General features: G+C 71.9%; 46 protein-coding genes and 1 pseudogene (2 of these 47 only partly in view). 27 read left to right on the top strand and 20 right to left on the bottom strand.

Annotation, left to right across the window (positions count from 1 at the left end; translation table 11 throughout):
* A protein-coding gene (locus J8403_RS41740) for a LacI family DNA-binding transcriptional regulator (RefSeq protein ID WP_246586248.1) crosses the window boundary here: on the bottom strand, positions 1–612 show its 5' portion. It extends 378 nt beyond the left edge of the window; the window shows 612 of its 990 coding nt (coding positions 1–612); the start codon lies at positions 610–612; the stop codon falls past the left edge of the window.
* A 522-nt stretch (positions 613–1134) separates the two neighbouring features.
* On the opposite strand from J8403_RS41740, the gene J8403_RS41735 reads away from it, so the two are divergent.
* From J8403_RS41735 to J8403_RS41690, 10 genes are all read left to right on the top strand, one after another.
* The gene (locus J8403_RS41735) at positions 1135–2367 is read left to right on the top strand and encodes a hypothetical protein (protein ID WP_246586247.1); all 1233 of its coding nucleotides are present in this window, start codon (positions 1135–1137) and stop codon (positions 2365–2367) included.
* On the top strand, positions 2364–3341 hold the full coding sequence (locus tag J8403_RS41730) for a D-2-hydroxyacid dehydrogenase (protein WP_211127748.1): 978 nt from the start codon (positions 2364–2366) through the stop codon (positions 3339–3341). The genes J8403_RS41735 and J8403_RS41730 overlap by 4 nt, the downstream gene beginning before the upstream one ends.
* Before the next feature lie 197 nt (positions 3342–3538).
* Complete coding sequence (locus tag J8403_RS41725) at positions 3539–4339, top strand: polysaccharide lyase family 7 protein (protein ID WP_211127747.1); 801 nt, start codon at positions 3539–3541, stop codon at positions 4337–4339.
* 277 nt (positions 4340–4616) lie between these two features.
* The gene (gene ltnD / locus J8403_RS41720) at positions 4617–5534 is read left to right on the top strand and encodes an L-threonate dehydrogenase (RefSeq protein ID WP_211127746.1); all 918 of its coding nucleotides are present in this window, start codon (positions 4617–4619) and stop codon (positions 5532–5534) included.
* Between the two features lies 1 nt (position 5535).
* Positions 5536–6816 (top strand): 3-oxo-tetronate kinase, encoded by a 1281-nt coding sequence (otnK, locus tag J8403_RS41715; protein WP_211127745.1) that lies wholly within the window; start codon positions 5536–5538, stop codon positions 6814–6816.
* Positions 6813–7487, top strand: coding sequence for a class II aldolase/adducin family protein (locus J8403_RS41710; RefSeq protein ID WP_211127744.1), 675 nt, complete (start codon positions 6813–6815; stop codon positions 7485–7487). Before otnK ends, J8403_RS41710 begins: the two co-directional genes overlap by 4 nt.
* 55 nt (positions 7488–7542) lie before the next feature.
* Positions 7543–8850: an MFS transporter gene (locus J8403_RS41705; RefSeq protein ID WP_211127743.1), complete on the top strand. Its 1308-nt coding sequence runs from the start codon at positions 7543–7545 to the stop codon at positions 8848–8850.
* Positions 8851–8884: 34 nt separating this feature from the next.
* Positions 8885–9682, top strand: coding sequence for a 2-oxo-tetronate isomerase (gene otnI / locus J8403_RS41700; protein WP_211127742.1), 798 nt, complete (start codon positions 8885–8887; stop codon positions 9680–9682).
* A complete protein-coding gene (gene denD / locus J8403_RS41695) occupies positions 9679–10695 on the top strand; it encodes a D-erythronate dehydrogenase (protein ID WP_211127741.1) in 1017 nt (338 codons plus the stop codon). Before otnI ends, denD begins: the two co-directional genes overlap by 4 nt.
* A 40-nt stretch (positions 10696–10735) precedes the next feature.
* Positions 10736–11491, top strand: coding sequence for a FadR/GntR family transcriptional regulator (locus J8403_RS41690; RefSeq protein ID WP_211127740.1), 756 nt, complete (start codon positions 10736–10738; stop codon positions 11489–11491).
* Positions 11492–11567: 76 nt separating this feature from the next.
* Here the strand turns inward: J8403_RS41690 and J8403_RS41685 are convergent, their stop codons facing one another.
* Positions 11568–12614 (bottom strand): helix-turn-helix transcriptional regulator, encoded by a 1047-nt coding sequence (locus J8403_RS41685; RefSeq protein ID WP_211127739.1) that lies wholly within the window; start codon positions 12612–12614, stop codon positions 11568–11570.
* 99 nt (positions 12615–12713) lie between these two features.
* On the opposite strand from J8403_RS41685, the gene J8403_RS41680 reads away from it, so the two are divergent.
* From J8403_RS41680 to J8403_RS41670, 3 genes and pseudogenes are all read left to right on the top strand, one after another.
* A complete protein-coding gene (locus tag J8403_RS41680; protein ID WP_211127738.1) occupies positions 12714–13292 on the top strand; it encodes a DinB family protein in 579 nt (192 codons plus the stop codon).
* Between the two features lie 99 nt (positions 13293–13391).
* Entirely contained in the window at positions 13392–14432 is a 1041-nt protein-coding gene (locus J8403_RS41675; RefSeq protein ID WP_211127737.1) for an aldo/keto reductase, read from the top strand.
* Positions 14429–15433 (top strand): annotated as a pseudogene (locus J8403_RS41670) (winged helix DNA-binding domain-containing protein); the annotation flags it as partial. The gene J8403_RS41675 and the pseudogene J8403_RS41670, both read left to right, overlap by 4 nt.
* Before the next feature lie 17 nt (positions 15434–15450).
* Here J8403_RS41670 and J8403_RS41665 read toward each other — a convergent pair.
* Both J8403_RS41665 and J8403_RS41660 read right to left on the bottom strand, forming a co-directional pair.
* Positions 15451–16602, bottom strand: a complete 1152-nt coding sequence (locus J8403_RS41665) for an acyltransferase family protein (protein ID WP_211127736.1) — start codon at positions 16600–16602, stop codon at positions 15451–15453.
* Positions 16603–16761: 159 nt separating this feature from the next.
* Positions 16762–17988 carry a cysteine desulfurase-like protein gene (locus tag J8403_RS41660; RefSeq protein ID WP_211127735.1) on the bottom strand — a complete coding sequence of 409 codons (1227 nt, stop codon included), beginning with the start codon at positions 17986–17988 and terminating at the stop codon, positions 16762–16764.
* A 317-nt stretch (positions 17989–18305) separates the two neighbouring features.
* Here J8403_RS41660 and J8403_RS41655 point away from each other — a divergent pair, with 317 nt between their 5' ends.
* The 4 genes from J8403_RS41655 (at position 18306) to J8403_RS41640 (ending at position 22273) form a co-directional block, all read left to right on the top strand.
* Positions 18306–19418 carry an AI-2E family transporter gene (locus tag J8403_RS41655; protein ID WP_211127734.1) on the top strand — a complete coding sequence of 371 codons (1113 nt, stop codon included), beginning with the start codon at positions 18306–18308 and terminating at the stop codon, positions 19416–19418.
* 90 nt (positions 19419–19508) lie between these two features.
* Positions 19509–19958, top strand: a complete 450-nt coding sequence (locus tag J8403_RS41650; RefSeq protein WP_211127733.1) for an RrF2 family transcriptional regulator — start codon at positions 19509–19511, stop codon at positions 19956–19958.
* 124 nt (positions 19959–20082) lie between these two features.
* On the top strand, positions 20083–21294 hold the full coding sequence (locus J8403_RS41645; RefSeq protein ID WP_211127732.1) for a globin domain-containing protein: 1212 nt from the start codon (positions 20083–20085) through the stop codon (positions 21292–21294).
* 160 nt (positions 21295–21454) lie between these two features.
* Positions 21455–22273: a class I SAM-dependent methyltransferase gene (locus tag J8403_RS41640; protein WP_211127731.1), complete on the top strand. Its 819-nt coding sequence runs from the start codon at positions 21455–21457 to the stop codon at positions 22271–22273.
* A gap of 119 nt (positions 22274–22392) precedes the next feature.
* Here the strand turns inward: J8403_RS41640 and J8403_RS41635 are convergent, their stop codons facing one another.
* Complete coding sequence (locus tag J8403_RS41635; protein WP_211127730.1) at positions 22393–23403, bottom strand: methyltransferase; 1011 nt, start codon at positions 23401–23403, stop codon at positions 22393–22395.
* Between the two features lie 272 nt (positions 23404–23675).
* Between J8403_RS41635 and J8403_RS41630 the strand changes: the two genes are divergently transcribed.
* Together J8403_RS41630 and J8403_RS41625 are read left to right on the top strand one after the other, a co-directional pair.
* Positions 23676–24419, top strand: a complete 744-nt coding sequence (locus J8403_RS41630) for a MerR family transcriptional regulator (RefSeq protein ID WP_211127729.1) — start codon at positions 23676–23678, stop codon at positions 24417–24419.
* Positions 24416–25075, top strand: coding sequence for a hypothetical protein (locus tag J8403_RS41625; protein ID WP_211127728.1), 660 nt, complete (start codon positions 24416–24418; stop codon positions 25073–25075). Before J8403_RS41630 ends, J8403_RS41625 begins: the two co-directional genes overlap by 4 nt.
* A gap of 6 nt (positions 25076–25081) precedes the next feature.
* Here the strand turns inward: J8403_RS41625 and J8403_RS41620 are convergent, their stop codons facing one another.
* Positions 25082–25957, bottom strand: a complete 876-nt coding sequence (locus J8403_RS41620; RefSeq protein WP_211127727.1) for an LLM class flavin-dependent oxidoreductase — start codon at positions 25955–25957, stop codon at positions 25082–25084.
* A gap of 361 nt (positions 25958–26318) precedes the next feature.
* Between J8403_RS41620 and J8403_RS41615 the strand changes: the two genes are divergently transcribed.
* Positions 26319–26606: a YiaA/YiaB family inner membrane protein gene (locus J8403_RS41615; protein WP_093469780.1), complete on the top strand. Its 288-nt coding sequence runs from the start codon at positions 26319–26321 to the stop codon at positions 26604–26606.
* A gap of 92 nt (positions 26607–26698) precedes the next feature.
* On the opposite strand, the gene J8403_RS41610 is transcribed toward J8403_RS41615, so the two are convergent.
* Entirely contained in the window at positions 26699–27712 is a 1014-nt protein-coding gene (locus tag J8403_RS41610; RefSeq protein ID WP_211128692.1) for a LacI family DNA-binding transcriptional regulator, read from the bottom strand.
* A gap of 435 nt (positions 27713–28147) precedes the next feature.
* Between J8403_RS41610 and J8403_RS41605 the strand changes: the two genes are divergently transcribed.
* Together J8403_RS41605 and J8403_RS41600 are read left to right on the top strand one after the other, a co-directional pair.
* A complete protein-coding gene (locus tag J8403_RS41605) occupies positions 28148–29014 on the top strand; it encodes a sugar phosphate isomerase/epimerase family protein (RefSeq protein ID WP_211127726.1) in 867 nt (288 codons plus the stop codon).
* 178 nt (positions 29015–29192) lie between these two features.
* Positions 29193–29717 (top strand): hypothetical protein, encoded by a 525-nt coding sequence (locus J8403_RS41600; RefSeq protein ID WP_246586246.1) that lies wholly within the window; start codon positions 29193–29195, stop codon positions 29715–29717.
* Positions 29718–29781: 64 nt separating this feature from the next.
* Here J8403_RS41600 and J8403_RS41595 read toward each other — a convergent pair whose 3' ends face one another.
* The 6 genes from J8403_RS41595 to J8403_RS41570 all read right to left on the bottom strand — a co-directional run bounded on the left by J8403_RS41595 (position 29782) and on the right by J8403_RS41570 (position 37407).
* A complete protein-coding gene (locus J8403_RS41595; RefSeq protein ID WP_211127725.1) occupies positions 29782–30834 on the bottom strand; it encodes an acyl-CoA dehydrogenase family protein in 1053 nt (350 codons plus the stop codon).
* 207 nt (positions 30835–31041) lie between these two features.
* Complete coding sequence (locus J8403_RS41590; protein ID WP_425519874.1) at positions 31042–32055, bottom strand: iron-containing redox enzyme family protein; 1014 nt, start codon at positions 32053–32055, stop codon at positions 31042–31044.
* An 89-nt stretch (positions 32056–32144) separates the two neighbouring features.
* A complete protein-coding gene (locus J8403_RS41585) occupies positions 32145–33623 on the bottom strand; it encodes an aminotransferase class I/II-fold pyridoxal phosphate-dependent enzyme (protein WP_211127724.1) in 1479 nt (492 codons plus the stop codon).
* A 170-nt stretch (positions 33624–33793) separates the two neighbouring features.
* Positions 33794–34309 (bottom strand): DUF6328 family protein, encoded by a 516-nt coding sequence (locus J8403_RS41580; protein ID WP_211127723.1) that lies wholly within the window; start codon positions 34307–34309, stop codon positions 33794–33796.
* A gap of 165 nt (positions 34310–34474) precedes the next feature.
* Complete coding sequence (locus tag J8403_RS41575; RefSeq protein WP_211127722.1) at positions 34475–34705, bottom strand: DUF6480 family protein; 231 nt, start codon at positions 34703–34705, stop codon at positions 34475–34477.
* A gap of 152 nt (positions 34706–34857) precedes the next feature.
* Positions 34858–37407: an ATP-dependent Clp protease ATP-binding subunit gene (locus J8403_RS41570; protein ID WP_211127721.1), complete on the bottom strand. Its 2550-nt coding sequence runs from the start codon at positions 37405–37407 to the stop codon at positions 34858–34860.
* A gap of 232 nt (positions 37408–37639) precedes the next feature.
* Between J8403_RS41570 and J8403_RS41565 the strand changes: the two genes are divergently transcribed.
* A complete protein-coding gene (locus tag J8403_RS41565) occupies positions 37640–39406 on the top strand; it encodes a UDP-N-acetyl glucosamine 2-epimerase (protein WP_211127720.1) in 1767 nt (588 codons plus the stop codon).
* On the opposite strand, the gene J8403_RS41560 is transcribed toward J8403_RS41565, so the two are convergent.
* On the bottom strand, positions 39333–41456 hold the full coding sequence (locus J8403_RS41560) for a P-loop NTPase family protein (protein WP_211127719.1): 2124 nt from the start codon (positions 41454–41456) through the stop codon (positions 39333–39335). The genes J8403_RS41565 and J8403_RS41560 overlap by 74 nt on opposite strands.
* A 339-nt stretch (positions 41457–41795) precedes the next feature.
* Here J8403_RS41560 and J8403_RS41555 point away from each other — a divergent pair, with 339 nt between their 5' ends.
* The 4 genes from J8403_RS41555 (at position 41796) to J8403_RS41540 (ending at position 46121) form a co-directional block, all read left to right on the top strand.
* Entirely contained in the window at positions 41796–42365 is a 570-nt protein-coding gene (locus J8403_RS41555) for a 2Fe-2S iron-sulfur cluster-binding protein (protein WP_211127718.1), read from the top strand.
* On the top strand, positions 42362–43345 hold the full coding sequence (locus J8403_RS41550; protein WP_211127717.1) for an FAD binding domain-containing protein: 984 nt from the start codon (positions 42362–42364) through the stop codon (positions 43343–43345). The genes J8403_RS41555 and J8403_RS41550 overlap by 4 nt, the downstream gene beginning before the upstream one ends.
* A gap of 9 nt (positions 43346–43354) precedes the next feature.
* Complete coding sequence (locus tag J8403_RS41545) at positions 43355–45583, top strand: xanthine dehydrogenase family protein molybdopterin-binding subunit (protein WP_211127716.1); 2229 nt, start codon at positions 43355–43357, stop codon at positions 45581–45583.
* Positions 45584–45749: 166 nt separating this feature from the next.
* Positions 45750–46121: a VOC family protein gene (locus tag J8403_RS41540; RefSeq protein WP_211127715.1), complete on the top strand. Its 372-nt coding sequence runs from the start codon at positions 45750–45752 to the stop codon at positions 46119–46121.
* A gap of 158 nt (positions 46122–46279) precedes the next feature.
* Here J8403_RS41540 and J8403_RS41535 read toward each other — a convergent pair whose 3' ends face one another.
* The 6 genes from J8403_RS41535 to J8403_RS41510 form a co-directional block, all read right to left on the bottom strand.
* Positions 46280–46588, bottom strand: coding sequence for an acyl carrier protein (locus J8403_RS41535; protein ID WP_211127714.1), 309 nt, complete (start codon positions 46586–46588; stop codon positions 46280–46282).
* Between the two features lie 113 nt (positions 46589–46701).
* Positions 46702–47811 (bottom strand): aromatic ring-hydroxylating oxygenase subunit alpha, encoded by a 1110-nt coding sequence (locus J8403_RS41530; protein WP_211127713.1) that lies wholly within the window; start codon positions 47809–47811, stop codon positions 46702–46704.
* A gap of 4 nt (positions 47812–47815) precedes the next feature.
* Positions 47816–49279 carry a cytochrome P450 gene (locus tag J8403_RS41525; RefSeq protein WP_211127712.1) on the bottom strand — a complete coding sequence of 488 codons (1464 nt, stop codon included), beginning with the start codon at positions 49277–49279 and terminating at the stop codon, positions 47816–47818.
* Positions 49280–49287: 8 nt separating this feature from the next.
* Positions 49288–50307 (bottom strand): 3-oxoacyl-[acyl-carrier-protein] synthase III C-terminal domain-containing protein, encoded by a 1020-nt coding sequence (locus tag J8403_RS41520; RefSeq protein ID WP_211127711.1) that lies wholly within the window; start codon positions 50305–50307, stop codon positions 49288–49290.
* 45 nt (positions 50308–50352) lie between these two features.
* Complete coding sequence (locus J8403_RS41515) at positions 50353–56481, bottom strand: SDR family oxidoreductase (protein ID WP_211127710.1); 6129 nt, start codon at positions 56479–56481, stop codon at positions 50353–50355.
* On the bottom strand, positions 56478–57671 hold the 3' portion of the coding sequence (locus tag J8403_RS41510) for an acyltransferase domain-containing protein (RefSeq protein WP_211127709.1). Its footprint extends 351 nt past the window's final position; only the last 1194 of its 1545 coding nucleotides appear in the window; its start codon lies off the right edge, out of view; it ends in the stop codon at positions 56478–56480. The genes J8403_RS41515 and J8403_RS41510 overlap by 4 nt, the downstream gene beginning before the upstream one ends.

The following is a 57671-nucleotide window of genomic DNA, read 5'->3' as shown; positions in this document are numbered from 1 at the left end:
GATACCGAAGGCCGCCGCGGCCTCGAAGGCCCGGATGCGTTCCGCATTGGCCCAGGACGCTTCGGGCCCGCTCAGATAGGCCACCCGGCGATGGCCGAGCTGGGTGAGATGACCGCAGACGAGGGTCATTCCTCCGTAGAAATCGGCCGAGACCGAGGGGATGCTCAGCCCGGGGACGATCCGGTTGACCAGCACCACAGGGTGGCCACGGAGAGCCAGATCGACGAGCGCCGTGCGGTCCATGCGAGGAGAACAGAGCAGTACGCCGTCACAACAGCGCATCAGGTCCTCGGCGAGCTCGTACTCACTCGCCGCGTCCTCGTCCGACTCCATCACCATCACCCGCCGCCCGTGCCGGCGGGCGACGGCGGAGACGGATTTCAGCACATCCGGAAAGTACGGGTTGGACAGGTCGGGCACGAGCACGCCGATGGCCCCGGCCTCGCCGCGCGCCAGGCCCTGGGCAGCGGCATTGGGGCGATAGCCCAGTGCGGCGACCGCGCTGTGCACCCGGCGCGCCAGCTCGGGATCGACCCGGGCGGTGCCGTTGAGCACACGGGAGACGGTAGCGGCGGACACCCCTGCCGCCGTGCCGACATCGGTGATCGTCACACGCCGCTGGCGCGCACCCCTCTTCGCCGCGGAACCGCCCGCCGCACCGGACCTCTCAGGCGTATCGGGCAGCCCGGCCGCAGGGGGGAGTTCCGGCTCTTCGGATGATCCCGGACTTCCCGTCATCTCCGGCACTTTCGGAGTAGCCAATCCAGCCCCCTGCCCTTGTGTCCCGCCAGGGTAGTTCGTCGTTCAGCGCACCAGCGGCGTATCCCCTCCGCAGTCCCGGGCCGCGCTCCGGCCCTGGCTTCTCTGACGTGAAAGCGCTTCCTCAGTTCTTTCCGCACCCCCACCGGAGATCGGCGGATCGTATAAAGCAGCACGTCAGAGCCACTTTAGTGGGCGCCAAGCCGGGACCCCTGGAAAGAGCTCGCGTGAAAACGCTTGCTCACTCCTCCGATGGGCCCTAACGTCATGCGCACTTCAGTCCCGAGGGCCACCAGGGCCGGGACCAACGACCACAACTTCGCTCGGCAGCGGTTCGCCACAGGGCAGTCCGGCGCCACCAAGGAGTTGAACCACGTGACAACCCAGCCCCTCGGCTCCTGCGAGCTCAACGGCACCTTCGCCTACACCTGGGACCTGGTGGGCGACCCTGCGGCGGCCGAGCGCTTAGCCTCACTCGGCATGGGCGCAGTGGTCCTGCAAGCCGCCTACCACTCAGTGCGGGCCATGACGCCCTACCACCCCGCCCACCGCATCGTGCATGCCACGCACGCCGCCGCGTACTTCCCGCTGGACCCACACCACTGGCGCGGCGCCCGTCTGCGGCCCTCCGCGCCGAGCTGGGCCGTCGACGCTCCGGACCGGTTCGGCACGGCGGCCTCGGCCCTGCGGGACCAGGGACTGCGGGTCGAGGCCTGGCTGGTGCTCACGCACAGCACGGCGCTGGGAGAGAGCGCTCCCGATCTGACCGTGCGCAACGCGTTCGACGAACGATACGGGTATGCCCTGTGCCCGGCGCAGCCCGAAGTGGCGGCGTACGCGGTGCAGTTGGTCCGGGCCTTCTGCGCCCGGTACGACGCCGCCGAGGTGCCGTCGCTCATGCTGGAGGCGTGCGGATGGCTGGGCTTCGAACACGGCAGCCGGCATGAGAAGACAGCGGGCGCCGATCTGAGCGCGGGCTGCCGGGATCTGTTGTCGATATGCCTGTGCGCCGCGTGCCGCACAGGGATCGAGGCCGCCGGGGCGGACCCCGCCGGTCTCGCGCGGGCGGTGCGCCGCACCGTCGACGCGGAGATGAGCGGCGGTGTCCGCGCCCCGAGCGCGTTCGCCGAGTCGCTGGGCGAGCAGGCGGCACAGGCTCTGCTGCGCCACCGCCAGTCCGTGATCGAGGAGTTGACGCTACGGATCGCGGCCGCGGCGCCCGGCCGGGAGATCCTTCTGATGGCGGATGGCGACCCGCAGGTCACGGGCCCCGACAGCGGGCTCGACCTGGGCCACTTCGAGGGCCGGGCCACCGCCTTCGTCCTCAAGTGCTGGGACGACGAAGCCCGGGCGGTGGCCCGCATCGAGGAGGCGGTGCGCAGCGGCGCACGGCCGGTCATCGCCAATGTGTCCGTGCTGGAGGAGCACCCCGCCCAGCTCGCCGGACGGGTGGCGCGGCTGCGAGCCGCCGGCGCTCAGCGGATTCGCTACTACCACGCGGGCCTGGCCTCGCCCGCCCGGCTCCAGGCGCTGCGCGCGGCCAACGCGCAGGGAGAGGTGATAGCCATGACGGGAACCACGGCACAGACAGCAGAGGGAGCAGCATGACCACAGCCACCTTCACCCTCGTCATGGTCCCCCCGCTGCCGGACGAGACGCGGTCCTGGCCCGACAAGCTCGTGGAGGCCGTTCCCGGAATCGAGGTCCTCTGCCCCGAAGGCCCCGAGGACGTCGGCGCCGCGCTGGCCCGCGCCGACGCCGCGTACGGCACGCTCACTCCCGAACTCCTCGACGGAGCAGGGAAGTTGCGCTGGTTGCAGGCTCCTCAGGCGGGGCCTCCGCCCGGCTTCTACCACCCTGGGCTCGTGCGTCATCCGGTGCGGGTGACGAATATGCGGGACACGTACACCGACCATGTCGCCACGCACACCCTGGCGTTGGTCCTGGCTCTGGCCCGGCAACTCCCCCACTATGTGCGCGAGCAGGCCGCCGCGAACTGGGCACCGGACTGGTCGGACGGCGGGGTCCTGCCACTCAGTGAGGCGCGTGCGCTCATCGTCGGTACGGGTGCGGTCGGTGCCGAGGCGGGGCGGCTGCTCGCCGCGTTCGGGACCCGTGTGGAGGGCGTCGATGCCCGGATCACCGAGGCGCCGCCGGGGTTCGACCGGGTCCTGCCCGCCGATCTGCTGGATCGCGTCCTTCCCGAGGCGGACATCGTGATCCTGACCGTGCCGCACACTCCGCGGACGGAAGGGCTGATGGACACCGGCCGTATCGCGTTGATGAAGCAGGGAGCCTGCCTCATCAACGTCGGCCGCGGTCCCATCGTCCGGCTCGACGACCTGGTCACGGCCTTGGAAACGGGACACCTGCGGGGCGCCGCCCTCGACGTCATGGAGCAGGAGCCGCTGCCGCCGGACCACCCCCTGTGGCAGCACCCCAGAGCGCTGCTCACACCTCATGTCGCGGGGGCCGGACCGCACGCCTCGGAGCGCCGGTTCGAGGTGCTCGCGGAGAACGCGCGGCGGTTCGCCGCCGGGCAGCCGCTGATCAACGTCGTGGACAAAACGCAATGGTTCTGAACGGCATCGGCTGACAGCCTGCCCGCCGTGTGCTGATGGGGTCAGGGCTTGGCCGAAGTCCGACTTCGGCCTCGCCCCATCGCGCGCCTGTTCGCTGCCACACGGCCACATGCCCCGCCGACTCGGGAGGTCGGCGGTTCCCCGGGGATCAGTTCGCCTACGGGTCTGTCATGGCCCCAACACATAAGGAGCCGCACATGCGGAAGAACTCCGGCGCGCGCAGGACTCCGCGCCACGCTCTCGTGCTCATCGCCGCACCGGCACTCGCCGCCGGCGCCCTGGCCTCGGTGCAGAGTGCGTCCGCCGCTCCGGCGGACGCCGCCGCCTGCCCCGCACCGGCCGCGGCCATCGGCCTGAGCAAGGGCTGGAAGCTTCAGCTGCCCACCCCCAACAGTTCCGGCTCTCCTCAGGAGATCAAGCAGCCGGCCCTGTCGACGTACGCCAAGGCACCGTGGTTCACGACCACTTCGGGCTGCGACGCGATCTCGATGCGGGCCGCCGTCAACGGCGCCACCACCAGCAACACCGGATACCCGCGGTCGGAGTTGCGTGAGATGACCGCCGATGGGTCGGCGACGGCCAGCTGGTCGTCCACGACGGGCACCCACACCATGGTCGTCGACGAGGCCATCACCCATCTGCCGGCGAGCAAGCCGCACGTGATGGCCGGGCAGATCCACGACGAGTCGAGCGACGTCACCTCGTTCCGCCTCGAGGGGACCAGCCTTTACGTCACCTCCTACAACACCACCCACTACAAGCTGGTGACCTCCGGCTACAAGCTGGGCGACCGGTTCCAGGGCAAGTTCGTGGCCCACGACGGAAAGGTCGACGTCTACTACAACGGCACGCTCCAGGCCACCGTCACCGCCAAGTTCGGCAGTGGCTACTTCAAGGCGGGCGACTACACGCAGGCGAACTGCAACAATTCCTCGCCGTGCGACAACTCGAACTACGGCGAGGTCGCCCTGTACGGGGTCACGGTGCAACACAGCTGAGCACCCTGCCGTGCGGCCGCGGTCAGTAGGAGGATGCCGGCTTCCTCCTGGCCGCGGCCCGCGTTCCGGCCGTGCACCTGATGCGGGGCCCGTCTCACAGACGGGCCCCGCACGCATGTCCCCCACCTCATGTGACGGACGTCACGGTATGCGGGAGCCTTGTCTTCAGGTCATCATATGACCCGATCGCCGCCGAGGCCGGAGGCCGATCGCGCCTTCGGCCGGCACAGCAGGGCGGCGGCGCTCCCCCATAGGCACGGCAAGGACGAGGAGGGGCATGAGCGACCAGGACAGGCCGGCACAGCCGCGCGTGGGCGTGGTGGGGCTCGGGGCCATGGGACTCGGCATGGCTCGCAGCCTGCGGAAGGCGGGCTACGAGGTCGGGGTCCACGATCTGCGACCGGAGGTGGCCGAGGGCTTCGCCCGCGACGGCGGGACGGCGTTCGCCTCCCCCGGCGACCTGGCGGCCGCGGTGGACGTCGTGGTCGGTGTCGTGGTCAACGCGGCGCAGGTCGAGTCGGTGCTGTTCGGTGCCGGCGGGGCCGCCGCCCGGCTGAGCCCGGGGGCCGTCTTCGTGATGTGCTCCACGGTCGACCCGGGCTGGTCCGCCGAGCTCGGGGGACGGCTGGCCGAGCGGGGTGTGCTCTATCTGGACGCGCCCATCTCCGGTGGTGCCGCGCGTGCCGCGGCCGGCGAGCTGACCATGATGACGTCGGGCTCCGCCGCGGCGTACGCGGTCGCCGACCCGGTGCTCGAGGCCATGAGCGCCACGGTCTACCGCCTGGGTGAGCAGGCCGGTCTCGGCTCCAAGGTCAAGATCGTCAACCAGTTGCTCGCGGGTGTGCACATCGCCGCGGCGGCCGAGGCGATGGCGCTGGGTCTGAAGGCCGGTGTGCCGGCCGAGGCGCTCTACGAGGTCATCACGCACAGCGCCGGCAATTCGTGGATGTTCGAGAACCGGATGGCGCATGTGCTCGCCGGTGACTACACGGCCCTCTCCGCGGTCGACATCTTCGTCAAGGACCTGGGGCTCGTCCTCGATTCCGCACGGCCGGAGCGGTTCCCGCTCCCCCTGGCCGCCACGGCTCATCAGATGTTCCTGCAGGCGTCGGCGTCGGGTCTGGGTGCCGAGGACGACAGCGCGGTCATCAAGATCTTCCCCGGGATCGACCTGCCCCAGCCGGCGGGGGCCTGAGATGGGAATCCGACTCGGCTGCATCGCCGACGACTTCACCGGCGCCACGGACCTGGCCAACAACCTGGTGCGCGCGGGCATGCGCGTGGTCCAGCTGATCGATGTGCCGCCCGGCGGCGCCGAGGAACCGGTGGCCGCGGACGCCGTGGTCATCGCGCTCAAGTCGCGGACGGTTCCGGCCGCCGACGCCGTCGAGGCATCGCTGCGGGCCCTCGCCTGGCTGCGGTCCGCGGGCGCCGAACAGATCTACTTCAAGTACTGCTCCACCTTCGACTCGACACCGGCCGGGAACATCGGGCCGGTCACCGAGGCCCTGATGGACGCGCTCGGCACCGACTTCACGATCGCCACGCCCGCGTTCCCCGACAACGGGCGCACGGTCTTCAAGGGCCATCTCTTCGTCGGCGACGTGCTGCTCAGCGAGAGCGGAATGCGCCATCACCCGCTCACCCCCATGACCGACCCCCATCTCGTTTCGGTCCTGGGCGCGCAGACCACCCGGGCGGTCGGCCTGATCGACCACACGGTCGTCGGCAGCGGTGCCGAGGCGGTCCGGGCCCGGATCGACGAGCTGCGCGCGCAGGGCGCCGGGATCGCCATCGCCGACGCCGTCTCCAACGACGACCTGGTGCGTCTCGGCGCGGCGGTCCAGGGGCTGCCCCTGGTGACCGCCGGTTCGGGCCTGGCCATCGGGCTGCCCGCGAACTGGGGGTTCACGCCGTCCCACGCCGCCGCACAGCTGCCACCGCCCGGCGGCCACCGGGCCGTCATCTCCGGATCGGTCTCCGCCGCCACCAACCGCCAGGTGCTGGAGTTCCTGCGCGCCGGGCGGCCCGCGTTCAGCGTGGATCCGCTGCGTATCGCGGCCGGTGAGGACGTGTCCGGCCAGGCCCTCGCCTTCGCCGAATCCCACCTGGCCGACGGACCTGTCCTCTTCTACTCCACCGAGGCGCCCGAGGCGGTCCGGACCGTCCAGAGCAGGCTCGGCGCCGGCGAGGCCGGCGAGCTGGTGGAGCGGACCCTGGCCCGCGTGGCCCAGGGCCTCGTGGAGCGGGGGGTACGCCAACTCGTCGTGGCGGGCGGCGAGACCTCGGGAGCGGTCGTCCGGGCGCTCGGCATCACCGGGCTGCGGATCGGGCCGCAGATCGACCCCGGTGTGCCCTGGTGCGCGGCGCCGCTTCCCGGCGGCGACACGCTCCACATCACCCTGAAGTCCGGCAACTTCGGTGGCCCCGCGTTCTTCACCGACGCCTTCGCCCTGCTCGACCGGGAGGTCTCATGACCGAGCTCCTCGACGCCGCCGTGGACGCGGCGCGCGACGAGATCGTCCGGGTGGGCACGAGCCTGTTCGACAGGGGCTATGTGCACGCCAGCGCCGGGAACATCAGCGCCAGGATCGGCGACGGCCATCTGATCACCCCCACCGACGCCGCCCTGGGCTTTCTCGAGCGCGACCGCCTCGCGCTGGTCGACGCCCAGGGTGAGCAGATCGCGGGCGACCGCGCGAGCAAGACCCTGACGCTCCATCGGCGCATTTACGCGGCCGACCCCACGGCCCGCTTCGTCGTCCACACCCACTCCACCCATCTGGTCGCGCTCACCCTGGCCGGGGTGTGGAGCCAGGACGACGTGCTCCCGCCGATCACGCCCTACTTCGTGATGAAGGTCGGGCACGTGCCGCTCATCCCCTACCACCGGCCCGGCGACCCGCGCGTGGCCGACCTGGTGACCGCCCGGATCGCCGACCGCCAGGCGAGCCACACGCCGATCAGGGCCGTCCTGCTCGACCGGCTCGGCCCCGTGGTCTGGGGCCCGGACGCGGCCGCCGCCCTCGCCGTCCTCGAAGAACTCGAGGAGACGGCACGCCTCTGGCTCCTGACCGACCGTCGACCGGAGCCGCTCACCACCGACGCCATCGACGAGCTGAGGGCCACCTTCGGCGCCGCTTGGTGACCCGCTTCTCCCCTCCCCGTTCGCAGAATCCCCTGAGCCGCACAAAGGATTCGTCATGCCCATACCCGCAGTGGCGACCGAGACCCCCGCGCTCGCCCGTGAGAACACGGTCTACCGCAAGGTCGTACGCCGCATCGTCCCCTTCCTCATCCTCTGCTACGTGGCCTCCTATCTGGACCGGGTCAACGTCGGCTTCGCGAAGCTGCAGATGTCCGACGACCTCGGGTTCAGCGAGGCGGCGTACGGCCTGGGGGCGGGCCTGTTCTTCATCGGCTACTTCATCCTGGAGGTCCCCTCCAACCTGATGCTGCAACGCGTCGGAGCCCGCACCTGGATCGCCCGCATCATGATCAGCTGGGGCCTGGTCTCGGCGGCGTTCATGTTCGTCACCAACGAGGCGACGTTCTATGTGCTGAGGTTTCTGCTCGGTGCCGCGGAGGCGGGGTTCTATCCGGGGGTGATCCTCTACTGCACCTACTGGTTCCCCTCGTACCGCCGGGCCCGGGTGATCGCGATGTTCATGTCGGCGATCCCGGTGGCGGGCATCTTCGGCAATCCGCTCTCCGGCTGGATCATGGACCACTTCCAGGGCGTGAACGGCTGGCAGGGCTGGCAGTGGATGTTCCTGCTGGAGGCCGTCCCCGCGCTCCTCGTCGGTGTCGTCACCCTCTTCTACCTGGACGACGACGTGCGCGCCGCGAAGTGGCTGACCGATGAGGAGAAGTCCGTCGTCGAGCGGGCGGTCGCCGACGACACCGCGGACCGGACGGTGGACGGCCGGGTCTGGGACGCCTTCCGCGAGCCCAGGGTGTGGCTGATGTGTCTCATCTACTTCTGCTTCGTGATGGGCCAGTACGCCCTGACCTTCTGGATGCCCTCGTTCGTCGAGTCCACCGGTATCGAGGGCAACTTCGCGATCGGCGTGCTCAGCGCCGTGCCGTTCCTGGCCGCGCTCGTCGCGATGAACCTGTTCGGCCGCTCGGCGGACAAGCGCCGCGAGCGCCGCTGGCACCTGGTCATCCCGAGTCTCATGGGCGCCGTCGGATTCTCGCTGGCCGCCGTGTGGAACGGCTCGACCGCGCTGTCCCTGACCGCGCTGTCCATCGCCGGGGCCGGGGTGCTGACCTGCGCTCCGCTGTTCTGGTCGCTCCCCACCGCGTTCCTGAGCGGCACCGCCGCGGCGGCGGGCCTCGCCATGATCAACTCGGTGGGCAACCTCGCCGGGTTCGTCAGCCCCTACATGATCGGCGCGCTCAAGGACGCCACCGGCTCGGCGGCGATCCCGATGCACGTCCTGGCGCTCAGCCTGGTCGTCGGCGCCGCCGCGGTGCTCACCACCAAGAAGCACATCGTCAACCGCTGACCGGGACGGTCCCGGCCCGAACGCAGGAGCCAGCATGCCGAGGTTCGCCGCGAACCTGTCCATGATGTACACCGAACACGACTTCCTCGACCGCTTCGCCGCGGCGTCGGCGGACGGCTTCGAGGCCGTCGAGTACCTCTTCCCGTACGCGTACGACGCCACCGAGCTGCGCCGCCGGCTCGACGACCACGGCCTGAGGCAGGTGCTCTTCAACGCGCCGCCCGGTGCGTGGGAGTCCGGCGAGCGCGGGCTCGCGGCGCTGCCCGGCCGCGAGGCGGAGGTGCGCTCCGGGATCGGGCGGGCACTGGAGTACGCGGCGGAGCTCGGCTGCCCACGGGTGCACATGATGGCCGGGCTGGTGGGGCCCGCACCGGACCCGGCCGAGCACCGCGACACCTACCTGGCCAACCTCGCCTGGGCCGCGGAGCGGGCCGCCGCGGCGGGCGTGGACATCCTGATCGAGCCGATCAACGGCCGCGATATGCCCGGGTACTTCCTGAGCCGGCAGGCCGAAGCGCACACCGTGGTACGGGAGGTGGGGGCCCCGAACCTCAAGGTGCAGCTCGACCTCTACCACTGCCAGATCGTCGAGGGCGACCTCACCACGACCCTGCGCCGCGACCTGCCCACCGGCCGGGTCGGCCATCTGCAGATCGCGGGCGTGCCCGACCGCCATGAGCCCGACCGGGGCGAGCTCGACATCCGCCACCTGTTCGGCGTCATCGACGAGCTGGGCTTCGACGGGTGGATCGGCTGCGAGTACATCCCCCGCGCCGGCACGAGCGAGGGGCTCGGCTGGCGAGACGACTACCGAGGAGACAACAACGCATGAGGATCGTCATCACGGGTGGCTTCGGCTTCCTGGGAGAGCGGGTCGCCGCCGCATTGCTCACGGCACGGACGTTCCGCGGTGTGCCGATCGACCGGCTGGTCCTCGCCGACCGCGTCGTGCCGGCCGGTTCGGCGGCGGCCGACCCCCTCGTGGACGTCGTACGGGGCGACCTGGTCGACCGGCTGGACGAGGTGTTCGCGGAGCCGGTGGATGTGCTGATCCACCTCGCCTCCGCGGTCTCGGCCGAGTGCGAGGCCGACTTCGACCTCGGTATGAGCGCCAATGTGGACACCACGCGGGCGCTGCTCGAGGCCGCGCGGGCGCAGTCGGCGGCCGGGGGGCCGACGCCGCGGGTGGTGTTCTCCAGCAGCGTGGCCGTCTACGGTTCCGACCCCGCGCTGCCGCTGCCACCGGTCGTCAGCGAGTCGACCCTGCCCACACCGCGGTCGAGCTACGGGATCCAGAAGCTGGTCTGCGAGCAGCTGATCGCGGACTACACCCGCCGCGGTTTCCTCGACGGGCGCGTCGCCCGGCTGATGACCGTGTCGGTGCGGCCGGGCAAGCCCAACGCGGCCGCCTCCGGCTTCCTGTCCGGCATCGTCCGCGAGCCGCTCGCGGGCCTCCCGGCGACCTGCCCGGTCCACCCCGAGCTGAAGGTGGCCCTGGCCTCGCCACGGCGCACCGTCGAGGGCATCCTGCGCGTCGCGGAGGCCGAGCGCGGCGCCGGGCCGGGCCGGATCGACGGCGGGGTGCCGGTCAACCTTCCGGCGCTCACGGTCTCGGTCGCCGACATGCTGAGCACGCTGCGGCAGGTGGCCGGGGACGCCGTCGCCGACCTGGTGACGATCGCGCCCGATCCCGGTGTCGAGGCCCTCGTGGGCTCGTGGCCCGCCGCGTTCGACAACGCGCGCGCCGCCGCGCTCGGGCTGGCACCCGACCCGGACTTCGCCTCGGTGGTGCGCGACTACCTCGACGACCACGCCGACGCGGTCGTGGACGGTGCGCGCTCTTGACGGCCGGGGCGACCGGAACGGTGCCGATAAACTGAAGACCATGTTCTCCAAGGTGAGCGGTCCCGTGCGGCTCGCGGATCGGGTCGCGGCGATACTCTCGGAAGAGATCGAGTCCGGGCGGCTGGCCGAGGGCGACAAGCTCCCGACCGAGGTGGCGCTGGTCAAGCAGCTGGGCGTCAGCCGCACCGTCGTACGCGAGGCCGTGTCCCGGCTCCGCAACGCGGGCCTGGTCGAACCCCGTCAGGGGCTCGGTGTGTTCGTGATGCCGCGGCGGACCCGGCCGCTCGACCTGGAGGCCGAGACCGCCGAGGACACCAAGTCCAAGGTGCGGCAGATCGTGGAGGTGCGCCGCCCCATCGAGGGCGAGGCGGCGTACCTCGCGGCCACCCGGGCCAGGCCGGCCGATCTCGCCCGGATGCGTCAGGCCCTGGAGGCCATCGACGCGGCGGTGGCGGCCGGGGGCGACGGCGTGGACGAGGATCTCGCCTTCCACCGGTCCATCGCCGAATCGACCGGGAATCCGGTGATGCTCTCGACGCTGCGCTACCTCGGCGAGGTGCTGCGCAGCGGAATCCGTGTCACGCGTGCGAACGAGGCGCGGCGCGGCGACTTCCTCGAAGCGGTCCGGCACGAGCACCACGCCATCCTCACCGCCATCGAGGCCCGCGACGCCGAGGCGGCGCGCGAGGCGGCGCTGCTCCACCTGAGGCACGCGGCGTCCCGGCTGCAGGACGCGGACGAGGGGTTCTGGACCGAGGCCGAGAACCTCGAGGTGGATCTCGACGCCGCTCCCTGAGGCGCGCCCTTGAGGCGTGTCCCTGCGGCGTGTCCCTGCGACGACCCGCCGAGACGCGATGTGCGGCGCGGGCCGCTCATCGGCTCGGCGGTCGCGTGGTGGGCTCGGTGGGTCCGTCGGCCGCGGCTCGTGCGTAGCGGCGGGCCAGGTGGGCGAAGGCGTCCTTGAGCTCGGTCGGCCCGATGACCTCGATATCGGCGTCGAACCTGCCGATACTGGCGGCCAGTCCGGGCCATGACCACGCGCCCAGGACGAGCCGGCAGCGGTCCGGGCCGAGTTCTTCGACGACTCCGTCCCGGGTGTAGGTGGACACGACGGAGGCGGGGAGGTCGAGGACGACCTCCCCGAGGCAGGGCCAGCCGCCGGTGCCGTCGGATCCCTGGAAGTCGGAGCCCTGGAACCTGCCGGTGACGAACGCGGCCACGTCCCCTCCGGGCAGTTCGCGCGGGGTGAAGCGGGGCCCCGTGGGGGTCCGCGGGGTGATCCGGTCCACGCGGAAAGTGCGCCAGTCGTCGCGGTCGAGGTCCCAGGCGACGAGATACCAGCGCCCGCCCCGGGTGACGACGTGATGCGGCTGCACCCGGCGGGGCGCGGTCGCGGCGGGGTCGGCGTGGGCGTCGGTTGCCGGTGGGGAGACGGGGTCGTAGTCGAAGCGCAGTACTTCGCGGGCGCGGACGGCCGCGCTGAGGGTCATGAGAACGCCCGGGCCCAGCCGCGGGTGCGGCCGGGTGCCCGGGCCGTCGACGGCGGTGATCTGGAGGGCATCGACGCGATGGCGCAGCCGTGCGGGCATGACCTGCCGGACGGTGCTCAGCGCACGCACCGCCGCCTCCTCGATCCCCGCCCCGGTGACGGCGGCGGTCTGAAGCGCCACGGTGAGGGCCACGGCCTGGTCGTCGTCGAACAGCAGCGGCGGCAGTTCCGTACCGGCGCCGAGCCGGTAGCCCCCGTCGGGGCCCTTGATGGCCGCGATGGGGTAGCCGAGCTCGCGCAGGCGGTCGACATCGCGGCGCACGGTGCGCGGGCTGACCTCCAGCCGCTCGGCCAGCAGCTGCCCCGGCCAGTCCCGGCGTGCCTGCAGCAGGGAGAGCAGTGACAGCAGTCGCGCTGATGTCTTCGGCATGACATCCATTCTGCCCCGAGAAGCGGCCACACCCTGTCCGCTACCCCTGCGACCGTTGTCTCCGTCAGACAACGGGAACGACAGAAGGACCCCATCACTGTGACCGCCACCACCACGCCCCCCACCACGCTCGACGGCGAGCGGGCCGATCTGCTCGCCGAGCTCGCCGCCGCACGATCCGCCCTGATCACCACGGTGCGCGGGCTCGGCGACGAGCAGGCCGACGAGCGCCCGACGGCCAGCGCACTGTGCCTGGGCGGGCTGATCAAGCACGTCGCGGCCATCGAGGAAGGATGGCTGCGCTTCGTCCTCGAAGGCCCCTCGGCGCTGCGCTACGACCTGCCCGACGGCGTCACCTGGGCCGACCTCGCGGCCGGTACGGCACATGAGATCCCGCAGTGGGCGATCGACAACCAGAACAACTTCCGGATGCTGCCCGGTGAGACGCTGGCCGGAACCCTCCAGCGCTATGAGCAGGTCGCCGCCCGGAGCGCGGAGATCATCACCGCCGTCCCCGACCTGTCGGCGACCCACCCGCTGCCCGAGGCGCCCTGGAACGAGCCGGGAGCGGCGCACAGCGTGCGCCGGGTGCTGATGCACGTCATCGCCGAGACCGCCCAGCACGCCGGGCACGCGGACATCATCCGCGAGTCGCTCGACGGGCAGAAGTCCAGCTGACCGCTGCCCGATCTCCCCCCGAGAACCGCGCCGGTGACGGCCGTCACCGGCGCGGTTCCGGAACCCGAGAGCCAAGGAACCGAAGGGAACGGCGCGACCGTGAAGACGCGTGAGCTGGGGCGGACCGGTATTCAGGTCAGCCCCTACTGCCTGGGCACGATGATGTTCGGCCAGATGGGCAATCCCGATCCCGACGACTGTGTCCGGATCATCCATCGGGCGCTGGACTCGGGCATCAACGTCGTCGACACCGCCGATGTGTACGGACCCCACGGGATGTCCGAGGAGATCCTGGGCAAGGCCCTGAAGGGCCGGCGCGACGACGTCGTGCTGGCCACCAAGGTCAACGGCGCGATGGGCGAGGACCCCAACCGTGGCGGCAGCTCCCGGCGTTGGATCATCACCGAGGTCGAGCACTCGCTGCGCCGCCTGCGCACCGATCACATCGACCTCTACCAGCTGCACCATCCCGACCCGCGCACCGACATCGAGGAGACGCTCTCCGCCCTGACCGACCTGGTGCGCGGCGGCAAGGTGCGCGCGATCGGCTCCTCCAACCTCCCGGCCTCGGAGATCGTCGAGGCGCAGTGGGTCGCCGAGCGGCGCGGACTGCAGCGCTTGCGCACCGAGCAGCCCACGTACTCCCTCCTCAACCGCGGCATCGAGCGCGAGATCCTGCCCGTCTGCCAGCGGTACGGCATGGGCACCCTGGTGTGGAGCCCGCTGGCGATGGGCCTGCTCACCGGCCGCTACCGCAAGGGCGGACCCCCGGTGCGGAACGCGCGGATGAACTGGGTGCCCCGGCATCTGACCGACGAGCGCAAACTCGACGCCGTCGAACGGCTCATCCCGCTGGCCGAGGAGGCCGGCCTGTCGCTGACCCACCTGGCGATGGCCTTCGCCATCACCCACCCCGCCGTCACCTCGGCCATCATCGGGCCGCGCACCATGGAGCAACTGGAGGATCTCCTGGCCGGGGCCGCGGTCACCCTCGACGACGACGTCCTCGACCGGATCGACCAGATCGTGGCGCCCGGAACCGACATCGGCCCGCTCGATGTGTCCTACACCCCGCCGGCCGTCGAACGGGCGGCACTGCGGCGGCGACCGGCCGACGAGCGCGCCGCGGTGACACGATGACCGTTCTCGGCAACCGGGCGCTGGGCCGCGCCACGCTCGCCCGCCAGCTGCTGCTCGATCGCGCCGACGTACCGGTCCTCGACGCCGTCGCGCACCTGTGCGGCATGCAGGCACAGGAGCCGCAGGAGCCGTTCATCGGGCTCTGGTCGCGGCTGCGCGCGTTCGACCCGACCGTCCTCTCGGACCTGCTGAGCGGGCGCGGCCTGGTACGGACCCACCTCATGCGCCGCACCGTCCACCTGCTGACCGCCGATGACACGCTGGCCTGGCGGGCCCGTCACGAGACCATGCTGCGCCAGCGGGTGCTCGGGACCTACCGCCGTGAGCTCGAGGGGATAGACCTCGACGAACTGGCCGCCGCGGGCCGGGCGGTGATGGCCGACGGCGAGCCCCGCTCGATGGCCGAGCTGGTGGGGGCGCTCGCCGCGCGCTGGCCCGCGCCGCCACCGCGGGCACTGGGCGAAATGCTGATCGCCGCCCTCGTCCCGGTGGTGCAGACGCCGCCCCGCGGGCTGTGGCGCACCAGGGCCGGGGTGCGCAACGTCCTGCTCTCCTCCTGGCTGGGGCGACAGCCGGACCCGGCCTCCCCCGACGGCGCCGACCCGGTCGGCCAGGCGCTGGTACGGCGCTATCTGGCCGCCTTCGGCCCCGCGTCCTCAGCCGATCTGCGCGCCTGGTGCGGCCTGGCCGGACTCCCGGCCGCGGTGTCCGCGATACGCGAGGAACTGGTCAGCTTCCGCGATGAACGCGGCCGCGAGCTGTTGGACCTCCCCGGCGCGCCACGCCCCGACCCCGACACGCCAGCGCCGGTGCGGTTCTTGCCCGCGTTCGACAACGCGATCCTCGGGTATCAGGACCGGGGCCGGATCATCGACGACGCCCACCGGGGCCTTTCGGTGGCCGGGGAGCGCGTGGTGCTGGTGGACGGCCGGGTGGCCGCGACCTGGAGTGTCGACACCGGCACCGTGGTCGTCACCCCGCTGGGCCGCCTGTCCCAGGCCACGTACCGCGCCCCCGGTCATGGAGTGGGGTCCTCCTGGGGCATGGGCGCGGTCCGGCCGCCGGGGGCGGGGTGCGCGGTCGGCGCGGAACGGGCGCGGGGGCGGGCGAAGCGGCGCATCATCGGCATCTCGACACCGCGCCACAGCAGCAGCGAAACCGCCACACACAGCGCCGACACCAGGAGGGACAGCGCCGTGGCGGTCACCGTGTCAAAGGTCCGCTGGTCCAGCTGCACCCGGATCGCGTACAGCACCGGGAAGTGGACCATGTACAGCGCGAACGACGCCTCGCCCAGCACCACCAGGCCACGGCGCCCCAGCCAGCTCCCGCGTCCCTGGACATCGCGGGTGGCGATGACCGGGATCAGGGCGGCCACCGGCAGACAGGTGGCCGCTCCCCATACGTACTCCTCCGGCAACTGCGGCCGCGCCGCGAAGACTCCCGCCAGGGCGAGCAGCGGCCAGTGCGGCCGCAGCGCCGGCCAGCGGTCCAGCTGGACCGCCCGGGCGAGCACCACTCCGAGGATGAACTCCAGCAGCCGTACCGGCGGGAAGAAGTAGATCAGCCACCACCGCTCCGTCGAGAGCGGCGACCAACTCCCCGGCGCCGCCTCGTCGGTGACGGCCATCGCCACCAGCGGCATCGTCACCACCAGCCCCGCCACCAGGGCGATCACCGGCCAGAGCAGCCGTGCCGGGAGCGCGTGCACCGGCCGGATCAGCAGGGGGAAGAGGAGGTAGAAGAACGCCTCGCACGAGATGGACCAGGTGACCGGATTGACACTGCTGAAATCGGCCATATCCGGAACCCAGGCGTGCACCAGCAGCAGGTTCCGGACCGCCTGCCCCAGCCCCGGATCCGGCACCGGAAGCAAGGCGGCGGTGCCCGTCACCATGAGCAGGCCCAGCATCAAGGTCCAGGTCACCACATGGTTGGGGAAGATCTTCACCAGCCGACGGCGCCAGAACCGGAGAGCGGTGTCGCTCGGAGACGCGTTCCACGCCAGCACGAAACCACTGAGGAGGAAGAAGGAGGAGACCGCCGCCGCGCTCGCCATGGACGAGGCATCGGCGGCCTCATACACCCCCTGGTCCTCGAAGAATCTGCCCAGCGTCAGCACATGGCCCGCCAGCACCACCCCGGCCAGCAGAAAGCGAAGACCCGTCAACGACGGCAGCCGATCGCCACGCGGCAACACACCGCCCACAGCAGACCCCTCCCCAAACGACGCAGGCACAGCACCCACGAGCCTGCCCGTCGCACCACCCCGGCCCCAATACCGCCCCCACGGGAACATCCACGCGAACACCACCACCCGCAGTGGGACTCACGTCTGCGCGAGGCCGGCCGGCGTGCGCAGGAAGTCCGCGAGCGCCTCCAGCAAGCGGTCCACGTCCTCGGCGCTGTTGTAGGGGGCCAGCCCGATGCGCAGGCCGCCGGTGTCGCCCAGCCCCAGCCTGCGGGATGCCTCCACCGCGTAGAAGGAGCCGGAGGGGGCGTCGACGCCGCGGCTCGCGAGGTGGCGGTAGGCGTCGGTGGTGTCACGGCCGTCGATGGTCAGCAGCACGGTCGGGGTACGGTCAGCCGCCCGGGAGTGGATGGTGATCGGGTCGAGGGCGGCCAGGCCCTCGTCGATGCGCCGGCGCAGGGTGGCCTCGTACTGTTCGAGGGCCGTGAACGACGAGGCCAGCCGCTCCCTTCGGCCGCCTTCGGCGCCGGGGGCCAAAGTGGCGAGGAAGTCGACGGCGGCGCGGGTGCCGGCGAGGAATTCATAGGGCAGGGTGCCGAATTCGAAGCGCTCGGGGACGGCGTTCGTCGAGGGGAGCAGCTTGTCCGGGGTCAGCGTCTCCAGGAGCTCGGGCCGGCTCGCCAGGACGCCGAGGTGGGGGCCGAAGAACTTGTAGGGGGAGCAGCAGAAGAAGTCCGCTCCGAGCTGCTGGATGTCGACGAGGGCGTGGGCGGTGTAGTGCACGCCGTCGACGTAGAGCAGCGCCCCTGCCTCGTGCACCCGCCGGGAGATCTCCGGGATGGCCGGGCGGGTGCCGATCAGGTTGGAGGCGGCGGTGACCGCGACCAGCCGGGTGCGGTCGCCGAGCCGGGCGCTGATGTCGTCGGGGGTCAGTTCGCCGGTCGCGGGGTCGAAATCGGCCCAGCGGACGGTGGCGCCGACGGCTTCGGCGGCCTGGATCCAGGGGCGGATGTTGGAGTCGTGGTCCAGCCGTGACACCACGACCTCGTCCCCCGGCGACCAGGTCTTGGCGAGGGTGCGGGAGAAGTCGTAGGTGAGGGCGGTGGCGCTGCGCCCGAACACGACCCCGGCCGGGTCGGCGCCGAGCAGATCGGCCATGGCCTGCCGGGCCGACTGGACGAGGGCCTCGGAATTGCGCTCCCCCGCGGTGAGCCGGCCCCGGTTGGCCAGCGGGTTGGCCAGCGCGTCGGAGATGGCCTCGATGACGGGGAGCGGGGTCTGGGTGCCCCCGGGGCCGTCGAAGTGGGCCGATCCGGCCTTCAGTGCGGGGAACTGTGCGCGGATGGCGCTGATGTCGTATGCCACGAGCGACTCCTTGCCAAGGGGTGACCAGGGCGATCTTATGCAGGCACCGGTGCGGAACGGCAGGGGGCAGGGGGTGGCCGCCGCGCCGGGGAGAGGTGTTCCGGCGCCCGGACAGTCGCCCTGATTGAATCTGTACGTATGGGGATGAATCACCCTCCTCTTCTGTCGTGCGGGACCTGCACCGGGACCGGGACGCGGAAGGCGGTGGCGCCGACGTGAGCAGCGACGTTCCTCCCCCGCCCGAGCGACCCGAAGGGCGGGGCAGACGCGCTCGGCGTGGTGTGACCGGCGGCTCCCCGGGGCGTGCCTCGAGGGCGGTGGCGCGGGCCCGCCACTCCGGCTCCGCGGCCCTGGCGGCGGCGGTGCGCCGGGCGGGGGACGAGGGCGGGCGGGTCCATCCCGGGCTGCGCCTGGCCACCGCCTACGCATGGCGTCTGATGGTCATCGGGGTGGCCGTCTATCTGGCGTTCTCGGTACTGGGGCAGTTCGAGCTCGTCGCGGTCGCGGTGTTTCTCGCACTGGTGGCCACCGCCTTGCTGCGGCCGCTGGCCGATCTGCTGGCGCGGGTGCTTCCGAGGCCGCTGGCGGTGGCGCTGGCGGTGTTCGGCACGCTGTTCGTGGTGCTGGGGCTGCTGGCGCTGGTGGGAAACGCGGCGGCCGGGGAGGCGGGCCGGCTCGTGGGTGAACTGCGCGGCGGGATCGGCAGGATCGAGCGGTGGCTGGAGGGGCCGCCGTTCCATGTCCGGCGCGGTGTGCTGTCGGGGGCCCACGACAAGGTCACCGCATTTGTCTCGCGGCATCGCGCGACGCTGATCAGCAGGGCGCTCAGCAGCGCGGGGCGGGTCGTGGAGGCGGGCACGGCGCTGTTCCTGGCCCTCTTCTGCTCGGTCTTCTTCATCCATTCCGGGGACCGGATGTGGCAGTGGTTCCGGGGCCAGCTCCCCGAGCGCGCCCGGTCTCCGTGGGACCGGGCGGCACGGGCGGCGTGGACCACCTTCGCCGGATACACCCGGGGCATCATCGTCGTGGCGGCCTCCAACGCGGCCCTGGTCGGCATCGCCCTGTCCCTGCTGCGGGTGCCGCTGGCCCTGCCGCTGACACTGCTGGTCTTCTTCGCGACGTTCGTTCCGCTGATCGGCTCGCCCATCGCGCTGGCGGTGGCGACGGTGGTGGCCCTGGCCGGGCGGGGTCCGGCCATCGCGGCCGTGGTGCTGCTGCTGATCGTGGCGGTCGGTCAGTTCGAGGGCCATGTGCTGCATCCGCTGGTGATGAGCTGGGCGGTACGGCTCCATCCCGTGGTGGTGGCGATTTCGGTCATCGCCGGAAGCATCGTCGCGGGGGTGATCGGGGCGGTCGTGGCGGTGCCCATGGTGTCCGTCGCCTGGTCGGTGACGCGGGCGCTGCGCCGCCGGCCGCCCGACGAGACCTGACCGGCGCGGGGCCGGAACACCCCCGCGCAGGTGTCCGGAACGCGCCCACATAAATGGCATCTCAGATTCGTATTCAGCTAATGTGGCGCCATGCGGCTGACGAAGTCAACGGACCTGGCACTCCGCACGATCATGCGGCTGGCGGTCGCCGGAGCCGAGCCCTGCACCGCCCGGCAGGTCGCCGGGGAAATGCGGGTGCCCTACAGCCACCTGGCCAAGGTGGCGGCCCGGCTGCAGCACCTGGGCCTGATCGAGACGCGGCGCGGGCGGGGCGGTGGGCTGGCGCTCACCGCGACCGGGCGCACCGCCTCGGTCGGCCAGCTGGTCCGGGAGTTCGAAGGGGTCGGCGAGGTCGTCGACTGCGAGGGGGAGGTGCCGTGTCCACTGCGGCAGGGGTGCCGGCTGCGCATGGCGCTGCGCCGGGCGCAGGAGGCGTTCCTCGCCTCGCTCGACACTCTGACGGTGGACGATCTGGTGGCGTCCCCGACCGGCCCGGTGCTACTCGGGCTGGTCGGGCGCGCACCCGTCCAGTCCCCGTAAGGCCGCCCCGCCGGGGGTGCGCACCCCGGGTCCCGTCCCACTGAGCCGTGACGCCACGGAGGTCGCCATGCCCGCTTCGCCCACGCCGCTGAATACGAATCTGAGATACCAGTTAGGCCCGCTCATGCTCTCCCAGAAGTCCGCCGAGACCGTCCGCGCCACGCTTCCCGCCGTCGGTGAGGCCATCGGCACCATCGCCGATCTGTTCTACCGGAAGCTCTTCGCGGCCCACCCCGAACTGCTGCGGAATCTGTTCAACCGGGCCCACCAGGCCGCGGGCACGCAACGGCAGGCTCTCGCGGGCGCCATCGCCGCGTTCGCCACCGCCCTGGTGGAGCGGCCTGATGCCCGCCCCGACGCCCTGCTGAGCCGGATCGCCCATAAGCACGCCTCACTCGGGGTGAGCGCCGCGCAGTATCCGGTGGTGCACCGCCATCTGTCCGCCGCCATCGCGGAGGTGCTCGGTGACGCGGCCACCGAGGAGGTGATCGCCGCCTGGGACGAGGTCTACTGGCTGATGGCCAACTCCCTCATCGAGACCGAGCGGCGGCTCTACGCGGAGCAGGGGGTGCTGGCCGGCGGGACCTGGCGGCAGTGGGAGGTGATCGAGCGGACCCGGGAGACGGCGGATGTGGCCACCTTCCGGATACGGCCGGCGGACGGCCGCCCCGCCCCGGCGTTCCGAGCGGGCCAGTACGTCTCGGTGCAGGTGGAACTGGCCGACGGGGCGCGGCAGATCCGCCAGTACAGCCTGACCAACGCCCCCGACGCCACGGTGCGCACCTTCTCCGTCAAGCGCGTGGACGCCGGCGAGGACCCGGCCGGTGAGGTCTCCGGCCATCTGCACGACCATGTGCACGAGGGCGACGCGCTCACCGTCTCCGCGCCCTACGGCGACATCGTGCTCGACGCCACGGACGCGCCACTGCTGCTCGCCTCCGCGGGAATCGGCTGCACCCCGATCGTGGCCATGCTGGAGGAGCTGGCGGCCAGAGGCCACCAGGCCCCGGTCGTCGCCGTCCACGCCGACCGCTCCCCCGCCGACCACGCCCTGCGCGTCGACCAGGAGCGGCTGGTCAGCAAGCTGGCACAGGGCACCGCCCACGTCTGGTACGAGCGGCCCGAGGGCGACTGGCCGGCCGAGCGCACCGGCCATGTCGACCTGTCCGGGATCGGGATCCCGGACGGCCTCCAGGCCTATCTGTGCGGGCCGCTGCCCTTCATGCGGTCGGTGCGGACCCAGTTGCTGGAGCGCGGTGTGCGCCCCTCCGCGATCCACTACGAGGTCTTCGGGCCCGATCTGTGGCTGCCGCGGGGCGACGGCGAGGGTCGCTGACGCCCGGCCCCCCGTGATGTTGGCCGAATGAACTCGAATGGCCCAGGGGCCGGTCGCTTTCGCCCGGGGGAACGTGGGACCGTACGGACACGGGTTCTGTCCGTTCCGTACGCAACCATGCGGAATGTTCCGTCCGGTACCCCCACATCGACGAGGAACCATGGATCGCGAAAAGATCACTCTCAGCGGCGCTCAGGAGACCTTGCTCGCCACGCTGTACGGCAGGGCGGTCGACAGCCGTTCACCGGACTCCATCCTGCACGACCACGCGGCCCGCGAGGCGGTGGAGCGTGTGGCCTACGACTTCAGCAAAACGGGGATGACGGACACGACGGCGGTCGGCATCGCCCTGAGGGCGAAACAGCTCGACGACTGGGCCATGGAGTTCCTGGCCGAGCATCAGAAGGCGACCGTGCTCCATCTCGCCTGCGGTCTCGACACCCGGGTGCAGCGCCTCGACCCGCCCTCGTCGGTGCGCTGGCTCGACATCGACTACCCCGAGGTGATCGATCTGCGCCGGAGGCTGCTCCCCGAGCCGTCGGGCAACTACGAAATGGTCGGCGCCTCGGTGACCGATGAGGCGTGGCTGCGCGAAGTCCCCGACGACCGGCCCACCGTGGTCGTCGCCGAGGGGCTGACGATGTATCTGCGCAAGGAGGACGGCAAGCGGCTGATCCAGCGGATCACCGAGCGGTTCCCCAGCGGCCAGCTGCTCTTCGACGTCTACGGACCACTGGGCATCCGGCTCCAGAAGATGGTCCCCGCGGTGCGCAACGCGGGCGCCACACTCCACTGGGGTCTGGACGACCCCCATGAGGTCGAGACCTGGCACCCGGGGCTGACCTGCCTGGACGCGGTGCGCAGCGTGGACATGCCGGGGGTGGAGAAGATGCCCACCTCGGGCCGGATGAGCATGCGGGTGATGGCCCATCTGCCCGGCTTCCGGGATGTGGGCCGGATCCTGCGGTACCGCTTCTAGCGGCCCCGCGGGAGCCCTTGCCCGGCGCCGCGTGGTTCCGGCGCCGGGCGGGGCGAATACGTGATGGCTATGGGCCGGGCGGATGCGTGATGGCTACCGGCCGGGCGGGCGTGTGACCGTTATTTGATGCCCACCAGCATGGAGTAGCCGTCCGTCAGCGGTTCGATCCGGCTGCCGCGGAATCCCGCCTCCGTCATCCAGGCGCGGCCGTCGGCGGCCGTGTACTCGAAGCCGGACCGAGTCTCGATGAGCATATTCAGGCTGGCCAGCAGGCCGAAGGCGTTCTCCTTGCGGTCGTCGTCGATGATGGCGTCGTAGACGAGGACCGCTCCCCCGTCGGGCAGCGCGTCGTACGCCTTCTTCAGCAGCAGCCGCTTCTCCTCCAGCCCCCACCCGTGCAGGATCTGGCCCAGCACGATGACATCGGCGCCGGGCAGGTCGTCGGTGAAGAAGTCGCCCGCGTGGAAGGCGAGCCGGTTCTCCAGCCCGAAGGACGCCACGTACCGCTCGAAGACGGGCCGCACCCGGGGCAGCTCGAAAACACCGCCGCTCATATGCGGGTGACGCTGGGCCACCGCCACCGGAAGGCAGCCCACCGCTCCCCCGACGTCCAGCACCGTGCGGTAGTCGGCCCAGGGGAACCGCTCGGCTATCACCAGCGCCTTGCCCATGCTGAGCCCGGTCATTCCGTGCAGGAATCCCTCGAGGCCCTCCTGGTCACGGTAGATGGCGTCGAATACATCGCCGCCGTGCTTGTGCTCGTTCTGCGGTTCGCCGGTTCTCAGCGCCTCGGTGAGCGACCCCCAGAAGGGATACAGCCGGCTGTTGGCCATCTCCAGGAGGCCGCCGATGTAGGTGGCCTTCTTTCGGTCGAGAAAGGCGTCGGCGGACGGGCTGTTGCGGTACACGCCGCCGGATCTCTCCAGGAATCCGAGGGCGACCAGCGCGTCGAGGAAGTCGGCGGCGCCGCGCGGATGCAGCCCGAGCGCCTCGGCCAGGTCACCGCCCGTGCGGGGGCCCTCCGCGAGCCGGGAGAACAGATCCAGTTCCACCGCGGTGAGCAGTGCCTTCGACGCCATGAAGCCGAGCCCGACCTGAAGTATGGACTCGGGGCAGATTTCGTCCCGCATAGGGCTCCCTCACTGTTTCCCCGAATGCGCGCTCTCACCGCACCTGACCGTATTTCGGCCTCCTTACGCTACCGTGCCGTTGCCCCCTACACGGGTCGTCCCCGGACGGCCGGACGAGAGCCGCGCCCCCGCCCCGCCCCACCGCGCGAGCGCGCCCATGGGACGCCACCCCGCACCGGGGGATCGTGTTCGTCGAGGGCCCGCCGGGCGGAGCCCGAGCCGGTCACGGCCGCGCTTGACCTTGTCGTAGCGGCAGGGTTTCTACTGGCACCATGCGCATCGGAGAGATCGCCGCGCTGGTCGGAGTCACCTCCCGGACCGTGCGGCATTACCACCACATCGGCCTGCTGCCCGAGCCCCAGCGGCGGGCCAATGGTTACCGTGTCTACAGCCTCAGGGACGCCATCCTGCTGGCCAGGATCCGGCGGCTGACCGAGCTCGGGCTCGCGCTGGACGAGGTGCGGGACGTCCTCGCGGACGACGCCGGGCGCGAACTCACCGAAGTGCTCGGCGAGTTGGACGCCGACCTCGCGCGCCAGGAACACGAGATCCAGCAGCGCCGCAAGGTCCTCAAGGCCCTTCTGGAGGAGCCGATCACGCCGGACGCGCCACTGTCCCCAGCGCTCATGGAGCTCCTGAAGGTCGCGCCCGCCACTACCTCGCCGGCCGCCGCCAAGGACCGCGAGCACCTGATCCTGATGGACGGGATCGTCGGCGGGGACGCGGTGTACGCGGCGCTGCGGCCGCTGGCCGAGGACCCCGCCATACTCCCCCTGTACGAGCGGCTGGACGAGCTGGACGGGGCCGACGAGGACGATCCGCGGATCGCGGCACTGGCCGACGACCTCGTCGCCGCCGTACCGGACGAGCTCCTGGGGGCCATCCCGGACGGCGGCCCCACGGCGACCGGCTTCGAGCAGGCGCTTCTCGCCGACTACTCACCCGCCCAGGCCGCGGTGGTGCGCCGGGTCATGGAGAAGCTGACCGCGCAATTGCGCGACAGGAGGGCGTCATGAGTTCGCCGATCGCACGGGCGGCGGCGTGGGTGAGGGGTGCGCTGCGCAGCCTGCTCCCGGTGGTCGTGTACCGGCTCCTCGCACACGAGGTCCGGTCCCTGCACAGCCTCGCCCTGTGGGTGCTGCGCCGCCGCCACCGGATCCCCGAGGGGGCGCTGGCCGTCGCCTACACCGGACCCCAGACGGCCATGATGTACGGGATGGTCTTCGTCTCGGTCGTCGAGACGGTGGCGCTGGCGATGGTGATCCCCTGGCCGGCCGTGCACGCGGTCCTGCTCGTCATCGATGTGTACGGGGTGGTGCTGATCCTCGCCCTGCACGCGGCCTGCGTGGTCCGGCCGCATGTCGTGGGGCCCGATGGCTCGCTGCGCGTACGGTACGGCGCACTGTTCGACCTGCGGGTCCCGGCCGCCGCCATCGCCGCCGCCCGGGTCGACCGGCGCTACCCCGACGGGCGGCTGGTGCGGGTGAGCGCCGACGGGGTGCTCGACCTCGCGGTGGGCAGCCAGACCACGGTGACGGTGGAGCTGACGGAACCGGTGAAGTTCGTACGACCGCTGGGCGCGGAGGGCCTCGCCCGGACGCTCCGGTTTCACGCGGACGACCCACGGGAGGCGGTCGCCGCGCTCACCCGGGTTCGGACCGATGCCGGTTGAGAGCCGCTAGGCCGACGCACCGATGAGCTCGTCGGTGACCCACCGTGCGACATCGGCGGGGTAGGGCGCCGCCAGGCCGAGGATGATGTGCCGGAAGCCCGCGTCGATCGCCTCCGCGATCGCGGCCCGGGTGGCCCCGGGCTGGTCGTAGGAGACGGACAGGACGATCGAGCGGGTGATCTCGGCGGGGTCGCGGCCGATCTCGGCGCAGTAGCGGTCCAGCAGTGCGCTGCGGCTGACGGCGTCGCCGATCTCGCCGCCGGGCATGTTCCACACGTCCGCATGCTCGGCCACCACGCGCAGCGTCGCGGACGAGCGTCCGCCGATGACGATCGGAGGGTGGGGGCGCTGGACGGGCTTGGGGTTGCCGAACGCACCGGTGAGCTGGTGATGGGCGCCGTGGAAGTCGAACGGCTTCTCCTCGGTCCATAGCCGTCGGATCACCGTGCAGGCTTCGGCGAGGCTGCCCACGGCGTGCGCCGAGTCGTGGAAGGGCAGGCCGTGTGCCGCGTACTCACGCCGGGCCAGGGGGTGGCCGGGTCGTGAGCCCACGCCGATGCCGAAGTCGAGGCGACCGTCGGAGACGATGTCGACGGTCGTGGCGATCTTGGCCAGCATCGCGGGCGGCCGGAACCGGTTGCTGGTCACCAGCAGGCCGAGCCGGAGTCGGCGGGTGTGGGCGGCGAGGGCCGAGAGCAGCGTCCAGCCTTCGTAGGCCGGCCCGTCCGGGTCGCCGCCGATCGGCATGAGGTGGTCGAACAGCCATGCGTGCTCGATCTCCGGGATCGCGTCCGCCTCGCGCCAGACGCGCAGGATGTCGTGGTAGTCGACCTGCATGGGGGCGGTCATGATCCCGAAACGGGGCGGGGGTGTGTGTGACATGGAGCCGTCGGTCCTTTCGGCACCGGCAGCGGCACCTGGAGCGCGCTGCCGAGGTTCAAGCGGAACAGGTTCTGGCGGCCAACTTCCGGAAGGACGCGGAGGTGTGGTGGCCATGCGTGGCGTGGTCGCCGGGTCCGTGCTCCGACAAGAGGAGCAAACGGAACGTCGCTCCGGAAACGATACGGAACGAGGTTCCGCTTGACAACCCCGGGGCGGAAGGAGCGGCGCGGTGAACGATGGCAACACGAGCACGCGGCCCGCGGCCCGACCCCGGCAGGCGGACGACGGCGCCCGATTTCTGAGTACCTTCTGAGTATGTGGACGGATGCGGGGACCACCGCATCCGCCGATTCTTGTCCGCATGAGTGAGACACCGGTCAAGCAGCAGAGCACGGCCGCGTTCTACGGTCAGGCGATCGCCTCCTTCGCCGTCGCCATGGCCGCCACCGCCATCGGCATCTTCCAGTTGAGCGCCGACGCCTGGGTGCGCGGTTTCCTGGCCATCTCCGTGCTCTACCTGGTGACGTCCGCCTTCACCCTGGCCAAGGTGATCCGGGACCGACAGGAGGCGGGGCAGATCGTCAGCCGGGTCGACCAGGCGCGGGTGGACAAGCTGCTCGCCGCACACGACCCCTTCGAAAAGCTCTGAAGACCCCTGGAGCGCCCGCCACTACGCGGCGATGACGGGCCCTTTGACCCAGGGCCGCCGTGGATCACCGCGACCCGCCGTGACTCCAGTACCTACCGGTCTCCCGCGCCGACGCTCTCCGGGGGCGGTCCGCTGGTGCCCCGTACCGTCAGCTTCGGGTCCAGCACCGCCTCCCGCGGCTCCGGCGCCGCGCCCTCCAGCCGCTCCACCGCGAACCGCACCGCGTACTCGGCGATGAGCACCGCGTCCTGACGGACCGTGGTCAGGCCGATCGGCATCAGATGGGAGAGATGGCTGTCGTCGTAGCCCACGACGGACAGATCGCGCGGGACGTCGACGCCCGCCCGGGTCAAGGTCATCAACAGCCCCATCGCGCAACGGTCGTTGCCCGCGAGGACCGCGGTCGGCAGGGGCCGGCCGCCGTCGCGCTCGTCCAGCAGCAGTCGTCCCGTCTCGATGCCCGACTGCTCGGTGTGGTCGCCGGGGATCACCCGCAGTTCCGGCTCCAGGCCATGGCGGCGCATCGCCGCACGGTAGGCGCGGCGGCGCTCGGCCGAACCCGGTCCGCGGGCGCCGTCGATGTGCACGATCCGGCGGTGGCCCAGTTCGACGAGGTGCTCCATGGCCTGCCGTACGCCCTTGCCCTCGGCCGTGTGCACGCTGTCGACGCGGGCGTGGGGCACCCGGCGGCCGACGGAGACGGTGACCGTGCGGTGTCCCAGCGCGTCGATGTCCGCGGGCTGCGCGTCGGGGCCGAGGAGGATCACCGCCTCGCAGCGGTGGCCGAGCAGCGCCTCGACGGCCTTGGTCTCACCCCGCCCCTGAGCGGTCGCGGAGAGCAGGACGTCGTAGCCGAGCCGCTCGGCCTCGGGGTAGATGCCCTCGACGAGGTCGGCGTGGAACGGCTGGTGAACGGTGAACATCACGCCGAGCGTGCGGCTGCGGCCACGGGCCAGGAGGCGGGCCGCGCTGTCGGGCCGGTAGCCGATCTCGTCGGCGACGCGCAGCACCCGGTCGCGGGTGAGGGGGCTCGCACCCGGCTGATCGCGGAAGACGATCGAGACGAGTGCCCGGGATACGCCCGCCCGCTCCGCGACGTCCGCCATGGTGGGCCGCTGCTTGCCCGATCCATCCACCTGTGACCACCCTCCGATGCCGCCCACCTTACGGGCAGTCGTGAAACCCCCGGCAACCAGTTATTGACATGACATTCGGACAGGGGTCATCGTACTCGCCTAGAGCGCTCTAGTAGAGCGCGCTAGTCACCTTTTCCCCGCTCCCCTCGAACCGGCAGGAGGCGGCCATGGACGTCAGGGACGACGCCACACAGGCCCCACACCAGCCACTGCCGCCACGGGCCCCGCCCCGCAAGCGGTCTCCCGGCGGCTGCGGATCATCACGGTCGTCGCCACCTTCGGCGGTCTCCTCTTCGGCTACGCCGCCACCGTCATCACCGACGCTGCCGTCCAGTCCCTGGAGTCGGGCGGCCAGGTCGTCACCGTCGGCATGAAGCCCCGACCCGTCCTCTACGGAGCCACCTCGTGAAGATCGCACTCGACCCCTATATGCTCCGCGCGCTGCCACTCGACGAGATGGTGCGTACGGTCGCCGAACTCGGCTACAGCCACATCGAGTTGTCCCCGCGCGACGACTTCATGCCGTTCTTCCTCCACCCCCGGGCGGACGACGAGCGCGTCGCGACGCTGAAGCGAGCCCTGCGTACGCATGGTGTCCAGCTCTCCTCCGTGCTGCCGCTGTACAAGTGGTCCTCACCCGACGAGTCCGAGCGCCAAGCCGCCGTCCGCTACTGGAAACGGATGATCGAGATCACCGCGGACCTCGAATGCCCGCTGATGAACTCGGAGTTCAACGGCCGCCCAGAGCGCGCCGCCGAGAGCGAGGCCGCCTTCTGGCGCTCGTTGGACGAGCTGCTGCCGCTCTTCGAACGTGAGGGCATCGCCCTCAACCTCGAGGCCCACCCGGACGACTTCTGCGAGGAGAACACCCCCGCCGTCGATCTGGTCCGCGCCATCAACAAGCCCTGGGTGAACTACCTCTACTGCGCTCCGCACACCTTCCACCTCTCCGGTGCCGAGCCGACGGCGGACATCGCGGCGATGATGCGCTACGCGGGCGACAAGCTCCAGCATGTGCACATCGCGGACTCCTTCGACCACAAGGGCTCCTCCGGGCTGCGCTACATCCTCAACCCGCCCGGCACCCCCGCCCGCATCCACCAGCACCTGGACATCGGCCAGGGCGAAGTCGACTGGGACACCTTCTTCGGCACCCTCCGCGAGCTGAACTTCGACGGCGTGGCGACCGCCTGTGTCTTCGCCTGGGAGGAACGGGCCCGGGAGTCCTCCGCCTTCATGCTGAACCGCATCCGCAAGGAGCTCACCGCGTGAAACGGGGAGCCGTACCTGATGCGCCGGGTCCGGCCACCTTCCGCATCGGCAGAGGCACGGGCAGAGGCACCGGTGGAGCGCCAACGTCCCGTTAAGGGTCATCGGGGCGGCGTAAGAGAAGCGTCAGGGTGCGTCAGGCCGCGTTCCACCCGCCCCGCGCCCCGCTTAGCGTGCCCGTATGGAACGGCTGATGGGCGGGCCCGTTCGGACACCCCGTGGCGGCCGTCCGCGTGCGGACGCGCGGTGGGCGGTGTGTCTCGCGCCGGCGTTCGGCGGGGTGACGACGCTGCTCGACTGGGCCTCGGGCGGGCTCACCGTGGGGCGGGCCGATCTGTGGGCCCTGCTCGCGGTGGTGGTGTTCACCCTGCTGCGGCCACCGCGGGCGACGGCGGGCGACGGCTGGCTGACCGTACGGGGCTTCGTCCGCGTCCGCCGGGTACGCACCGATGCCCTGGCCGGGGTGTGGCAGGACGGCCGGATCGCCACCCGCCTGGTCCTGTGGGACGTCTACGGCCACCGGGTGGCGCTCGACCTGCGCGTCCTGGTCGCGGATCCCCTGCTGTGGCATGAGCTGGACACCGGTGCCCGGCGCTCCCTCGAACGCGGTACGTTGCGGCACGGCACGGAGATCCTGCGGCTGCTGGGCCGGCACCTCGACAACACGGCCACGCGGGGAATCCTCGGGGCGTCCGGCCTGGAATAGGCCCGCGGACACGGAAGACCGTACGTGACCGGCCACCGATCACGTCTGGGTCCGCGCCGCCGCGTCATCCACGCAAGGCCCGCAGGTGGGCACTGCGGACATCGGCGGTCTGCCCCTGCACCAGCAGGAACAGCCCCTCCCGGGCCAGCCGCTGCGCGGGGCTGCCGAGACCGAACGCCCGGCCGCCGCCCGCGACGATCGCCGCGGTGGTGGCGGCGCGCAGCACATCGTAGGCCCGGGTCTTCACCGCGAGCCGGTCCGCCAGGCGCTCTCCCGCCGGAACCTCGTCCACCAGCGCGTACGCCTCCCGGCGCACCTCACGCAGCCGCTCGCCCAGCACCTGCGCCGTCTCCTTGGCCTCCGCGTCCCCGGCGGCCTCCAGCAGGTCCAGGGCCGCACCGGCCACGCCGAACACGGCCGGGTTGGGGTTGGTGTTCTTGGGCCGGTCCGCGATCGCCCACTCCTCGTAGGGACGGCTCCGGACCACGGCCTCCTCGGGCACCACCAGGCCGTCCAGCTCCAGGCCGACGGTGCGGGTGCCGGTCAGCGCGGCGAGCTGGAGCTGCGGTGTGGGCCGCAGACCGGTCTGCTCGCGGGCGTCCGCGAAGGCGAACAGCGCCTCGCCGTCGTCGGTGACCCCGGCGAGGAGCATCACATCGTTCAGGCCCCAGCCGGTGTACCACGGCACCCGGCCGTCGAAGCGCCTGCCGCCCGGGACCCGGGTGACCCGCACCGGCTTGCGTGGGTAGGCCCGCAGATGGGAGAAGGCGATACCGGACAGCAGCGTGCCATCGCACAGCGGCCGCAGCAGCCGCTCGCGCGCCGGGGAGTCGGCGGCGGCGAGTATCCTGACCGGGCTGTGGTGCTGGGCCTGCACAAAGTAGGTGGAACAGCAGGCCCCGGCGAGGATTTCGGCGATCTCACGGGCAACCGCGTCCGGCGCCTGCGCCCCGCCGTACGCCACCGGGCCGCCCACCCCGAGCACCCCGGACCTCTTCACCTCGGCGATCGTGGCCGGGGAGACACCCTCGCGGTCGGCGGACTCGGCACCGGGCGCCAACACCTCGTCGGCGAGGCGCCGGGCCGCCTCGATCAGCGTCGGGGCCGGGGCGGTCATGACCGCTCCTTTCGTCGGCTCGTCTGCGTGGGTGATGCGTTGGTTCGTCGGCGTGGGCGATGTCCTGCGGCGCCGAGCAGCTTACGCGTGAGCATGGGAGTGGCGGCCGCCCTGGTCGGCGCGGCCGTGGCGCTGTTCGTGCTGCCTGGTCGCGCTACCGGGGCGACGGTGCCCGAGCCGGAGTCCGCGGAAGCGGGGCAGCCGGGATCACAGCGGGGCGCGGAGTGAGGATCGGGCCTCCCGCCACGCACCCAGAAGCTCCTCGGCCAGGCGGTCTTCCAGGAACACGGTGGCGTCGACGCCGAATGCCACGTCCGCGGCCAGTGTCGGTTCGCGCTTCAGGAGCTCGTCGATCACCCCGTGGCGTACGACCTGCTCGTGGACGGCGTCGGCCTCCACGTGCTCGGTGTAGAAGAACACCGCCGCCTCGCCCGCACCGAGCCGTCGCAGCGCTTGGGCCAGCCGGTCGGAAGCGGGTGAGGAGGTGATCTCGACCGTCGCGAAGTGTCCCACCAGGGCGCCGCGCAGCGCCCTGTGCAGCCCCAGCAGCGACATCATGTTGACCACCGCCAGCATCCGCGCCGATGTGGCGTCCAGATAGTGGTTGTACGTGGGGTCCAGGGCCAGGTCGGTCATCAGATCGGCGAACAACTCCTGGTGCACCCGCTCCCCGCGCCCGGCCCCGAACTCGTCGTACTCCACCGCCGCCATCGCCGCCTTGGCCTGGCCGCGCAGCCGCGGGATGACCCACACATGCGGGTCGGCCTCCTTGAGCTGGTACAGCGACCGATGCGCGATGTACTCACGCAGCTGCCACAGCTCACCCTCGTCCCGGAGGTAGTGCGACACCCCCGTTCCGTCGGCCGGCTCCACCAGCAGCTCGGCCACGGCGGTGTCCGGGTCGTCGTGGGTGGTGGCATCGGAGCGCAGCGCGGCCAGAAAGCGGCGTTCCAGTGCCTGCCGTACCCGGAGCAGATCCGGGTCCCACTCCCACGCGTCGTCCACACCGGAGAAGCCCTGGTAGTGGAGTTCGTAGCACACGTACAGCGCGAGCTGCAGATCATCGCCGTAGGGATCGGCCTCGTGGAGCGATGGGCCGACGGGCAGTGTCGCGCCGCCGGGTTCCCGTACGAGGGCGTCGACGAGCGCGCCGGACACCTCTCCCCGCGCCGTGGGCAGGGGCATCAGCCGGGTCTGCTTCGCCGGACGCGTTTCGCTCACTGTTCCCTCTGCCTCTGTCTCTGTCGGGGTCGGGCTCTGTCTCTATCGGGGTCGGGGAGCCAACTCGAGCCGACCGCGCCGGTCCGTCGTCAGTCGGCTCCGGTCCCTTCGACCAGGACGCGGATGGTGTCCAGGCCGGGGTCGGCCGCGTCGGGGAGGTTCATCCCGGCCCTCACTCCGGTGCGCAGATAGTCCAGGACCGGCTGCCTCAGCACCTCGCCGGGCAGCACGGCCGGTATGCCCGGTGGATAGGGGGTGACCATCTCGGCCGCCACCCGGCCTGCCGCGCGGGCCAGGGGCAGGTCCTCCACGGAGCCGAAGTAGGCGCCCCGCGGCAGGCAGGACTGCTCCATCCGCAACCCGCCCGGTGCGGGTACGGCCACCTCGGGAGCGGGCCGCAGATCGTCCGCGTGGCCGACCAGGTCGCGCAGCGCGGTGAGCAGCGGGCCGGTCGTCGAGGGGTCATCGGCGTGGGTGAGCTGGGTGCTGATCCGCCGGTGGTCGGCCAGATGGGCGTTGAGGTCGTGGTGTTCCCGGAGCCAGTCGGCCGCCCGGTAGCCACTGACCGCGAGCTCGGTGAGATCGATGACGACCGGGAACGGGTCGAAGTCAGCGGCGAGGCCCGGGCCCACGTAGTCCGCGCGCCCGTCCACGTGGAGTCCGTCGACGGCGCCGATCTCCTCGCGTACCGCATGCGCCCGGCGCAGCGCCGCGCCGAGCAGTTCCTCGCCGTTCAGCGCCATCTGCCGACGCCACCCGTCCATTCCCGCGCAGAGGAGCACGGACGGACTCGTGGTGCCGAGCAGATCGGCGCGGGACTTCAGGACGGCCGGGTCGATCAGGTCGCCCCGCAGATGGAACACCGAGCCCTGCTCCAGGCCGCTGCCCATCTTGTGGATGCTGGTCACGCAGACGTCGGCACCCGCGTCCATGGCCCAGCTCGGCAGCTGGACACAGAACGGCAGATGCGCTCCCCACGCCTCGTCGACGATCAGCGGGCGTCCGCGTCGATGGCAGATCTCGGCGATCCCCGCCAGATCGGCGCAGGATCCGTATGGCGTGGGGCTGGTCACCAGGGCGCCCCTGGCCTCCGGATGCGCATCGAACGCCCGCTCGAATGACGCGGCCGACGGGGGATGCGCGATGTGGCGGGCACCGTCCCACTCGGGTTCCACCCAGACCGGCCGGACACCGGACATGATCAGGCCGGAGACCACCGATTTATGTGCGTCCCGGCCCACCAGCAGGGTCTCGTGGGGGCCGGCGACCGCCAGCATCGCCGCCTTGACGGAGAGCGAGCTGCCGCAGGTCGAGAAGAACGTGTGCTCGGCGCGCACCGCGTCCGCCATCAGCTCCTCGGCACGCTCCAGCACGCGGCCCGACCCCAGCCGGTCGTCCAGGCCACCGAAGGCGAGGAGGTCGGCGCGGAACACCTCCTCACCCACGACCTTGACGACCTCCGGGTCGGCGCCCCTGCCCTGTTTGTGCCCGGGCGGGGTGAAGGGGAGGGCCCCGCGCTCGTGGTACCGGGCCAGGGCCTCCAGGACGGGAGCCTCCATGTGATCCATGGGCGACGGGTGCCCCGCCACCTGGACAGGAAACCGTGCGACACCGGGCCGGGCGGCCGGGCGTCGCCCCTACAGCGGGCAGCGCTCCAGCGGACTTCAGGGGCCCGTCAGCGGTCCTTCACGGGCCCGTGTCAGGGGCCCGCCCGTCTCAGCGGCCGTTCGCGCGATCCTCAGCTCTCCCTGCGCGAGCGATGGAAAAGCCAGACCGCGGGGACGAACCAGCAGAGCACAAACCAGATCAAGGCCGCGCCCGCCAGCCAGGCCGCGGTGGCGTCGGCCACGACGACACGCAGGATCAGCAGCAGCGCCGACGCCACCGTGCACAGCAGCAGCACCAGCCCGGCCACGGTGAAGCGGGCGGCCCAGTCCACCGTTTCCGGCTTCAGCCGGCGTCCGGTGACGATCCGGTGCAAGGAAACCGGCGCGATCAACGCGCCGGTGGCCGCCGCACCCAGAAGGACGGTCACCACGTAGATGGACCGGTCCACCTGGCCAAGGCTCTGGAAGTGCGGGGTGAAGGCGACCGTGAGCAGGAAGGCGAACAGAATCTGCACACCCGTCTGCGTCACCCTCACCTCCTGCAGCAGTTCGGCCCACTTGCGGTCGGCCCGCTCCTCCCGGGTCTCCGCACGGCCGGACCGCACTTCACCGCCCGCGTTCCTCGGCGCCTCGTGGTCGTCATGCATCAACGGGCCTCCTTCGCGTCCACCCCCGTGTTCCCAGCCACTCCGGAAGGTGAACATGACATGCGAGGCCACGAGTCGGTGGAGAGGCAGGAGGGCGACACCTGGCACACGGCACTCCGACGGCCCCCGAGTGCCGGACACGCGGGGGCCGGCCTCCCTGGTCGGCTACAGCACGGCGATCGCGAACGCGACGCAGAAGGCCGCGAACAGCGCCACAAAGGCCCAAATGATGATCGTGGGGCCCTTGGACCAGCCCTTCGTGGGGTTGTACGTCTCCTGGGGGCCCGCCTCCGAGAGGCCGTCCTCGGCCGGTGGGGTCTCCCCCGGGGGCACGCCCACGCTGGGCCGTAGTCCGGAGTTGCGCTCGGGGTCCGGGGCGGGGTTCGTCTGATCCATCTCCGATGCGCTCCTTTCCGCCTTCGGGACGCCGCCTGCCCGGGGCCGCCACCGGCACGACCCGTACCACACGGTGGCCCCGGTGGACTCTTTCCACGATACGGCGGAAAGCGCGCCGGGCACGGCGTGGCGGTCGCGGCCCGCCGTGAGCGTCACGGTCGCTTCGCCTTCGAGGCCGTGTCGGTGGTGTGGAACACCAGGTGTCCGTCCGCGACCTCGACCCGGGCCCGGTCGCCGGAGGAGATGTCGCCGTCCAGCAGCAGTCGCGACAGCCGGTTGTCGACCTCGCGCTGAATGGTGCGGCGCAGCGGCCGGGCACCGTAGGCGGGTTCGTGGCCCCGCCGGGCGATCCAGTCGACGGCCTCCGGGGCGAACTCGACGGCGATGTCCTGGGCGTCCAGCCGGTGGCGGGTCTCCTCCAGCAACAGATCGGTGATCCGGTGCAGATGCTCGTCCGTGAGCTGCCGGAAGACCACGATCTCGTCGATGCGATTGAGGAACTCGGGGCGGAAGTGCTCGCGCAGCGGTCGCAGAACGCGCTCGCGCCGGGCCTGCTCGTCCGTCTCGGCCTCGGCGGTCCCGAAGCCGAGGGCGCCGCGCCCGCCGATGGCCTCGGAGCCGAGGTTGCTGGTCATCACGACGACCGTGTTGCGGAAGTCGACCGTGCGGCCGTGGGCATCGGTGAGCCGGCCGTCGTCGAGCACCTGGAGCAGTGTGTTGAAGACGTCCGGATGGGCCTTCTCGATCTCGTCGAGCAGGAGCAGCGCGTAGGGGCGGCGGCGCACCGCCTCGGTGAGCTGCCCGGCCTCCTCATGGCCGACGTAGCCGGGCGGGGCGCCGACCAGCCGGCTGACGGTGTGCCGCTCCTGGTACTCGCTCATGTCCAGCCGGACCATCAGGTCCTCGCTGCCGAACAGTGCCTCCGCCAGCGCCCGCGCGAGCTCGGTCTTGCCGACGCCGGTCGGGCCGAGGAAGAGAAAACTGCCGATGGGACGGCCGGGGTCGGCCAGTCCGGCCCGGGAGCGCAGCACCGCCTCGGCGACGGCGCCGACGGCCTCGTCCTGCCCGATGACCCGCTCGCGCAGGTGTTCCTCCAGCCCGAGCAGGCGGGCCTTCTCCTCCTGGGTGAGGTTGCTCACCGGAATCCCGGTCTGGCGGGAGACGACCTCGGCGATGTCCTCGGCGGTGACCTCCAGGCTCTGCCCGTCGTCGGGCTCGGTGCCGTGGTCGGTCTCGATCCTGCGGCACAACTCGCCGATGCGGTCGCGCAGTTCGGTGGCCCGCTCGTACTCCTCCGCGGCCACCGCCTGGTCCTTGTCCCGGGTCAGCTGCTCGACCTCGCGTTCCAGGGTTCGCGTGTCGGTGCCCTTGGTACGCGAGCGCAGGCGCACCCGGGCGCCGGCCTGGTCCATCAGGTCGATGGCCTTGTCGGGCAGGAACCGTTCGGTGAGGTAGCGGTCGGACAGCTCCACGGCGGCGACCAGCGCCTCGTCGGTGAAGCGGACCTGGTGATGGGCCTCGTAGCGGTCGCACAGGCCGCGCAGGATCTCCACCGCGTCGGCCGCGGAGGGCTCCGGGACCAGGACGGGCTGGAAGCGCCGGGCCAGCGCCGCGTCCTTCTCGATGTGGCGGCGGTACTCCTCCAGTGTGGTGGCGCCGATGACATGGAGTTCGCCACGGGCCAGGGCGGGCTTGAGCATGTTGCTCGCGTCCATCGAACCGCCCTCGGTGCCGCTCGCTCCCGCGCCGACCACGGTGTGCAGCTCGTCGATGAAGACGATGAGCCCCTCGGAGTGGGTACGGACCTCGTCGATGATGCCGCTCAGCCGCTCCTCGAAGTCGCCGCGATAGCGGGTGCCGGCGACGACGGCGGACATGTCCAGGGCGACCACCCGGCGATCCAGCAGGATGTCGGGGACGTCTCCCTCTGCGACGCGCTGGGCGAGCCCTTCGACGATGGCGGTCTTGCCGACACCGGCGTCGCCGATCAGCACGGGGTTGTTCTTGCCCCGGCGGGACAGCACTTCGACGGTCTGCTCGATCTCCTGCTCACGGCCGATGACCGGGTCGATGCGCCCCGCGCGGGCGAGGTCGGTCAGGTCCCGGCTGAACTTGTCGAGGGTCGGCGTGTCCTGCCGCCGGCCGGACTGCTGCCCGGCCCCGCTGACCGGCGGCCGGCCCGGTGCGCTCTGCGGGCCGCCCTCGGCCGCCGTGGGGCCGAAGGGGAGGGAGTTGAGGATGCGGCCGGCCGTGGAGTCGTGGTTGGCGGCCAGCGCCCCGAGCACATGCTCGGGACCGATGTAGGAGTCGCCGTTGGCACGGGCCAGTTCATGCGCGTCCAGCAGGGCGCGCTTGACCGCGGGGGTGATGGCCAGCTGGGTGCGCGGCGGTCCCTCGCCGCTCATCCGGTCGATCTCCGCGGCCAGCGCGTCGGTGTCGGCGCCCGCCCCCGCCAGCAGCGCCCGGGTCGGCTCGGTGGCCAGCGCCGCACGCAGCAGATGCTTGGTGTCCAGGTCGGTGCTGCCGTGTTCGGCGGCGTAGGAGGCCGCGTCGGCGACGAGTTGCCGGGCGGGGTCGCTCATCAGGCGGCCGATGTCGATGTGGCGGAGGCCGGGGCGCGGCCCGCCGCCGAGGAATCGCGCCATGAATTCCTCGAACGGGTCTGGACCGAAGTCCCCCGGACCCATGAAACCGCTGCTCATGGCCTTCCGTTCCGCGGTCCCGGCCAGGCGTGCGGACCGGGCCCGCTGTCTTGACAGGCGTGATCCTTTCCGGGCGCGGGTGCCCGGGAGCCGCCCGGCTTACACCTGCGCTCCCCCGGCCCGTACGGCCACCCACGGACCACGTCGCGGCCGGGCGTCAGCGTGCGCTCGACCACCTGGCTAGGGTGATCCGGCATACCGAGGACGTCGCGTGACCAGCAGGAGGTGGCGAGTGGGGGCAGCCGATCCCCTGGCGATTCGGGTCCCGGTCGGGGAAGGCTCCGATCGCTGGGCCAGCCGGGCCACCCCTCGCCGTGTCCTGCTGGTGGTGCACAATGTCACCTCCGCCGGACGTCTGCTGGACGTGCTGCCGCTGTTCCACGACGACTTTCGGGTGCAGCTGCTGGCCACCTCGACGGAGTCGTCCGCCTTCCAAGGGGGAATCCGCGAGCTGTTCGCCGAGCTGGGCCTGCCCGTGCTGCCCTGGGAACAGGCGCTGGCAACACCGGTGGACCTGGCGGTTTCCGCGAGCTTCGGTGGTCGACTCGACCGCCTGCCCGGCAGGTTAGCCGTACTGTCCCACGGCGTCGGATACACCAAGAAGCTGCTGGTGACGGAAGCCGGAGGCGACGAGCCCACGTTCGGGCTGTCACCGGAGTGGCTGCTCGCGAACGGCGAGCCCTTCGTGGACGGCCTCGTGCTGTCCCATCCGGAGCAGCTGGAGCGGTTGCGGCGGGTATGCCCCGAAGCCGAGGAGGCGGCCGTCCTCGCGGGTGATCCGTGCTTCGACCGCCTGCTGGCCGGCCGCGCCTACCGTGAGCGCTTCCGGCGGGCTCTGGGTGTGCGGCGCGGTCAGCGGCTCGTGGTGCTCAACTCCACGTGGAACCCTGAGGGTTTCTTCGGAAACGGCGGTGGCCATGACGTCCTGCCGAGTCTGCTGCCCCGGCTCGCCGCCGAGTTGCCGGCCGACGACTATCGGCTGGTGGCCGTGTTGCATCCGAACATCTGGTACGGACACGGCCCGGGCCAGATCCGGGTGTGGCTGGACCGGGCCCGCCGCAGCGGTCTCACCTTGATCGACCCCGTGCACGCGTGGCGGCAGGCGCTGCTGGCGGCGGATGTCGTGGTGGGGGATTTCGGGGCGGTGTCCTACTACGCCGCGGCGCTGGGCATCCCCGTACTGCTGGCGTCCGCCGCACAGGACAGGCTGGATCCCGCGGCGCCACTCGCCACGTTCGTCCGGGAGGCGCCGCGGCTCGATCCGCATGGCCCGCCACGGGATCAGCTGGAGGAACTGCTGGCGTGGCACCGCCCGCTCGCCGGTCCGGCGGAGTTCACCAGTTCGGCCCCGGGTGCCTCGGCGGCGCTGCTGCGGCGGCTCTTCTACGGCCTGATGGATCTCCCCGAGCCCGCGGCCCCCGCGCTGCTGGAGCCGCTGCCCCTGCCACCGTACGATCCCCCGCGGCGCACGGCTCCCCTGAACGTCCGTACCCGTGTGCACGGAACCGAGGTCCGGATCGAGCGCACCACGGGGCACCCGTACGACGCGGCCGGCGAAACACACCTCGCCGTGCACGAGGACACCCGCGACCCCGGCGACCTGGCCCTGGCCGACGTGATCGTACGCGAGGGACAGCCGGACGACCCCCGTCTCGGTGGCCCGGAGAAGTGGAGCGCGGAGGTGCTGGACCGGCATCCGCACTGTGCGCTCGCGGTGTACGTGAGCGGGCCGGACCGGTGCACGGTGCGCGGCCGGGACCACGGCGTGTTCCAGCTGAAGGCGGGCCCGGGTGCGGACGCCGACCCGGCCGCGTACGCCTCCTCGCTGCACGCCTGGCTGGCGGGCGGCAAGGCCGTGCCGCCCGGTGGGACGACGCTCCGGGTGCACACGGCCGGCGGCGTGCACCCGGTGGCGGTGGTGCCCGCTAGCGCGGGGTCTGGCAGCGCTGCCGCAGACGGGCGAGATGGTTCAGGTGCGGAGTCGCCTTCTCCGGGTTGAGCAGGCGCTCGGCCTCGGCGATCTTCGTCAGCGCCTCGGCGTCGTCGCCGGCGTCGTGCAGCGTCTCGGCGAGGTCGGTGAGGGCGCGGGCCTGGTTGTACGCCTCTCCCCGTTCCGCGAAGAAGTCGCGGGCGGTCTCCAGACGGACGCGGGATTCCTCCAGCCGGCCCAGACCGCGCAGGGCACGCCCCTGGTGGCGTTCGGCCAGGGCGAGGGCACGTGGCAGATCCTCCGCGCCCTCCTGGCCGGGAGCGATCCGCCGGTAGATGCGCTCCGCCTCGACGAACCGCTCGTACGCCGCGTCGTACCGCCAGTCGTTCAGTTTCAGCAGGCCCAGCATCTCCACGGACGACGCCTCGCCCCGCAGGTGTCCCGCGGCGCGTTCACACGCGGCGGCGGTGCGCACCGCGCGGTCGGCCTCGTTCCACAGCCTCAATTCGCCCAGGCAGTGGCCCAGTTGGAAGTGGAGCGCGCCCGCCATGCGGGAATCCGCGTGATGCCGGTCGGCACACCGGGCCGCGATCCGCAGGGCGGGCAGCACCTCGTCCCAGAAGCCGGCCTTCAGCTGCACCGGCCACAGTGCGCGGGCCATGCGCATCGCCGTGTCGATGTGCTGGTACTCCTCCGCCACGGACACCGCCCGGACCACGTTTCCGGTCTCGGCCAGCAGCGCCGCCATGCCCTCGGCCTCGTCGCGGTACGCAGTGCCCCGCGCCGGTGCCGGCTCGGTCCGCCAACTCTGCGGCAGCGCCGCGTGTGCGGCGTGCAAAGCTCGGTTCAGCAGCCCGTCGAGGGCCCGGGACATCGCCGCGGAGCACTCCGGGATCCCGTGTTCCAGGGCGGCGGTGTCCGCCAGGACGCGCCGCACCTCGGGCCGGAAGCGGTACCGGCCGTCGCCCAGGGCCTCCACCAGCTGTGCGTCGGCCGCTTCGGCGAGCATCTGGGCGGCTTCCTGGTGGCCGACCGCCGCGGTGTCCCCCGCCAGCCGGGCGTCGATCGCGGGCCAGCCGCCCAGAGCGGTCAGCCGGCACAGCCGTGCCGTCTCCGGCCGAAGGCGGCGACAGGCGCTGCGCACCATGCCGTGGACCGGATGGCGCGCCGCGGACCCCACCACGTCCTCCGGCAGGGGCGGCTCCTCGGCGAGCAGGCTCATCGCCGCGGCCTTCAGGGCGAAGGCGTTGCCCGCGCAGTGGCCGAGCAGGGACGGCATCCGGGGCTTGGCCAGCGCCACCTTCTCCGGGCCTGCCACCTTGCGCAGCATCTTCACCGCGTCCCGGTCGCTCAGCGGCGGCACCTCGATGCGCTCGGCCTCCAGCGCGAAGGCCGGACCGGAGGCGACCACCAGCAGGAAGGCCTCCGGCGTGGCCGGGACAAGGGCGCGGACCTGCGCGGCCGAGGACGCGTGATCGATTACCACGAGCGCCCTGCGACCGGCCAGCAACCGGCGATAGAGGTCCACGCGCGCCGACTCCGCGGGCGGAATCCCCTCGGGCTCGACGCCCATCTGCCCCAGCAGGCGCAGCACGACGGCGGACGGCTCCAGTCCGCTCTCCCCGGCGGCATCCCGGAGGTCGACGTAGAACTGCCCGTCGGGGTACTGAGCGATCTGCTCGGCGCCCCAGTGGAGGGCCACGGCGCTGGTTCCGATCCCGGGCGGCCCGTATAACAGCGCGACGCGTGGCCGCCCCGCCGCGGCGCGGGTCGCCTCGCGCTTCAGCCGCCGCAAGACGGCCTGACGGTCGGTGAAATCCCGTGTGGCGGGCGGGAGTCCGGCACCGGGACGCAGCGCCACGTCATCGTCCTGCAAGGTCCGCAGCAGAATGGCCCACTCGCCACCACGCCGCGGATCCCCGCTGAGGCGCGTATGCATCTCCCGCGCCAGCACCTCCCAGCCCTCCGGGGTAGCCGGCAGCGGCGTCTCCCGCCCCAGGGTCCGTCTCACCAGTGCGCCCGTCGAGAGCAGCATCTGCTTGCCCATCTCCCCGGCGGCGCCGTTCCCCACCGCGGTGAGGAACGCGGTGAGCGCACTCACCGTCACGACCTCGAACACACCAGCCCCTCCCCTGGTACCCATCCGGACCTTGGCCGGACTGTATCCCCGCAGCCACCACACGAGACAGCCGACTCTCGCCGACTCAGCTCGACGGCCGCCCACACGACCACGATAAGCGACAGATACACCACACCCTGTCACTTCCCTCGGGATACGGAACCGGTGGCAGATGGGCCGCCGGTGACGGAACCCTCGCGGTGCGACGGTCGCGTTCTTGCGAGACGCTGGAGAAAGGGGAGCGTGCCCGGGTGGTGGCGACGGGCCGCGGGGTCGCGCCCGGCAGTGGCGCCGCACATCCGGGGTGACCTCCGCACCTAGTGAGGAAGGCGGGCCGTGATGAGCGCTTCGGATACGGACGCCATGAGGCGGAGCCAGGGCGATCCGGCCCCCCTCTCGGCGATCACGTTGAACGTCAACGATCAGGTGCGGAGTCTCGAGGTGGATCCGCGGACCTCGCTGCTGGACGCGCTGCGCGAGCAGCTGCGCATGAGCGGGACCAAGAAGGGGTGTGATCACGGGCAGTGCGGTGCGTGCACCGTGCTGATCAACGGCCGGCGCGTCAACTCCTGTCTGACGCTCGCCGTCATGCATGAGGACGATGAGATCGTGACGATCGAGGGCCTGGGCGATCCCGACCACCTGGGCCCCGTACAGCAGGCCTTCGTCGAGCGTGACGGCTTCCAATGCGGCTACTGCACTCCCGGCCAGATCTGTTCGGCCGTCGGCATGCTCGCCGAGGTGGCGGCGGGCTGGCCCAGCCACGCCACCGCCGACGTGTCCGCGCCGCGGATCGCGTTGACCGATGACGAGATCCGCGAGCGGATGAGCGGCAACATCTGCCGGTGCGCCGCCTATCCGAACATCGTCGCGGCCATCCGCGACAGCGCGGAGGGAGGCCGGCGATGAGGTCCTTCACCTACGAGCGGGCGACGGACACACAGGACGCCGTCACCGCGGTGGCGCGCACCGGCGCGAAGTTCATCAGTGGCGGCACCAATCTGCTCGACCTGATGAAGCTCGACATCGAGGATCCCAGCCATCTGGTCGACATCAGCCGGCTTCCGCTGCGGGACATCGAGGAGCTGCCGGACGGCGGGCTGCGCATCGGCGCCCAGACGCGGAATTCCGACGTAGCGGCCGATGCCCGGGTGCGCACGCGCTATCCGATGCTGTCGGAGGCGCTGGTATCGGGCGCCTCGGGCCAGTTGCGCAACAAGGCGTCCACCGGCGGAAACCTGCTGCAGCGCACGCGCTGTCCCTACTTCTACGACACGGCCGCGGGCTGCAACAAGCGGAACCCCGGATCCGGCTGCGCGGCGATCGGCGGGTTCAACCGGATACACGCGATCCTCGGTGCCAGCGACTCCTGCATCGCCACCCATCCCTCGGACATGGCCGTCGCGATGGCCGCGCTCGACGCGGAGATCGAACTGCTCCGGGCCGACGGCTCGGAGCGCCGCGTCGCCATCACGGACTTCTACCGGCTGCCGGGCGACACCCCGCACATCGAGACGGTGCTGGCTCCCGATGAGATGATCACGGCCGTGGCGCTGCCCTCGCCCCCGCCGGGCCGGCAGATCTACCGCAAGGTGCGCGACCGGGCGTCCTACGAGTTCGCGCTGGTCTCGGTGGCGGCCATCGTCTCGGCCGATCAGGGAACGATCGGCGGGGCACGCGTGGCGTTCGGCGGAGTGGCGCACAAGCCGTGGCGGTCCGTCGAGGCGGAGGCCGCGCTGACGGGCCGTCCGGCCACGATGGCCACCTATCGCGACGCGGCCGAGGCCGCGATGCGCGACGCCGTCGGGCGGGGTGACAACGACTTCAAGATCGAGCTGGCCAAGCGCACGCTGTGCCGCACGCTGGCGCAAGCGGCCCGGGCGAGCTGAGGAGGCGCGATGATCGGGCAAGCCATACAGCGTGTCGACGGCCCGCTGAAGGTGGCCGGCCGGGCCGCCTACGCCTACGAGCACTGGGAGGCCGGCCAACCGCTCTACGGGTTCATCGTCGGCGCGACGATCGGCAAGGGCCGCATCATCGGGATCGACACCGAGGACGCCGAAGGCGCACCGGGAGTGCGCATGGTGATGACGCATCTCAACGCCCCCGAGCAGGGCATCCGCGATGAGTCCATTCCGTTCGAATACTGGCGCGCCCAGCCGGTGCTGACCGGCCCGGACGTCCACTACTACGGCGAGCCGGTGGCGCTGGTCGTCGCCGAGACCTTCGAGCAGGCCCGGGCGGCGGCCGAGCTCATCGAGGTGGAGTACGCGGGCGGGCGGGGGCGGTTCGCCTTCGCCGAGCACGAAGGCGAGGCGTACGTCCCGAAAACGGTCAACGCCGGACTGCCCACGGACACGTCAGTGGGCGATTTCGATGCCGGATTCGCCGGCGCGGCGGTCAAGATCGACCAGCTCTACACGACGCCGTATGAGTTCTCCATGCCCATCGAGCCGAACGCGTGCCTGGTGGCGCCGCGTGACGAGGACCTGATCGTCTATGTCAGCTCCCAGATCGTCGACGCGGCGCAGGCATCGATCGCCAATACGCTGCGGATCGACCCGGCACGGATTCATGTCTTCTCCCCCTTCGTCGGCGGGGGGTTCGGATCCAAGCTGGGCATCCACTCCGAGACGATCCTGGCGGCGCTCGCCGCCCGCGAGCTGGACCACCCGGTCAAGGTCGCGATGACCCGGCAGCAGATCTTCCAGCTCATCGGCATGCGCTCCACATCGAGCCAGCGGGTCCGGCTGGGCGCGGAGCGCGACGGGCGGCTGGCCGCGATCGCCCATGACGTCACCATGCACACCAACCCGGACGTGGAGTACGCCGAGCAGACCGCCGCCACCAGCCGCAGCCTCTACGCCGCGCCCCACCGGCTCACCAGTCACCGGCTCACGCCACTCGACCTGCCGCGTGGGACGGATGTCCGCGCGCCGGGCGAGGAACCGGGCCTGCTGGCGGTCGAGTCGGCGATGGACGAGCTGGCCGATACGCTCGGGATGGACCCGGTCGAGCTGCGGATCCGCAATGAGCCCACCCTCGACCCCGAGCGAGGCGTGCCGTACAGCGACCGGCACCTGGTCGAATGCCTGCGTGAGGGCGCGAGCCGGTTCGGCTGGGAGCAACGCCCCACCACTCCTGCGAGCAGGCGCGAGGGACGGTGGCTGGTCGGCTACGGGATGGCCGTCGCCATCCGGGTGCATCTCCAAGGGCCGGCCGCGGCCCGGGTGCGGTTGGAGGCGGACGGCACCGCCGTCGTCCAGACGGACATGACCGACATCGGCACCGGCACGTACACCATCCTCACCCAGGTCTCGGCCGCCGGGCTCGGCCTGTCGGCCGACCGGGTGCGCATCGAGCTCGGGCGTTCCGACAACCCCACCAGCTGGGGATCCGGTGGCTCGTGGGGCGCCGCGAACTCCAGCACCGCGGTGCACCGGGCGTGCGCGGCGCTGCGCGAGAAACTGCTGGCCGAGGCGCACGACGACGCGCGCTCCGCGCTGCGGGGCCTGGACCCGGCGGACGCGGTGTTCTCCGACGGCGATGTGCGCATCGGTGGCGCGTCGGAGCCGCTGAGCGAGCTGGTCGCACGCCACCACCCCGACGGTGTGGCGGCGGAGGGCGAGACGCGCTTCATGGGCGATGAGCCCAACTACACCAACTACTCGATCCACACCTATGGAGCCCATTTCGCCGAAGTGGGCGTCGACGCGGACACCGCCGAGATCCGTCTGCGGCGGATGCTCGGCGTGTTCTCCGTGGGCCGCCTGCTCAACCCGAGGACGGCCCGCTCGCAGCTGATCGGCGGCATGATCTGGGGCGTCGGCGCCGCCCTCGAGGAAGAGGCCGTCGTCGACCCACGCTCCGGCGCCTTCGTCAACCGGGACCTCGCGCAATACCTGGTCCCCGTCAACGCCGACATCCCCGACGTCGAGGCGGTCGTCCTGGACGGATACGACGACAAGGCCAACGTCCTCGGCGCGAAGGGCATCGGTGAGCTGGGCATCTGCGGGTCTGGTGCGGCGGTGGCGAACGCGGTGTTCAACGCCACCGGTGTGCGGGTGCGCGACTTCCCCATCACGCTGGAGAAGCTGTTGCCCGGGCTGCCGGCCATGGACACCTGAACGCGAGCGACGGCCGTGCGGATGTGTCGGCCGGCACGCCCTGGCGGAGGTGTTCTTCGGTCGCGGGCGCACCGGGGGTGTTCTTCGGTCGCGGGCGCATGAGTTGGGCAGGGCTGACCCATTAGTGTGTGACATCGCGAAGGTCACCGACCGGCCCGGAGCTGCCATGCCACCGCTGATGAAGTTGTCCGCGATAACACTCGACTGCGCCGACCCCCTGGTGCTGGCAGCGTTCTATCAGCAGGCCACCGGCCTCGAAACGCATCCGAAGTCCAACGCCGACTTTGCCGGACTCCTCCGTGAGGACGGACTCTTCATCGGTTTCCAGCGGGTCGACGACTACCAGGCTCCCCGCTGGCCCGACCAAATCGTTCCCCAGCAGTTCCACCTGGACTTCGACGTCGACGACCTGGACAAGGCCGAGGCCTGGCTACTGGATTTGGGCGCGGGCAAGCCGGATCACCAGCCGAATGAAGATCGCTGGCGAGTCCTCACCGATCCGGCTGGGCATCCCTTCTGCGTGGTGGCCAGAGGCTGAACATGCTCCGGCAGGCTGGGCGGCTTGGGTCATGTCCGGCGGATCATGTGAACCGGTCCCGCTCACTGCGCGACCGACGGTGCGTTCGATGACGTGCGCGGGTCGGCCGCCCGGGCAGCCGACCCAGTCCGGTGATCATGGGGGCCACCGCGGCGGCGTCACGCGCCGGGGCCGTCCACGGTCGGCCGGCGGAGGCGGCCGACCAGCGCGGCCATGCTCCGCGCGGTCCTGAAGTTGTCCATCTGGAGATCCGCGCCGCGTACGGCGATGCCGTACGTCCGCTCCAGGTGCACCACCAGCTCCATGGCGAAGAGCGAGGACAGCCCGCCGGAGCCGAAGACATCCGCGTCGGCCGACCAGGTCTTCCCGGTACGCAGTTCGAGGTGGTGCAGCAGTTCCGTCTCGATGTCGCCGGGGTCGCCCAGGGGCTCCGGAACCGCCCGGTCCGATGACATGGCCATGCCCATTTCTCCCTCGTGCTCGTAGAAGCGCCTTCGATCCGCCCCGGGGCCCCGTCGTCCGGCCGTCGCCGGTCGAGGTCGACCGGCGACACCGCCCACCCGTGCCCTGTCGCCCGCGCTCACTCCTCCGAGCGGCTCACCTCGGAGGGCTCGGGCCGCGGAGGGACCAGATCGGCCGAGGGTTCCGTGTAGAACTGCTGCGCCCACTGCCGGTACCGGCCGATCGGACCGTCGCCCTTGGCGAGCCGGGGGTGGGCGACGTGCTCCTGGTGGTGCCACATCAGCAGGTCAGCGCCGGTGTCGACACTGCCCACCCGTTGCAGGACTTCGCTGAGCAGCCGGGCCACGGGCATCACCGCCGGGCGCCCCAGCCAGTCCGGCACCCCCGGGAGTCCGTTCAGCTCCAGCTTGGTGCCGAAGCGGACCTGCATCCGGCCCGGGGCGGTCGGGGTCGCGTGGAGCATCACATACAGGCTTCCCGCGCCCGCGGGCAGGACCGTCCGTGCCGCGATGGTGGCGAGCCCGATCACCGTGAGCGTGTAGGACTGGTGGAACCCCCGCATCATCGTGTTCCGGGCGGTCGCGGTGACCGTGCTGACCGGTTCCCCCGTCACCGGCAGGCCCTCGATGTCGACCTCCTCCAGACCGTGCAGGGCCGGCAGATGGCCCCAGTCGAAGGCGTTCTCGATGACGTCCTGCGGATGACCGGCGATGTCGAACGTGGCGTGGCTGAACGGCTGCCGGTCGTCCATCGGGAAGAGCGGGACGTCCCACTGCGGGGGCATGCCGAGGGCGTGCCACCACACGTAGACACCGCCGTTGGCCTCGCACACCGGGTACTGGGTGAGCGACGCCTTCGGCGGCGGCTGGTCGTAACCCGTGCGCACACAGGCACCGGACGGGTCGAAGGCGAACCGGTGGAAGGGGCAGACGATGTCCTCGCCCTCGACCGATCCGCCGACGCCGAGATGGGCTCCGAGGTGCGGGCACTGGGGCCGGACCGCCCGCAGTACGCCCTTGGCCGTCCGGTAGAGGACGACCTCGGCGCCCGCGAGCCGCCGGGTGGTGAGGGACCCGGCCCGCAGCTCGTCGCTGAAGGCCAGACAGAACCACCCGTTCGGGTAGGGCCGCGAGGGAGCGTGCAGGGTGTCGGCCGGCTCCGCGGTGTGCAGGCTGATCTCCCGGGAGCCGAGCAACTGCTTCACCAGCGGCTTGATATGAGGCCTCATGGGATCACTTCCCGTGCTTCACCGGGCAGGCGGCGGCGCCCGGCTGGGTGGGCGGCTGGACGGAGGCGGACAGCGCTGCGGCGGCGCTCCGCTCCGCGTCGCCGGCGCCGGAGGACCGCCGCTCGGTGAGCCGCAGGCGCAGTCCCCGTGAGCTCAGGCTGGTCTCCACCTTGGGCTGGAACGGCTGGTCGCCGACCGGGGTCAGCTCCCAGCGGTCGACGATGGCGGTCAGCGCCAGGATGGCCTCGGTGAGGGCGAACTGGTCCCCGATGCACTTGCGGGCACCGGCGCCGAACGGGATGTAGGTGGCCCGGCGGTCGGGCTGGGCGTCCAGCCAGCGGTCCGGGTCGAACCGGTCGGGCTCGTCGTAGAGGTCGGCCCGGCGGTGCAGAAGGTAGGGGCTGAGCACGATGGTGCTGCCGCCCTTGAACCGCACGCCGCCCAGTTCGGCGTCCTCCCGGACGACACGGGTCATCATCCAGGCCGGCGGATACAGCCGCAGCGTCTCGGTCACCACCCGGGAGGCCAGGCCGAGCGAGGGCAGATGCGCGGGGTCGAGCTTCCCGCCCGTCAGGACCCGGTCGGTCTCGGCCTTCAGACGGTGCTGGACGTCCGGGTTGGTGGCGAGCAGGTGCAGCGCCCAGGCCAGGGTGATGGCCGTGGTCTCCATGCCGCCGAGGAAGAACGTGAGGGCCTCGTCGGCGAGTTCGGCGTCGTTCAGCTGACGCCGGCCGTCCTCGCTCTCCTCGTCGACCGCGGCGACCAGCGTGGAGAGCAGATCGGCGTGGTCGGTCGGATCGGCCCGCCGCTCGGCGATGATCTCCGCGATGGTGGCGGCCAGCCGGGTGCGGGCGTCGTCGTAGCGCCGCTTCTGCCGGGTCGGCAGCCGCCGCAGCAGCGCCGGCGTCATCATCCGGCGGAAGAACGCGCTCACGATCACGGCGGTGTCGGCCAGGCACCGTTGCATGGTCTCGGCCGGCAGCGCGCCGCTGAACATCGTCTCCATGGTGGCCCGCGTCGTGAGCGTCATCATCTCCTGGGTGACGTCGAGGACGTCGCCGTCCCGCCAGGAGCCCGCCTTGTTCGTGGCCGCCCGCGCGAAGACCGCGCCGTACCCGGCGAGGCGGGTCGGGTGGAACGAGGGCTGGCACAGCCGGCGCTGCCGCCGGTGCAGGGGGTAGGCGCAGGTGGACAGGCCGTCGCCGATCACCTCGCGGATCCGGTCGTAGATCGGGCCGCCCTTGTCGAAGGTCCGGTCGTTGAGGAACACCTGCCGGGTCAGGTCGGGGTCGCAGATCATCACGGCGGAGCTCGGGCCGAGCCGGACGCGGACCATCTCGCGGTATCCGGACAGCGACATGATGAACGCCAGCGGGTAACGGAGCAGCGGCAGCGCGTGGCCCAGCAGCGGCCACGCCCGCGGGGCGAGCGGCACCGATCCGGCGGAGGCCGTACTCGTGTCTGTCATGGGGAACCTCACTTCTTCGTTGAGTGGCCGGCCGGCACCGCGGTGACGGGGTCGCGGGTGATCTCCAGCAGCGCGGTGGTCCAGCGGAAGCCGAGCCCGAAACTCACGACGAGGACCCGTTCCCCGGCCCGCAGCGTGCCGGAGCGGAACTCCCGGTCGAGGGCGAGCAGGACGTCGCACGGTCCGCAGTGGCCGAGGTGCCGGCCGAAGGTCCAGCTGGTGTCGGCGGCCCGCAGGCCCAGCGGCGCACCGCCGAGCAGCAGGTCGAGCACCTCCGACCCGATCGCGATGGGCAGCACACGCGCGATGCCCTCCGGCCGGACGCCGGTCTCCTCGAGGACGGTCTCGACACAGCGGCGCGTGGACTGCCGCAGCGCGTCGATGTACGGCATGAATCCGGTCTCCTCGACGAGGAGCGGCCGGCCGCTGCCGTCGGGCGCCGTCCGGGCCCGGGTCAGCACCTCCAGTTGCGGCTGCGCGGCCTGATCGGTCGCCATCAGCCGCGCGAAGCCCGTCCCCCGGGTGAGGACGGCGGCGGCGCCGGAGTCACCGGCCAGATGCCCCATCTCCGACACGTGGCCCCACCGTTCGGGCCGGAACCGGACACCGGCGGTCACCAGCGCGGCCTTCGCGGCCGGTTTGGCGGTGAGGTGTTCGGCCGCGGTGACCAGCGCGGCTCCCCCGCCGTCGCTGGCGGCGCCCAGCTCGATCGCGTTGGTGTCCGGTCCGCCGAGCACCCGCAGCAGATAGGCGGAGGGCGCGTAGTGGTCCTCGTCCTGGAAGTTGGCGTGCACCAGCAGGCTCAGGTCGGCGCCGGTGACGTTCGCGTGGCGCAGTGCCTTCAGGCCGGCGCGGGCGGCCATCTGCGACGGCGTGCTGTCCGTGGAGACGGCGGCCGAGGTGAATCCGTTGAGCGCGACCAGGGTGGGCGGCCCGTGGTCCACCGGCTTGTCCCACGGCTCGTGTTTCTGCCGGATCGGCGGTATCCAGGAACCGGTCCCGGCGATCGTGATGTCCTGCCACAACACTGCTGTCTCCTCGGCTGTCACGAATCGGCTGTCAGGACCCGGCTGTCAGGAACGGACCGGTCGTGGCGCGTCGCCGCGGGGCCGGACGAGTTCTCCGCTGTGGTCCAGGGCGTGTGCGCTGACCCCGGATATCCGGGCCAGCACCTGCCCGTCACCGGTCAGCGCGGTCAGCTCCCCGGTGGCGAAGTCGCAGTGCAGCCGGATGACCGGATGCAGCGCGCTGAGCCGGCAGTCGTCGCCGGGCCCGCCCAGGTCGACCTCGTCGAGCCCGGCCATCGGCCCGACCAGCGGTGGCAGGTCACCGCGCGGCGGCAGCAGCAACAGGTGCACCATCGCGTCCAGCAGGATCGCCGGTACGGTCATCCCGGCCAGGACCGGCGCCCAGGCGGCGTGGTCCAGACGGAACCTGGCGCTGTTACCGTCCGGCCCGCGGGCGTAGTCACCGGTGCCGGCGAACGGTCCGGTGAGCGAGATCGGCGGATCCGGGGAGTACACCGGCATCGCGAAGTCGGGTTCGGGTTCGTGGCCCGAGAAGTCGGGCGGTCCGGCGAGCGCCGGGAAGCGGTCCGCGAGCAGCACCCGCGTCTCGCACAGCAGGTCGTTGAAGCGCAGTACCTTGCCGTTCTTGCCGATCCGGTGTGCCGTGATCCGCACGGCCACCTCGGCGCGGTCGCCCGTACGGCTCACCACCCGGGCCTCCACCGCGACGGTGCGCAGCGGCCCGGCGAGCCGGACGGTGATCGACGACCGGCAGACGAGACCGCGGAATCCGGTGACCCGCAGTCCGGGACAGAGGGTGGCCGCCGCCGCGGCAGCCGCCTCCAGGGTGAACGTGCCCGCGAGCGTGTACTCACCGTTGACCTGGTGGTGCCGCATCCACCGCCCGTCCCGCTCGGCGAGGGTGCCCGGATCCCAGGTCTTGGTGAACACGGCCCAGTGGTCGCCCCGGTACAGCACGCCGTCGAGCAGCGGTGTGGTCAGCTCCGGGTCCGGCGGGGCCGGTTCCGGCGCGTCCGGGGCCTCGATCCGCGGTTCGACGCGGGAGCCGTGGGTGCTGATGCCGCGCCGGGCCAGCAGGACGCGTTCCTCCTCCCGGATGAAGAACGCCACTCCGTTCGTCGGCGGCCGGGTCACCGCGGACAGGAACTGCGCGCGTCCCTGCGCGGTGCTGATGTAGGCGTCCATCTTGTTGCGTTTGAGCGTCTCGCGCATGGTGACGCTGCTGGCGACGCCGACCTCGCGCCAGCCGCTCCACAGGACCGCGATCTCATGGCCGCCCGCCGGCCCGTGCCGCCGTGCCCTGGCGCTCGCGTACGCCAGGTACTCGTTGACGGCGCAGTAGTCGATGTCGCCGGGCGCGGGGGCGAGCGTCGCCAGCGTGCTGAAGTTGCACCAGATCCGGGGCGTGCGCCCGGCCAGGGCCCGCTTCAGATTGCGGTAGCCGGTGGCCTTGGTGGCCCGCACGGCCCGGAAGTCCGTGAGGGTCTTGGCGTGCAGCGCACGCGAGCGCAGGTCGAGGACGGTGTTGATGAGCAGGTCGATCCGTCCGTGCCGGTCGAGGATCTCGCCGAGGACGGCGGTGGTGCGCTCGGCGTCGAGGACGTCGCACACGCGGTGGTGGACCCGGTCCTGGCCGCACAGCTCCGCCAGCCGTCGCACCGTACGGCGCACCTCCAGGCGCGCCTCGGCCTTCTCGTAGGCGACGCGCAGCTCGCGCACGGAGGCTTCGGGACGCCGTCGGCGCTCGGCGGCCATGAACTCGGCCTGCGACGGCAGCGAGTCGTCGGTGTCCGGCAGCGGGGTGCGGCCGATGACATACACATACGGCCGGTCGGTGCCGCGGGCCACCTCGTGCAGCAGTTCGGGAGTGATCCCCCGGGCGCCGCCGAAGGCGACCACGACCGCGCCGGAGGGCAGCGGGGCGCCGTCGGACGGGGACACGGGATCGTCGGCCACGGCCAGGGCCAGCCAGTCGTCCCCGCGGCAGGCGAGCGTATGGGTCGGCACCTGGGCGGCGCCCGCCCGCGCCAACTGGTCCAGCGCGGTAGCCGCGTCCACCGCGTCGCTGATCAGGGTCAGTCCGCCGCACTGCGGCACCTCGGCCCGTACGGAGCGGACGAGACCGGTGAACAGTCCGCTCAACGGGGGCGGCAGATCGTCCGGCACCTCTCCGAGCAGCAGCGCGGCGAGCGAGCCGCCGGAGCGCAGCGCGGGCAGCGCCGCCTGGAGCGTGGTGAAGGCGAGGTCCTGGAGGTCCTCCACCCGGGTGGCCTCGGCCTCCTCGCACCCGTCGTCGTCGACGGGCAGCCGGGACAGCACCCGGATGTGGCGCGGGACGAACGGCAGGCCGGTCAGCGCGCCGGGCGCGTCCTCGGGCGGCACATGGGCGGTGCCCGCGACGTCCGGCCGCGGTGACCAGACGGCGGTGTCCGGGCCGGTGACCACGGCGGCGAGGTCCGGGGCGTCGGTGATGACCACGGTGCCCGGCGGGATCGACGGCGTGGTGGGCTCGGCCGGCGGCGGGTCGGTCGGCACGAGCCGGAAGGTCTGACGGCGGCCGGTGAACTCCTCGGTGTGCTCCGCCCCGTCCTGCTCCGACCTCTCCTGCTCCGATCCGGCGTGTTCCGGCTGGACGGGGGCTGGGCCGGTGTGCGCGGACCCGATGTGCTCTGGGTCGGCGCGTTCGGGTTCGGCCTGTTGCGAGCCGGTGAGCGCGTTCCGCGGGCCCGCGGGCGGGGTGAACCGGATCAGCGGCGAGCCGGTGGCGGCGGGCCGGACCACGGTGTCCGTCTCCGTGACGACGGCCTTGAGAACCGTCAGCAGGGCGTCCAGGGAGAGATAGGTGTGTCCGGTGCCGGCCAGTACGGGAAGGGCGTGCGAGGGCGTGGCCGGGTGCCGGGGGTCGGCGACGGCGACCTCGGCGGAGAGCGTGCCCAGCACGGGAAGTCCGTGCTCCAGCGCGGTCGAGCGCCGGGTGACCGCCAGGACCGCGGCGCCCTCCGCGATGGACCGGCCCTCGGGCACCAGGTGGGCCAGGTGCCGGTCCCAGCCGCTGATCGGCCGCAGACACACCGCGCCGACCAGGGCGAGGTCGCAGGCCCGGTGCCGGAGTTGGCGCAGGGCCAGGTCGACGGCCGTGTGCGCGGAGTCCCGCTGGGAGTAGACGCTGGTCCCCAGGCCCTGGAAGTCGTAGTAGTTGGCGGCCCGGCCCGACAGGATGCAGGAGACCGCACCGGTGAAGTCGTCCTCGTTCAGATCGCCGGGGATCACTCCCTTGGCCTCCGCCATGCCCTTCGCCAGGTACTCCTTGAGCACCTCGGCCTGCGCCGGGTCGGGCAGCAGGTCGAACGCGGTGGCGCACTCGGCGGCGTGCACCCGCAGCGCCGCCTGGGTGTTGTGCGTGGTCGGCAGCGTCGAGCCCATCACGATCGCCGTGGTGGGCCGCAGGCTCGTGCCCGGCTCGCCGAGCTGTTCCAGCAAGGGGCCGAGCGCCTGGAGCACCATCAGGTGGGCGGCGTCCATGTGCCGCATCGTCAGCGGCGGGATGCGCACGTCACGCGGCGAGGGCAGGGGGTACGGCGTGCCGAAACCGGGCTCCGGGAGCGGCCCGTCGCCACGGAGCCAGGCGGGCACCTGGTCGGGCTCCAGGCCGGGAAGGTGGGTGTTCCAGCCGACGACGACCAGGTCCTCCCTGTCGTCGCGCACATCGACGCCTGGCCTCCGCGCGGGGACGGACCGTGGGGCGTGGTCGGAGATGACCACGTGCGCGTCCGCCCCGCCGAGGCCGAACGACGACACCCCGACGACGCGCGGTCGCGCCCGGTCGGCCGGCCAGGGGGCGTCCTTGACCGGCACGGTCAGCCGCTCGCCGTCGCCCAGCAACGGATGCGGATCGGTGACCACGGGCTGGCCGGGCACCGCTCCGCGTTCGAGGGCGACCAGCGCGTGTGCGACCGAGACCAGGCCCGCCAGTACCCCGGTGTGCCCGAAGACCTGCTTGTTCGACGTCAGCAGACACGTCCGCTCACCGGGCCCGAGCCGGGACAGCAACGAGCGGAGTTCGATCTCGTCGCCGACCGGCGTTCCGGTGCCGTGCGCCACCACCCAGTCCACGTCGTCGGCCTCGACGCCCGCGTCGGCCCAGGCACGGGCGATCGCCAGTTCCTGCCCGCGCGTGGCCGGGGCGTGGATGCCCTTGCCCCGCCCGTCGGCGGCGAGTCCGGTGCCCCGGATGACACCGAGCACCCGGTCGCCGTCCTCGACGGCCCGCGCGTACGGCTTCAGGACGAGCGCGACCGCGCCCTCGCCGATCAGGGTCCCGTCGGCCGCCCGGTCGAACGGCCGTACCCGGCCACTCATCGAGATGCCCTGGGCCCGGCAGAACAGCGTGAACCCGATCGGCTCGATCACCGAGGTGCCACCGGCCAGCGCCACGTCGCAGGAGCCCTCGCGCAGCGCCTTGACCGCCGCGTCCAGGGCGAAGAGTCCGCTGGCACAGGCCGCGTCGAGGGTGAGGTGCTGTGTGTCACCGGGGATCAGCCCGCGCAGCGCGTTGCGGACGACGGACGCGGGCAGGTAGGACTGCGGGTCGCCGCCGTCACCGCCGTACTGCGCGCTGATCGCGTGGTCGGCGAGCTCCGCCAGCCAGTCGCCGTCCCGGTCGGCGGGGATCGCATCGCGCACCATGCGCTTGTACTCGTCGCCGAGGACGATGCCCTGGGGGCCGAGCCCGGTCTGGTCGTGGATGCCGGTGGTCGCGGTGAGCCAGCGGTCCGTCGGACGCCGGCGCACCCCCGCCAGCGCCTGGACGGCGCAGTGCCGCAGCCAGCGGGTGGTCCGCGGCCAGCCGGGGTGTCCGATGTTCCCGTCCGGTTCGGTGATCGAGGCGGGGTCCGGCACGAAGTCGTGGAGGTATCCGGCCTCGCGGACGTAGAAGGCGTCGGTCTCCTCGCGGGTGGGAGCCCAGAAGTGCTTCAGGTCGAAGGCGGACGGCTCGCTGGAGAGCAGGACACCCTCCCGCAGCCGGTCCCAGAACTCCGCGGTGTTGTTGGCCCCGGGCAGTGCCAGGCCGAGTCCGACGACCGCGACGGCACCGGGGTCCGCCTCCGGCGACCGGTCCGGCACCTCGGCCGACGCCGCGTCCGGCACTTCGTCAGGCACCGCGGCCGACACCGAGGTCACCGGTGGTCGGGGTGTTGGGGGCGGTGGGGGTACGGGGGCGGTCGCGGATGGAGCGGGGGCTGACGGCGCGGGGGCGGGTGCGGATGCGGAAGGCGCGCTCGCGGAAGGCGCGGGGGCCGGTACGGACGCCGACGGCGCGGGGGGTGTCGGCGCCGACGCCGGCACAACCGGTCGGCGGGCGGGCTTGCTCACCTGGTCGGCCAGCCTGCTGTGCAGTCGCAGGCCCTGCATCCCGCCGATGCTGATACCACCGTCGGCGACGAGGGTCTGCCCGGTGATGAAACCGGCGTCCTCGTGGAGGAGGTGCACGATCAACCGGGCCGCCTCCGGCGTCGAGAGGGTGCGGTTCATCAGTTCGTCGGCCACGGCCGTGCCGCCGAACGTCGCCGGACCGTCGAGGTTCACCACGATCTCGCTGGCGACGGAGCCCAGCAGCACGGTGTTGACCCGGATGCCCTGGCCGACCAGTTCCAGTGCGAGATAGCGGACCAGCGACTCCAGGGCGGCCTTGGTGACACCACCGGGACCGTAGCCCGGAACCGGCTGGTGCGCCCCGACGCTGGACAGGCACAGGATGCTCGCGCCCTCGCGTCCGGCCATCAGCTCGGCCGCCCGGCGCGAACAGTGGTAGGCCGCCATCACGTTGGTGGACCACGCCCGCTGCCAGTAGGTGTCGTCGATGTCGAACAGGGGCAGGAACGCCCCGCCCGCGGCGTTGTTGATCAGGATGTCCAGGCCACCGTGGCGCTCCTGGACCAGATCGAACATCCGGTCGATCTCGCTGGTCTTGGCCACCGAGGCGCGGATGAACTCGCAGCTGTGGCCGGCCAGTTCCAGTTCCTCCTGGAGCAGCTTCGCCTGGTCGACCGAGTGGAAGTAGTTCACGATCACATGGGCGCCGCCCCGCGCCAGGCGTCGCACGATGTCCGCGCCGAGGCTCTTCGCGGCGCCCGTCACGAGGGCGACCTTGCCCCGCAGGCTGTCGTCCGTCACCCGGCGGCCTCCGCCCGGCCCTGGACGACGCCCTCGGCGATCCGGCGCAGCGTACCGGCGGTCAGCAGCGAGGAGTTCGACCTCAGATCGGGCAGGTCGTACCGCTCGGAGACCCGGCCGAGCAGGGTGACCTGCTTGAGGGACTCCACGCCCAGCTCGGACTCCAGACCGTCGTCCTCGCCGAGCAGGTCCGGCGGGTAGCCCAGGAAGTCACCGTAGAGCGTGCGCAGCTCGGCCAGCACCGTTTCGTAGTCCAGCCCGGCGGACGGCGGGGCGACCGCGTCCACCGGAGCGGCCGGGGTGACAGGCACGGCCGGAGCCTGGGCGGCTGCCTGAGCGGGCGGAGCGTAGGAGATGACGGGATCGGCCGGGATGGGCGGAGCCGCGGCGATGACCGCGGCGGCCGGAGTGGGCGGAGCGGCAGGGATGACTGGGGTGGCGGGCTCCGGGTAGGCGGCCGGGGCGGCGGGCACGGGCGCGGCGACCCGGGCCGGCGCCTCGACGACGGCGACGGCGACGGCCGAAGGCGGGCCGGCCGGCTCGGGCGCGCTCACCCGCGCGGAGGGCAGGAGCCTCTCACTCAGCCGCGCTGGGGGGCGCGAGGAGAACGCGCCGATCGCCGTGGAGTCCGCGGCCAACGCCCGGACGGCACCGACCGGATCGCTCTCGCTGAGCGGTACGGCACACCGCACACCCGGGACCGACGACTCGACGAACTTGGTGACGACGGGCCACTCCCCACACTCGACGAAGACGTCGGCACCGGCCGCGTGCAGCTCGCGGACCGTCTGCAGCATCCGGACCCGGGCGGTGAGCGCGCCGGCGACCAGGTCGACCGGGTCGTCGTCGCCGACGTCGCGCCCCAGCCAGGGTGAGCGCACCCGCCAGCGTCCGGAACCGTACGCGACCCTCGGCGCGGTCGTCCGGAGATCCCGCGCGGCCTGTGCCATCGCCGGAGTGTGCGTCGGGTGCGGGACGTCCAGGGGAAGGCTCGGCCAGCCGAGTGCGTCGGCCACCCGCTCCACAGGCCGGATCAGTTCCTCGGGCCCGCTGATGACGCTCTGCCGAGGGGCGTTCTCGCAGGCCAGCACGAGATGGGGATGGTCGACCAGCCCGGCGAGCGACTCCGCCCGGCGACCGTCCACACCGACCGCGAGCATCTTCCCCCGCCAGCTCTGCCGGGTCAGCGC

The sequence above is a fragment of the Streptomyces yatensis genome, assembly GCF_018069625.1.
GTDB classification, from domain to species: Bacteria; Actinomycetota; Actinomycetes; order Streptomycetales; family Streptomycetaceae; genus Streptomyces; species Streptomyces yatensis.
The sequence above is the reverse complement of the archived record's forward strand: the minus strand, read 5'-3'. Positions and strand labels throughout refer to the sequence as shown.

Coding starts and splice junctions, on each gene's coding strand:
- J8403_RS41585 (WP_211127724.1), bottom strand. CDS start 33,623: ATGGATCACATGGAGGCTCCCGTCCTGGAGGCCCTGGCCCGGTACCAC.
- otnI (WP_211127742.1), top strand. CDS start 8,885: ATGCCGAGGTTCGCCGCGAACCTGTCCATGATGTACACCGAACACGAC.
- J8403_RS41615 (WP_093469780.1), top strand. CDS start 26,319: ATGAGTGAGACACCGGTCAAGCAGCAGAGCACGGCCGCGTTCTACGGT.
- J8403_RS41710 (WP_211127744.1), top strand. CDS start 6,813: ATGACCGAGCTCCTCGACGCCGCCGTGGACGCGGCGCGCGACGAGATC.
- J8403_RS41595 (WP_211127725.1), bottom strand. CDS start 30,834: ATGACCGCCCCGGCCCCGACGCTGATCGAGGCGGCCCGGCGCCTCGCC.
- J8403_RS41545 (WP_211127716.1), top strand. CDS start 43,355: ATGATCGGGCAAGCCATACAGCGTGTCGACGGCCCGCTGAAGGTGGCC.
- ltnD (WP_211127746.1), top strand. CDS start 4,617: ATGAGCGACCAGGACAGGCCGGCACAGCCGCGCGTGGGCGTGGTGGGG.
- J8403_RS41540 (WP_211127715.1), top strand. CDS start 45,750: ATGCCACCGCTGATGAAGTTGTCCGCGATAACACTCGACTGCGCCGAC.
- J8403_RS41570 (WP_211127721.1), bottom strand. CDS start 37,407: ATGAGCAGCGGTTTCATGGGTCCGGGGGACTTCGGTCCAGACCCGTTC.
- J8403_RS41640 (WP_211127731.1), top strand. CDS start 21,455: ATGGATCGCGAAAAGATCACTCTCAGCGGCGCTCAGGAGACCTTGCTC.
- denD (WP_211127741.1), top strand. CDS start 9,679: ATGAGGATCGTCATCACGGGTGGCTTCGGCTTCCTGGGAGAGCGGGTC.
- J8403_RS41575 (WP_211127722.1), bottom strand. CDS start 34,705: ATGGATCAGACGAACCCCGCCCCGGACCCCGAGCGCAACTCCGGACTA.
- J8403_RS41630 (WP_211127729.1), top strand. CDS start 23,676: ATGCGCATCGGAGAGATCGCCGCGCTGGTCGGAGTCACCTCCCGGACC.
- J8403_RS41555 (WP_211127718.1), top strand. CDS start 41,796: ATGAGCGCTTCGGATACGGACGCCATGAGGCGGAGCCAGGGCGATCCG.
- J8403_RS41550 (WP_211127717.1), top strand. CDS start 42,362: ATGAGGTCCTTCACCTACGAGCGGGCGACGGACACACAGGACGCCGTC.
- J8403_RS41625 (WP_211127728.1), top strand. CDS start 24,416: ATGAGTTCGCCGATCGCACGGGCGGCGGCGTGGGTGAGGGGTGCGCTG.
- J8403_RS41685 (WP_211127739.1), bottom strand. CDS start 12,614: ATGCCGAAGACATCAGCGCGACTGCTGTCACTGCTCTCCCTGCTGCAG.
- J8403_RS41525 (WP_211127712.1), bottom strand. CDS start 49,279: ATGACAGACACGAGTACGGCCTCCGCCGGATCGGTGCCGCTCGCCCCG.
- J8403_RS41690 (WP_211127740.1), top strand. CDS start 10,736: ATGTTCTCCAAGGTGAGCGGTCCCGTGCGGCTCGCGGATCGGGTCGCG.
- J8403_RS41705 (WP_211127743.1), top strand. CDS start 7,543: ATGCCCATACCCGCAGTGGCGACCGAGACCCCCGCGCTCGCCCGTGAG.
- J8403_RS41725 (WP_211127747.1), top strand. CDS start 3,539: ATGCGGAAGAACTCCGGCGCGCGCAGGACTCCGCGCCACGCTCTCGTG.
- otnK (WP_211127745.1), top strand. CDS start 5,536: ATGGGAATCCGACTCGGCTGCATCGCCGACGACTTCACCGGCGCCACG.
- J8403_RS41635 (WP_211127730.1), bottom strand. CDS start 23,403: ATGCGGGACGAAATCTGCCCCGAGTCCATACTTCAGGTCGGGCTCGGC.
- J8403_RS41610 (WP_211128692.1), bottom strand. CDS start 27,712: ATGGCGGACGTCGCGGAGCGGGCGGGCGTATCCCGGGCACTCGTCTCG.
- J8403_RS41530 (WP_211127713.1), bottom strand. CDS start 47,811: ATGAGGCCTCATATCAAGCCGCTGGTGAAGCAGTTGCTCGGCTCCCGG.
- J8403_RS41535 (WP_211127714.1), bottom strand. CDS start 46,588: ATGGGCATGGCCATGTCATCGGACCGGGCGGTTCCGGAGCCCCTGGGC.
- J8403_RS41645 (WP_211127732.1), top strand. CDS start 20,083: ATGCTCTCCCAGAAGTCCGCCGAGACCGTCCGCGCCACGCTTCCCGCC.
- J8403_RS41580 (WP_211127723.1), bottom strand. CDS start 34,309: ATGCATGACGACCACGAGGCGCCGAGGAACGCGGGCGGTGAAGTGCGG.
- J8403_RS41730 (WP_211127748.1), top strand. CDS start 2,364: ATGACCACAGCCACCTTCACCCTCGTCATGGTCCCCCCGCTGCCGGAC.
- J8403_RS41620 (WP_211127727.1), bottom strand. CDS start 25,957: ATGTCACACACACCCCCGCCCCGTTTCGGGATCATGACCGCCCCCATG.
- J8403_RS41650 (WP_211127733.1), top strand. CDS start 19,509: ATGCGGCTGACGAAGTCAACGGACCTGGCACTCCGCACGATCATGCGG.
- J8403_RS41600 (WP_246586246.1), top strand. CDS start 29,193: ATGGAACGGCTGATGGGCGGGCCCGTTCGGACACCCCGTGGCGGCCGT.